We start from the raw sequence: 57,671 nt of genomic DNA on the forward strand, positions 1-57,671 counted from the left end.
TATCAGCGTATCAGCGTATCAGCGTATCAGCGTATCAGCGTATCAGCGTATCTGCGTATCTGCGTATCTGCGTATCTGCGTATCTGCGTATCTGCGTATCTGCGTATCTGCCAAAAAAAAAACTATTCTTCTAATAAATCCGGTCGTCGGTTTAAAGTGTGTTCATAGGCTTTTTGTTCGCGCCATTTTTCAATTTCGGGAAAATTTCCGCTTAATAAAATATCGGGGACGCGCCATCCCTTGTATTCTGCTGGGCGTGTATATATAGGTGGAGCGAGTAAATTATCTTGAAAACTATCGGTTAATGCGGAAGTCTCGTTACTCAAAACACCGGGAATTAATCGAATAATGGAATCGCATAATACTGCTGCGCCTAGTTCTCCGCCTGATAATACATAATCTCCTATAGAAATTTCGCGAGTGATAAATTGGTCGCGAACGCGTTGATCTACACCTTTATAATGACCGCAAAGAATGATGATATTATTTAACAGCGACATGCCGTTGGCCATCGACTGATTTAGGGTTTCCCCATCTGGAGTCATATAAATAACCTCGTCGTATTCGCGTTCGGCAAGTAGTCCGGAGATACACTTGTCTATGGGCTCAATGCTCATAACCATACCGGCACCACCACCAAACTGATAATCATCAACATTCTTGTGTTTATTGGTACTGTAATCCCTTAGGTTATGGAAGTTAATCTCAACCAATCCCTTGTCAATTGCCCGTTTTAAAATAGAGGCTTCGAAAGGGCTTTGAATCAAATTCGGTAATACAGTGATGATATCGATACGCATGGGTAGAAAATTATTTGGACAAATTTACAATCCTTTCTGTTAGGATGCAACGGTCTTGCTAAAAGCTTTAATGAGATGCGGTTTTAGAAAACAATTGAATAACCACTACACCGGAAACAATCATGCCTATTCCAATCATTGCTGGAATATCCAGTTTTTGTTTAAATAGAAAGAATCCAACTGCTGTAATCAATACGATACCAATACCCGACCACAAAGCGTAAGCGATACCTAAGGGAATCGTTCTTATAGTTAGACTTAGAAAATAAAAGGCTCCAGCATATCCTATTACGGTAAAGATAGAAGGGATTAATTTAGTAAAACTATCGCTGGCCTTCAAGCAACTGGTAGCAATGGTTTCTAATATAATTGCTATAAAGAGGAAGATCAAATTTTTCATTTGGGTTGTTTTTACAAAATTACATTTTTATTGTATGTAAAAACCAGCGGAATAAATTGTTGTTTTTCAGGCTGAAAATAGGGATAAAAGAAATAATTTTGCCAAATGAATTTATCCAAATCAAAAGTGCTGTTTATGGCAGTGGCTACCGGTTTAGTTGTAGCTAATTTATATTATTGTCAACCCTTAATCGTATTGATTGCTAACGAATTTCAAATTGACGAGGCTAAGGCGGGTACGATTACCTATTTAACTCAGGCAGGTTATGCGTTGGGATTGTTTTTTATGGTTCCATTAGGTGATAAGTTGGAGCGCAAAAAACAAATAAGTATCACGACCTTATGTGCGAGTATCGCTTTGGTTATTGCTGCAATATCGCGAAATTTTTTAATGCTGCAATTGGCTAGTTTATTAATTGGTGTAGCATCTATAGTGCCTCAACTGATATTACCTATGGCAGCGAGTTTATCATCTGTGGAACAGCGCGGTCGGGTTATAGGGACGGTGATGAGTGGTTTGTTGATTGGAATTTTGGTTTCAAGAACCGTAAGTGGATTTGTCGGAATCTGGCTCGGATGGCGTGGTATGTTTTGGATTGCCGCTGTGGTTTGTTTTTTATTGGCCTTAATCATTCAAAAAAGCTTTCCGATCAACAGTGCACAGTTTAAAGGTACGTATAAACAGTTATATCGCTCTTTATTCGTTTTAATCAAAGAACAGCCTGTTCTGCGTGAAGCTACTTGGCTCAATAGTCTATCATTTGCGCAATTTGGAGCTTTCTGGACTACGATGGTTTTATTGCTTTCTCAAGAGCCGTTTGAATTCAATAGTGCAACGATTGGATTATTTGGTTTAGTGGGTGCTTGCGGAGCATTTGCAGCTCCTTTGGTTGGAAAATTAGGTGATCGCGGTGATTCTAGTAAGATTATTGGACTGGGACTGCTGATGATGATAGCCAGTTTTGTGGTTTTTTATTTTTCATCAACCTCCATAGTGGGATTGGTTATTGGAATTATTCTTATAGACTTAGGATTACAGACGATTCACGTTTCTAATCAGACTCGAATTTACGCTTTATTACCTGAGGCTAGAAATCGACTCAACACCGTTTTTATGGCTTTTAGTTTTTTAGGAACAGCCGTAGGTTCTGCTTTTGGGTTGTATTTATGGAAATACTTTGGTTGGGATGGAGTAAGCTTAGGAGCTATTTTTCTCGGGTTAATAGCCTTGGGGATTTATATAAAAAGTGCAAAAAAGAAATAACTTATAAATTCTTTATCAGTTTATATTTGCGATTGTGCTTATATTTGTAAAATCTATAATTAAAATTGACAAACATGCAAGACGGAATTTACGCAAAATTCAATACCTCAAAAGGAGCAGTATTAGTTAAACTAACTTATGATAAAACACCTGGAACTGTAGGGAACTTTGTGGCTCTAGCCGAAGGAAATTTAGAAAATAAGGCCATACCAATGGGGAAACCGTATTATGATGGATTAAAATTTCATCGAGTAATTCCTGATTTTATGGTTCAAGGAGGTTGTCCTCAAGGAACGGGTACAGGTGGTCCGGGTTACCAATTTGACGATGAGTTTCATCCAGAATTAAACCACGATGCTCCTGGAGTACTTTCAATGGCTAATGCCGGTGCAGGAACAAACGGTTCTCAGTTTTTCATCACTCATATTGCTACACCTTGGTTAGACGGGAAACATACTGTTTTTGGTCATGTAGTGGAAGGACAAGATGTGGTTGATGCTATTGCTCAAGGTGATGCTATCGAGTCGGTGGAGATTATCAAAGTAGGTGAAGAGGCTAAAAACTGGAATGCGGTTGAAGCATTTCGCACTTTTGAAGGATCAAGAGAGAAGAAAGCTTTGGAAGCTCGTAAAAAAGCGGAAGCTTCTTTAGAGGCTATCGCGGCAGGATTCGACAAAACCGAAAGTGGATTAAGATATAAAATGATTGTAAAAGGAGACGGTAAACAAGCTGTAAAAGGAAAAACTGTTGCTGTTCACTATAAGGGATCATTGGAAAATGGAAAAGAATTTGACAACTCATACAGCCGTAAAAAGCCCATCGAATTTCCTTTGGGAATGGGTCATGTAATCGAAGGATGGGATGAAGGTATCGCCTTGTTGCAAGTTGGTGACAAAGCGCGCTTTGTGATACCATCTTATTTGGGTTATGGAGCCAATGGCGCAGGAGGTGTTATTCCACCAAACGCTACCTTGATCTTTGACGTAGAGTTGATGGATGTAAAATAATAGAATGAATACCGTTAATCCGGTGTGAAATAAGCTAGGGCTGTCTTTTTAAGACGGCCCTTTTTTTATGCCCTTTTTATAAGAGAAAACAATCGGGAGATCCTGTAATTTACCACAATTTGCATGTTGACTGTCGAGTATACTCAATTGATAGATATAAATCTTGTTATAAGTGTTTTTTGATAACAGCCCGTGTTTCTACAATCATTTTGTCAGTAGCAACTCATGAAGCTAATTTCTTTATATTACAATATTTTCCTTTAGTAAAAGATCGTTTTTTAACTCTATTGGTGTCCTGTTTCTTGTCAATTTGTGATGATCTTAAACTTTTTTCGGCTTTTAAACACTCAGAAAACTGTTCCTATAGCTTTCTTAATGTATTGGTCCAGATTTCTGCTAGGGCAAACAAGCAGAAATTGCCAATACGACTCTTTAAATTAATGTTTTGTTTTTTTTAGGTTAATTTTCTGTTTATAGGATTTAAATATGATTTTTAAGTCTTTTTTGGCTTTGAATTGTTTGTTAATTGTGTTTTTTGTGAACAAAAATTGAATTTCAACTGTTTTTGTTGTGTTTTTTTAATATTGATTTTATATTAAAAATACCTTTAATTCTGAAATACTTAAATTTACCATATATATACTCAGTATTTGTGTTAAGTTAACCAACTTAAATTCATTTCTTCACTACTATTGTATGTTTTTTTTCTATGGTAAAATAATATTTATATTTTTGTTAAAATTAATAAAGCCTTAAAAATGTGATAAATAGGTTAATTGGTTTACACAAATGGGAATAAAATTCAGATGAAATGAGAACTAAATTTTTGCTTATAGTATTGCTGGTTTACAGTGTTGCTCAGGCACAGCGTATATCCATTAAAAAAGGACAAGTATTGTTGGATAAGAAAGCGGTAGTACTGCTGACGACTAAAAAAAACATCTATACGATTAGTAGCCTAGAAGGACAAGAGGTGTTTTCTGCGGAGGCGAAATTTCTAGAGTTGGAAAATGGTGTTTATAAAACCTGGTTTGTAATTACCGATTTGGAAACACAGCAACAAAATCAAGTTCCCCACATTTTATCGGTTATGGCTGTAAGCAGAGAGCGACGCATGATTGAGGAATTAGTAAAGGGGTCAAGTAAGCTGATTACAGAAAACGGTGTTGACAAAAATCTTCTACAATCCATTACGCAAGGTGAAGCTGTAGATTTACAAGCAATGTTTAAAGTAGTGAACGATAGTATCGTTCGGGAATTTCAGTATGGAGATCAAGTATTAGCCGATTATAAAATCCGCATAACCGTCAATGGAGAAATTCTCAGGCCTATCGTTGTCGATAGAAATAGTCCGTACAATCAGCAGCAAGAGGAATTTTTGGGGACGATACGCTTTGAAAAAGTAGGTGCGCAAAACAAGAAATTGTACACCATCGCCGATTCAGAAAATAGGGTAGTTGCTCGTTGGTCTGATTTTGGGATAACCCACGTGTCTGGCGTAGGCGAACAACATCTGACCAATGAAGTTTTGATGACCAACGGACAAAAATATAAAGTGAAAGAAATTCCCGAAGAAAGTTTTAAGGAAATCACAATGGACAAGAGTAAAATGGCAAGAAGGTTATTGGCTCTGGTCTTTGCAAAGGGCGTTTTAGAATAGCAATAAATAATGTGATTGCTGTTTTTCGGGCTTTAATAAAGCTGCTCATAAAAAATAGCACTAAACCAAAAACAACGTTTAAACAACAATTTAAAGTCAACTGTTTATACGATTAATTTTAAGAAAATATATTGCCGATTATATGAAAAGAAAATTACTATTATTATTTATTTCGTGTGTTTTATTGGGTTCTTGTTATACGGAAACAGCCGTTCCTATAACGGCAAATTTTGAGTATATCGTAAAAGAACAAGATTTTTCTGTTCCGGTTATACTGAGTTTTCATAACAGTTCCACAGGGGGCGACCAGTATTTTTGGGAATTTGTAGGCGGAACTCCTGGGAGTTCTCAGGACAAAAACCCAGGAGAGGTTTTTTATGATAAACCGGGGATTTACACCATTAAATTGACTGTCACCAATATTGATGGTGAAAAAGATATAGTCGAAAGACAGATTACCATATTAGATCAGATTCGTATAGATTTCGACTACCAAATCGAAGGAAGCAATTACCCGCCTGTAGCCATAGACATTGCAAATAAAACCCAGGGTCTCGGATTGGATTACCATTGGAATTTCGAAGGGGGACTACCGGCTGAATTTGAGGGTGTTGTTCCGCCAACGGTAATCTACGAGAATCCGGGAACCTATACCGTGACACTTACCGTCAAAAACGGCCAAGACGTAGTAGAGCTCACACGCGAAGTGCGGGTTGATCCAGACATAGTCGTGGATTTTGATTGGGACCCTATTTCGGAGGACTACGATTACCAAGCTCCAGTTGTTTTAAATCTTAAAAACCACTCCGAAAATGCCACCTCATATCAGTGGAGTTTGGTTGGAACAAACATCAATCAATCGGTAGAACAGCATCCGACAGTGATTTATAATGCCGCTGGAAATTATCAAATCAAACTTACAGCATCCAACGATAAAAAATCGCTGAGCAAAATCAAAACCATTAAAATTCATGAAGACACCAATTTATACGTTTTAGAAAATATAAAGTTGGGTATTAGTTATGCGCATAACACCAACCTAATTCCAGCGTTTTATTCAACTAAATATCGCAAAAGTTTTTTTTCTAACGAGTTAACTCCCGAACTGGGAAAAGATATTGACCTAGCTTTTTATGGACTAAACAGCGATTTCACAACCAATAAGTTTATTTCACCCGATAAGACAATCAATTATGGTCTGCCGAGTATTGCTCAGGCAACCCCAACGGTCTTTGTTAATTCTCAAGAACTGTGTAATTGTGGTTTAAACTTTAGCGAGTCCGATTTTAATAGTTTAAATACCGATGCTGCTTTAAGAAATTTAAGTATTGAATATTCAGCCGGAGGAGATCAAAAATTCAATCAAAATGTACCTAGAATCGTTTTGTTTAAAACAGCTGATGGTAGAAAGGGAGTGATAAAAGTGAAACAAATGGTGAATCAAGCAAATGCAGGTTCACACATCGTTTGTGATATTAAAGTTCAAAAGAAAAAGCGATAAATATGAAATACAACTACTTTTTTTGTGTGTTATGTTGTCTGCTTTTTTCTCAAGTTCGAGGGCAACAAATCGATATTGAAAATTTGACAAAAGTACCGAAGCTGAGGTTAGCTGGCGGTATAAATGCTACTGGAATGTATTACAACAGTAGTTTAGATAGTGATTCCACTAGAGAACCTTTTACTTATATGTTGTCGGGAAACCTCAATTTAAACTGGGCGACTTTTAATATGCCCATATCGTACACCCTAACCAATCAAGGGGATCAGTTGGGATATCAGGTACCTTTTAATTTTAACAGACTGAGTATAGCACCGAAATACAAATGGATACAAGCTTATATTGGAGACGCAAGTATGAGCTTTTCCAACTATACTTTAAATGGACACCCTTTCACGGGTTTAGGGATTGAATTTACACCAGCGGGTCCTCTGAAGTGGAGCATGATGGGGGGGCGTCTGCTCAAAGCAGTTGAAGGTGATACTGTTGCGCAATTGCCTGCGGTATATGAAAGATATGGATATGGAGCTAAAGTGCTATTTGAACAAGAGAAATATGTAGTGGAATGGATTACTTTCTATGCGAAAGACCGTCAAAATTCTGTTGTAAACCATTTTGATGTGATCCCTAAAGAAAACTGGGTCAACAGTTTAAGATTCAAAACAACGCTGATTAAAAATGTAAATATAGAAGCGGAATATGCCCTATCGAGTATGTCTGAGCTTAACCCTTTTGTTGTTATAGTAGATAAAGAGACGACACGCGAGATAAGCAAAACAAAATACCATAAAAAAGCATTTAAAACGGCTCTGAACTATAAAATAAACACCTACTTGTTAGGTGTAGTGTACGAGAATGTAGACCCGGAGTATCAAACTTTAGGAGCGATGTTTTTCAATAACGACTTAGAAAATGTAGGCTTGACTTTTTCAGGCCCATTTATGGACAACCGATTGATGCTATCGACTCAGTTGGGTTATCAGAGAGATAATTTGAATGGCAAAAAACAACAAGACTCCAAAAGGCTGGTCGGTTCTGTAAATGCCACTCTTAAAATTACCGAACAGCTTAATTTGTCGGGTAATTATTCCAATTTCAGTACTTATACCAATCGGCGATTAGACCAATTTGACTATATCAATGACCCCAATATGAATCCCGCAGATACTTTGAATTACAAACAGTTATCTCAAAATCTCAATGCCAATTTGAATTATATTTTTGGTGCACAAAAGAATCAAAATGTCAATTTTAATTATTCCATCGCCGGACAAGCCAATAAGCAAGGAGGAGTAATTCGAAAAGGGCAATCCAGTACTGTTCAAAACTACAATTTAGTACATACTATTCAATTCAAAGCAACACAATGGGCCTTGAGTAGCTCTGTAAACTATACCAATAATCAAATTAGTACTGCCAATAACGAGGCATTTGGTGGTGGTCTCAATATAAATAAACGTTTTTTTGATAATAGCCTACAGTCCGGTTTTGGAGTTTTATATAATACATCCACTGCGGCTAACGATCAGCGAAATAGTGTTTTTGGACTTAAATTCAATGGAAATTATACCCTGTTGACGCAGCATAACTTTTCATTAAATGGAATTCAAATGTTTCGAAATCCTGCCACAGGTATAGCGATGAATGATCTTACGTTAAATTTTAATTACAGTTATAGTTTTTAGTTATGAGGAAGACGACTTTTTTAATATTCTTTTTATTTGTACTAGGAGCTGTACCTGTTTTTTCACAGCAGGCTAGTATCGATAAAGAAATCAAATCTGCAACGGCAACCATAAATGAATTAGAAAAATCCAATCGCTGGGTAAACAGTTTTTCCAATCAAGATTTGGTGGAATTGCCCGTTGGAGTTCGAAAAACGATACAAAATACACGTTATTCGATTGGAATTACCAAAGCGACCTTTTTTCCGGAATACACAGAAATGCAAGTTTACTGTAAAATTGATATCCCACAAACCGATGCCCAAGGGCGTCCTATATCACTTTTTTTTGGTGCCGACAACATTAAATTATCACATCAAGGTGGTATTATTGGCGATGCAAAACTTACGCTTTTGGGCGATTTTGATATTCCAGTTAGTAAGGATTGGCAACTGACACTATATGGCGGTTTTGACATCAAGACGGGCAGTTCTCTAAATCAAACTTATGTAACCATAGATTGTGATGGATTTAAAGAATTGAAAATTTCTGGTGCCGTGGAGTTTTCAGAAAATCTAATTCGACCGCTAACATCGGCCAATACGGTAGATTTATCTCCGACAAGAGAAATACAACATCCAGTAGGTTTTGTGAAAACCGTAAAAAACAGAGTACGGGGTGATTTTAGTTTTACCGTAGCAAGCTGGAATGATATTTTGGTTCGAGTTGATTTAGAACCTTTTGTATTGGCTGAAAAGAGAAACGCAACAGACTATGAGGGTAATTTTCAATTTTTAGTCAATAATGCTGTATTGGATTTTAGCGATGTAAGAAATGATCCTGCAGTAGTTTTTCCTGAAGAATACCATCAGAATGGTCTTTTAGTTCCCGCGATTGAAAATTGGAGAGGAGTATATGTCCAAACTTTGGAGGTGGCTTTGCCTTCTGAATTCAAAACCAAAGATACTAAGGAACCGGGCAAGCGAGTACATATTGGAGCTTCTAATATGATTATTGATAAATACGGTGTTTCAGGTACTTTTTACGCCAAAAATATATTTCCTCTAGATAAGGGGATTACAGATCAGCGGAATGCCTGGGCCTATTCCCTGGATTATTTAGAACTAAAATTCGTTACCAATAGATTTCTAAAAGCGAAACTTAATGGTGAAATCCAATTACCCGTTTCTAAGGCAGTGTCCAAAGAAGGAAACACACCCAAAGGTTTTGAATATACGGGAATAATCTCTCAAAACGAATATGCTTTAACCGTAGTTAATAAAGATGCTATCGATTTTGATATATGGAAAGCTAAGGCTGTTTTATTGCCCAACAGTGCTTTAGAACTTAAGGTACTAGACGGAAGATTTTTGCCTAAGGCCAATTTACACGGATCCATTTCTTTTTCAACCAATCAGACTACGGCAGATACCGCTGAAGTTGCAGAAGATTCCGAAGGATCAGAAGGTAAGGAGAAAATAATTGATTTTAAGGGAATTACCTTCCAAGATTTAAAGTTACAGACTGTGTCTCCAGCAATTACGGTGGGTAGTATGGGGTACAAAGGCGAATTAAAATTTGGAAATTTCCCTGTTTCTATTGGTAATATTGATATAGTAACTCAGGATAATTCAGCGAATATCTATTTCGATTTAGGGCTTAACCTGATGGATAGCAATGCTTTTTCTGCCAAAGGCAGAATTGGGATTTTAGGAGGATTAAAAGACAATGGGGCGCTTCAAAGCTGGAGGTTTCAGGGACTGCAACTTAATGCGATTCACCTAAACTCAGAAATAGGAGGGTTAAAGTTATCAGGACGTTTGGACTTGCTTCGCAACGATCCGATTTACGGTAACGGCTTTAATGCCGAGTTGAGAGTTACAGTGCCGAGCGTTGGAGAAATGGGTGCAAAAGCCATATTCGGAAAAAAAGACTTTAGATACTGGTATTTCGATGCATCGGTCAAGTTAAATGGCGGGTATATCATCAGTGGTTTTGGAGGAGGAGCCTATTATAAAATGAAACGACTTGCCACAGCAGATCCCTACGAGTTCTCACCAAGTGGGTTGACCTATGCTCCAGATGAGAACGCCGGATTGGGACTTAAGGCCTTGGTTTACTTTTCGTTGGGAACGGAGAGTGTTTTTAGTGGGCAAGCGGCATTTGAAATGTTGTTTAATTCGCGAGGGGGTATCAATCAGATGGCCATTTATGGAGAAGCACAGGTTTTAAAAAGCATTCCTGGAATGGATAAAATTCAAAATCTCGTAGAAAAGGTAAATAGTCAATTAGAAACCAAAGCGGCGATGTTGGCTCCAAGTGACCATAGTGGTGGTAGCTTTGCCAATAAATATTTGGATAAAGCGACGGGAGTTATTCCAAAAACAGAAGGGGGTCAGGCTAGCATCAAGATGAAGGCTGCTATTGAATTTGACTTTGTCAACAACAGTTTACACGGTAGCTTAGATGTGTTTATTAACACACCGGGTAATATACTCTCTGGAGTTGGACCCGAAGGACGTGCGGGTTGGGCTGTTTTTCATAAAGACCCCAAAGATTGGTATTTATATATCGGAACTCCTGACGACCGTATAGGTATTAAACTCGGAGTAGCCGGTATTTATCTAAAAACCACTTCTTATTTAATGGCTGGAACGTATTTACCCGGTTCACCACCACCACCACCGGAGGTGGCGAAAATATTGGGATTAGATGCGAATGTGCTCAACTATATGCGCGATGAAAATCAGTTGGCCAATTATGGTGGTTTTGCTTTTGGTAGTGAAATGAGTATAGATACAGGAGATTTGAGTTTCTTGATTTTTTATGCCCGATTTAAGGCGGGAATTGGATTTGATATTATGCTAAAAGATTACGGTGAAGCCGAGTGTAGCAATACCGGCGATGTCGTAGGAATTGATGGCTGGTATGCCAACGGGCAATCGTATGCTTATCTACAGGGAGAATTAGGAGTTAGGATAAAACTGTTTTTTATCAAGATGAAAGTGCCGATTATATCAGCAGGAGCTGCAGTGCTTATGCAAGCCAAATTGCCTAATCCCGTTTGGTTAAGAGGATATGTAGGCGGTTATATGAATGTGCTGGGGGGCTTGATCAAAGGGAAATTTAATTTTAAACTGACCATTGGAAAGGAATGTCAATTTGCGGGAGCCACGGGCATACTCGATGGAATGAAATTAATTGCTGATGTTACGCCGAAAAATGAGAGTTCCGAAGTAGATGTTTTTGCCATACCTCAGGCTACTTTCTCCATGAAAGTAAATGAAGCCTTAAAAATACCGGAAGACGATGGAGATCAAACCTACAAAATTGTTTTGGAGCGGTTTACTCTAGTAGATGAACAGGGTCAAGAAATAGAGTCATCCATAGAATGGACTTCGATGAAGGACAGGGCCAATTTAATTTCCAAAGATATTTTACCACCGAATAAAAAGTTAACGGCACAAGTGGAAGTGAGTTTTCAAAAGATGGTCAATGGTGTTTTCCAGCCTATTATGGAAAACGGCCAGGTGGTAAAGGAAATCGAAGAACGCAGTTTTGTAACTGGAACGGCTCCCGACCATATTCCGTTGACGAATATTCAGTATTCGTATCCCGTAGTCGATCAAAAAAACTTTTTTATCAAAGAATATTCGACGGGATATATCCAACTGAAAAGAGGGCAGGACTATCTTTTTGACGATGCCAATTGGAAAACGGGTATTCGACTTAAAGAAAATCAAAACGATAAACTATTGACCTCCGATTTTAATTATGATGCTTCCAAAAACGAAGTGTTTTACGAACTACCAAAAGGATTAAAGAAAGATAAAAGCTATGCATTCTCCATTATTAGTGCCAATATTAAAGGAGAAGAAGATACGGATATAACAACTTATCGCGAAGTGGTCTCAGAAGAGGATAACGAAATTTCAGTAACAGAGAACAAAGCGGTCAGCTTGGTTAGATCTGGTGAAATTGATCGTTTGTCTTATGGTTTTAAAGCCAGTGCATTTGAAACGTTTAAGGCAAAAATGAATCGTTTAAATACAACCAATTATTTGTTTTCACCGGTATATGCCGATGTAATTACTTTGGAAAACAAAATCAGTGCCTTAGAACCTTTTGATATACCCGATTTGTCCGGTAGCATGTATACCGATAATCAACCGCTTTTACAGTTAAAGGCGTTGACAAACAACACTTATTTTACGGTAGATATTGCCCCGTCATTATATGCGCACTATCCTATCGATGGACGTTATGAATTGACCAATAGAGATGTAGAGGAATACGGTATAGTGCCTGTAAAGGCCTTGTGGATCAGTAATTATTATTTGCAAAGTATGGACCATAATTTAAATCAGAATTGGACTCAAATCAACTTCCCGTACACGTACAACCTTCCTCAAATCTACAAACAAGATTGGATGAATTTACGAGAACAAATTGCCAATGATTTTGCCAACGATGTATTCGGAACCACAACCGAGGCTTACCAATTTTTAGGAAAGCGATTTGAGTTTATGAGATACGGAGCCTATGAGGTAGAAATGAATTATGTGCTTCCTGGAAACAAAAAGGAATCCAAACATATTTATCAGTTTAAGAATCTGAATAAGTTTAGATAGTAAAAGTTATGAGAATAAAATTGACGACGATGAAATATTATTTACTTGCACTATGGATGTGGAGTGGAATACACCTGGCAAATGCGCAACAAGCTGCAGTAAAAGTCTTGACACGAGCGCAGGAAAATAGAATTTTGGTTCGATGGGGAGTCGATCAACCCTTGGAGTGGCAACGTGCCAATAACAGTGGATTTATCTTAAAGCGTATTACCATTAAGAGAAATGATCAGTTGCTGGCCAGTCCAGAAAAAAAACAATTGGTGCGTTTACCCATAAAACCAGAACCGGTAGAAAGTTGGATGAATTTGGTCCAACAAGATCATTATGCTGCGATAATTGCACAGGCGATTTATGGAGAATCATTTGAAGTAGAAGATACCGGTGAGCAAAGCGAGGTTTCTCGTATCGTCAATATGGTTGATGAAATGCATCAACGGCATTCTTTCGGCTTGTTTGCTGCGGACATGTCTTTTCAGGGAAGTATCAAAGCGGGATGGGGATATATAGATACCGAAGTGGTTAAAGGAGAAGAATACATCTATCAAGTGGCTGTTGCAAATGATGCGTCGATTGCATCGGGAGCCGGCATAGCGGGATTAAATGATTTTGAGCCCTTACCTGAAGTGGTGGATTTTATGGCCTTGCCAGACGACCGTAAAGTGATGTTTTCGTGGGGAATTATACCGTACAAAGGGATATACAGCTCCTATATGATAGAGCGCGCAACTGATGGAAGAAATTTTACGGCCATTTCCAAAACACCAATCGTTGATATTAATGATAAAACCGGCAATGCTTCGACGGCTATGTATTTTGCTGATACCCTTTCCAATAACGACCAAAAATACCAGTACCGCATTTATGGAATTTCTGCTTTCGGCGAAAGAGGAGCGATTTCTAAGCCGATTTCAACACAAGGAGTGGCATCGGTTTCTACACCTCCCCGTATCCATGACTACGAATTTAAAACCGACGGTTCGGTGTTGTTGTTTTGGGAATACCCCAAAGATGCAGAAGCTGAAATTCAATCCTTTGAAGTTGCTGTAGCTGCCAAAGATCAAGGTGATTATAAAATTGTAGGAAAACAATTAACGGTTTCTAAAAGGGAATTTTCCTATTCAAAACTAGAAGCTTCCAACTATTTTAAGGTTTATGCCGTAGGTGAAAACAACCAAAAAATCGCCTCTCAAAGTGTATTAGTACAGCCGATAGATTCCGTGCCTCCCGCAATTCCTCAAGGATTTAAGGGACAAATCGACAGTTTGGGGGTGGTTCAGTTAAGCTGGAAAGCCAATGCCGAAAGCGATCTTTTGGGATACAGAATTATCCGAGGACAGGATAAAGACGAAGATTTTATAGAGCTATACGACAAAGCCTATCCGCAGACTCATTTTACAGATACATTGAGCTTAAAATTGTCAAATAAAAAAGTGTATTATCGAATTGCAGCAGAGGATTTTAGACATAATATTTCCGATTTCTCAGAAGTGTTGATTATCGATAAACCCGATGTAATTCCGCCTTCAGCACCCGTTTTCTCCAACTATGAGTTAGCAAACAGTGCTGTACAGTTAGAATGGATAAACAGCACTAGCGACGACCTCAATCTCACAGTGATTAAGCGACGGAAAAAAGAAGATGTAAACTGGGAAACCATCGCTAGTTTTACGGATTTAACAACCGTTTTTTGGGATCGCAAAGTCGAGAAAAATCAAGTTTATGAGTATTTGGTTATGGCTAGAGATGAAGCCAATTTATGGTCTAATCCCAATAATTCTCAAATAACTATAGCTGTATTTGATTGGAGTGCGGTAGAAGTCATTAAAGATCTTCAAGCCCTTGTAGATAGAGAAAAGAGGGTGATCAGTTTATTTTGGCGCTCAGTAGCCAAAGGCGAAACGATTGCCAAAATCGAAATTTATAAAAACAAAAAAGGAGAAGCACCCACACTGTGGAAAGTAATCCATGCTGGACAAAACGCTTTAAACGATGTGGATTTGGACATCAATACGGAATACCAATACTATTTTGTACCCACTTTGCATTCCAATACACCGGCCAAAGCCATTTCATTAACCGTTCAATATTAAACATAATGAGAAAGTATATATTATTGATAGCATTTTTTTCCTCTTGGAATTTTTTGGGACAGATTTCGCTGACCGGTGAATCCTATTATATGTTAGATATAGAAGGCTATATGGGAAGAGGCAAAGGTGCCTGTGGAAGTATAGACGGATTACGCGAGGTTAATGTTTTTTATGTAAATGGTACTTCAGCTAGAATATTTGATGGACGACTGATTCACGCCAATACGAATTTCTCCAAACGTTTTACAAAACAAAATAAGATCAATAAGGTTATATTCAAAGTGATCATTAGATGGAAGAATGGGCTGGGTAATTGCGATGGAGGTCCTCGAGATCGATTTAAAGAATTTAGTATAAATACGGATCCCTATAGTCACTATCAGCAGAATTTAGGAGATGGTTTTGATTGGGTGAGTCTAAAAACAAAAGCATTTGTTGAGATTAATGTTAATGCCACTCAGGTGTACGAGTTAGGAAGTGAAGGAAGACTTGAAATTAAATTAGCAGATCATATTGAAAGTAAATATTACAATTGGAAATATAGAGTAGGGAACGGTCCGGCTCTTCATATACCCCAAGCGTTTAACAATACGGACTATCTAAACTTGAAAGGAAAAGATTTTTTACCACAAAGTGCAGAAGGACAAATGGTTTCGGTATGGGCAGATACAGAATCTGGAGGAACGATTTCCAATACGGTAAACTTTACCTACTTTAAATCCTCTCCTAACTTTGTAGGCGTATCCGATAGTAAAACCAGTTGTTACGATAATAACGATGCCGTACTAAAGGTATATACCGATCGCGATTTGTTAGATGGAGAAACCCTTTCGTTGACATATTTTAATTTGGATACTCAAAGAGCTCAAGCAAACTATGTGAATCTGACGATTGACGATTTTGAACATGGAGTTTTTACAACTCCAGCTGAGTTTCCAAAAGGCAGCTATGGGGTTACGGCATCAGGATTTTATAACGGACAAAATACCCATTCCAACAGTTTATCGAGAGAATTTGTTTCAACGGTAGATAAAAACGACCCGGTTGATTTTATGCTTTCTAAAATTGATGTTTGGTGTTTTGGAGGTAACGACGGTATAATAACATTAAACGCCAGTGGAGGGGTGACAGATGGCGTATACCAGTACCAACTCAACGAGGGCGACTGGGTAAATTTTTCCAATCAAAACAACCATCAAATAACGGGTTTAACAGCGGCGACCTATACGCTGAAAGTACGAGATGCCAACGGTTGTATCGCTAAAATCCAGGGAGAAATCAATGGAGAAATAGCTTTGGGCGAAGAGAAAGTTCAGAGTATTTCTTTAACGCAGCCAATGGCACCTTTATCGTTGGAATATACTTTAAACCAGGAACCAACTTTTTACGGGGGAGCCAATGGCAAAATTGTGGTTAAAATAGACGGCGGTACCCGATTTGAAAACAATTCCTATTCCTACGAGTGGAGAAATCAAGACGGTGTATTACTAAACCAGCAAAGTACAGCAGTTTTTACTAGCGGTTCTTATTATATCACTTTGAATAATGTCGCGGCTGGAACCTATTTCCTGACAGTAAAAGATAAAAATTACGAGTTAGCAACAAATAAAGTCAGTTGTTTGATTTTAGAATCTGAACTGATAGTTACCCAACCCGATCCCTTAAAGGTCAAATTTATATTGGTTAAGCCGATTTCCTGCCATGACAACAATGAATTTGGTGACGAAACCGATCAAAGCCCACAAGATGGTATTCGAGATGAGGTACAAGACGGGAGTTTAAAAGTTATAGCAGAAGGTGGCCGCCCATTTACAGGAACTGCCAACAATGGCTTGCCCTATATCTATACTTGGAAAAAACAAAACAGTGCAGGACAATGGGATAATTTGGCTCATATAACTAGCGAAACAGCCATAGAACTCTCCGATGGAAACTATGCGGTTAATATAGAAGACCGCAACGGTATTCAATTGGGAGTTTATCAAAATAACGAATTGCAAACGGTTGCCGATTCGTTGTACAATCTAAAACAACCCGATCAGTTGACTTTATACTTTGAGAAAAAAGCGGCGAGCTGTAACAACAGCCATACCGGATGGGCAAAAGTTTTTGTACAGGGAGGTACGCCTCCATATACTTACAATTGGTCTAATGGAGCAACAACTGCTGCCATTGATGAATTGATTTCCATTCCTTATTTCGTAGAAGTCATTGATGCAAGAGGCTGTCGAGTTGAAGGTACTGTAGTCATCGACCAGCCTGATGCATTTAGCGTACAGGAGCATATTCGTTATTTGGATTGCTATAACGCTACAGATGCCTTTATCAAAATCGATGTAAGTGGAGGGGTTTTACCATATACTTACCAGTGGAATACAGGTCAAATAACTTCAGACTTAGAGAATCTCGCCGCAGGTACCTACATCGTTGAGGTTACAGACGCACAAGGCTGCAGTTTTAAAAAACAATATACAATCAGCAACCCCGACGAGTTTACCTTTGAAATAGGGGAAGATAGAACCCTATGTAATTCGCAATATTTACCTGTAGACATTGCTATTGCCGATGATCAGGCACTATATAAATGGGAATCTACCAATGGATTTGAAAGCGAAAGCCCACAAGTAGTATTGCGTCAGGAAGGCCTTTATACCGCAACCATCACTACTTCTAAAGGCTGTGTAGCTACAGCTCAAATTCGAATTGACCATCTAAGCATACCGATCAGTTCCGAATTTTTAATTAGCACTCAGGCCTATGTATCGGAAGAAGTCGTTCTGGTTAATGTGAGCAAACCCTTTGGCGAGCAGACTAATTGGTTGGTACCTGAAGGTATAGAAATCGTTGAAATTAAAGACGAAACACTGACTTTGCGATTTGAACAAACCGGAGAATACGAAATCGGTTTAAAACAAACCCAAGGAGCTTGTTATCAAATATTCAATAAAAAGATAGTAGTTGAAAATCGCGATGATTTAGCGGTAAACCAACAGTTAAAGGGACGTTTTATTGAAGAATTCTCTATAACGCCCAACCCCAATAGAGGGGAATTTGTAGCGACAATTATATTAGCTGAAGAAAGTCCGATTCAATTGAGATTGATCAATTATATCGGTCAAAATAATTTGATGACAAAAAAGCTTTCAGGCAATAAAAAATATGTAGTTCCCATAGAAGTCAATGTTGCAGCGGGTACTTACATCTTGATTTTAGAGACGGGAAAACAAACCCTAACTCAAAAAATGATCATTCTATAATAGGAAAATAAACACTCATGAAAAAGCACTTTCATTTCTTCTTTAGCCTGTTTTTATTGGTTCAAACCACGGTCTGGGCACAGTTATATCCGGTTCAATTGCTGCCCAATATCAACACGCCCTACACCAATAAAATATCCGATTTTTCCAATAGTAGTGCAGAACGGATATCGCTACAAGTCATTCCAACGGATTTAACTGTTGTAAATAGACCGGTGGTTTTAAAACTGTATTTCGAAGGAAATGGAATTGCAGCTCAGAGTGCTAGTGTCTTACAGGGAATTCCGCCGATGTATATCAACGGTGGAGAAATACTCAATTTGACGAGTATGGATTTGGCGCCCTATTTTCAACTAAAAAACATACACGGTCTCAACCAAAATACCTACAGTCAAAACTTACCGGATGGTATGTATCAAATATGTTTTGAGCTGTATGACGGAGCTACCCGAAAATTGCTGTCACAAAAACATTGTGGCATGATGTATTTGATGCTCAATGATCCACCATTGTTGAACATACCAGCTCAAAACGAACAAATCGCACAAACCGATTTCACCAATATATTGTTTAGTTGGACCCCGCGTCAACTCAATGCCATCAACATCTCCTATACTTTCGAGTTAAAGGAATTGATGGATGCGTCGATGAATGCCAACTATGCCTTTGATATGGCGCCGCTCTTATACCGCGAAGAAGGGGTGCGTACTACGGTTTTTCTATACGATTTATTTAAACCGAGTTTACTGCCCAACAAGCGTTATGCGTGGCGCGTTCGAGCCATTTCTCACAACGGACTAGCCGAAAATTCCGTATTTAAAAACAACGGTTATAGCGAAGTATTTACCTTTAAAATCGATGTGAATTGCGAAGCTCCTAAGGCGATACTCGCGCAACCACAAGGCACTAATAGCGTAAAAATCTCTTGGCAAGGCGTACCCATGCATCTCAAATACCACTTGCAATACCGCAAGGCTCAAGTAGAAAATGCCGCGTGGTTTGACCTTTATAGTGTAAATAATCAAGCGACCATTTCCAATTTAGAAGCCGGATATCACTATGAGTTTAGAGTAGGTGGAACCTGTGAGTCGGTACAATACGGACAAGAACCGAGTTACAACTACAGCAATATTCAGCAGTTTCAATTGGACAACACAGCCGCGAATAGCAATTTTAGCTGTGGATTGTTGCCCGATATTAATTTGATTAACAAAGCGATTTTATCCAATTTAATTGTAACAGAAACTTTTTATGCCGGCGATTTCCCGGTTAAAGTATTGGAATTAAATGGAGATGGCGGTGTATATACAGGTAAGGGATACATCATAGTACCGTATTTGGCAGACACCAAAATCGCAGTAACTTTTGAAAACATACAAATCAATACCGACTACCAACTCATCAGCGGACAACTGGAAACCACCTATGATCCCGATTGGAAGAATGTTAGTGATATGGAAGATTTGACCGGTTCGGGGGCAGATGGTAAAATAGACAAAGAAATTCCGTTCCCGATTGATTCGATCGTTATAGATAATAATGGTGATATCATCATCAAAGGACCCCATGGCGAAGAAGTGATATTACCGGGAGGAAAGGACATCATTATTATCGATTCTGAGGGAAATATCTGGAAGATAGGTGAAGATGTACAGCCGGGCGATCAAATCACGGAGCCGAACGGTTCATTAAGTACTGATGGCAAGCCCTCCCCGGGAAATACTAACGGAGTAGACAAGAACGGTCAGGCTATTGATTTTACTGCTCAAGGGATTCGCTTTGCCTTCGAAAATGGCCCGAAAGCCATTTATGGGTGGGATGCAGTATCTGAAAAAGGGGCAACTGCTAAGCTGAAAAAGGAATATCGCGAAGTGAAAGGCCAGTATTTACCTTACAAAGCGGTAGCCAAAGGTGCTACAGACTTGGTATTTGCCAAGGCAATCTTAACCGATGGAGCGAGTATTCATACAGACAGTTTGGAATTCAAAACCGATTTGGGCGAACGCATTCCTTTTGAAGTAACCACAGGAGGTTATTTATTAAAAGTCAAGGGAAGTTTAAACTATGCCGAAGAAGAGATTTTAGCAACGGTCAAGCAAAATGGCAAAAGCCAATTGGCGGGAGCTTTCCGATTGGTGCATATCACGCCAAAAAGCATTCAATTGAGTTTGGTTCCAACCACGGCAAAGGTAAAAACACAATTGGAAGGGCAAATAAAAGCTTTGCAAGCGATTTATACGCCTTTGGCAATTACATTAAACATTCGTATAGAAGAGGTGTTTGACGTCGATAGCGACCAATTGAAATCCGAGGACAAACGCTATTTGACAACCTACACCAAAGCACAGGAAGCGGTTATTAACAGTTATAAAGGGCGTGCCAGTTCGGATCGATATTATCTGTTTGTCACAGGAGATCAGATTTCTGACCTGTCGCAACAGGGCTATATGCGACTACAAGGGCAATTCGGATTTGTGTTTAACGACCAAACCCGTACCCTAGCGCACGAACTCGCCCACGGAGCCTTGGCATTAACACATCCATTTACTACTTACAACACCGTAGTGGGAAGTTTGAATACCCTGATGGATTATTCCACCGGTACTGACTTTACCCACATGGACTGGAAACAAGTCAACGATCCTAAGTTTAAGTTGTATCTGTTCCAAGGACAAAGTGAAGGGGAATTTAGTAGAGGATATGCTATAAGTCCTGATTATAAAATATTTGCAGTAAACTCGTCAATTCTAGTTGATAATATAGATTATACTTCTAATCCGAATTTAAAGAACGATGGGACTTTACCTGGTTTCCAAATAGGAAAAAAATATTACTATTGGATTTACGAGAGAAAAAGTTATGTCGCTAAAATTGCTGATGGAGAAGAAGACGTTTACCAGTTAAATCAGTTAACAGTACAATCGTTAGATAGTCAAAAAGTGATTCACTTGTTTTTCGATAAAGAGAGGGGATGTGGTAAAACGTCATATAAAATGGTTGCCGCTAAAAGTTTAAAAGAATACACAAAAGGGATAGAGGAATTTATTTTTTCCAACGACAACGATAAAATATTCTTAGGATGTTTGTCAACAACATCTTCTACTAATCCGAATGAACAAGTTCGGTTTGTTAAAACAGAAGAAGATGTAGATAAAGAATACGTAAATAAATGTACTGGATTTGTATATAATAAGAAATACAGTCCAGTAGACAAAGATTTAGTTAAGCAAAAGTTGCTGAGTGCCTTTAATAGTCGATTAGCATTAACATCAAAAGAACGTAGATTAAATGAAAGGGTGCATATTCAAATAGTTGGAGATGGAAAGAGCAATAATGAAATAGAGTTATTAGAAGATAAATTACACCTCTTAAGCTACCATAAACCTAATGTGTTTGTAAGTATTGTTTTTATCAAAAAAGATATAAAATCATTTTATACTTCTTCTGCTTTAAAAGAATTAGCGTTAGACGTATTAGTAGAAACAAAAAATCAATTTCAGGGAAAAAAAGTACTGTTGATAATCATTCCTTATGGCAATCAATTGGAAATAGATAATACTTGTTTAAGAGTTGGGTTTGCACAAACGAAAAATAATGATGTAGTTAACTATTCGGCAGTAAATTTAAGTGATGACAAGACTTGGTTTAAAAATGTATTAAGTATTTATAGCGAAATTGCGAAGCCTCTGTACATCAGTCGCTATTATAAATTAGCGGATGGTAAATTTATTCAAAGAAGGGATAATTCTGCTAGTGATGTAGTGGGATATCCATTTATCAATACGCTTAATTTTTACGAATCCAAAGGTTATGATGAAATAAAAGCTTTAAATGAAAAGTGGTCTAAGGTTTATAGATTTAATGATAATTGGACTTTATATCAAAAATATTTAAAAGAGGCAAAACAAATTTACTTTGATTTTACTTCACAAGAAGAGTTGGAGGGAAGTCTCAATAACGCTAGTCTATGGAAAGAAATTTCTAACGATGATTTAGGGAAGTATAGAGAAATTTATATGGACGACGAAAGCTTGACTAATAGATTATGGATAGAATCAAAACAGCAATGGGCCTGGGGAAATAAAGTAGAAATTGCGTTAGATTTGAGTAATGCAACAATCAAATTAGAAACCAAACATTTTTATAACTTTGACAAATTATTACTTTTAGATGATGTGGTTTATGGAGTGGTTGATGGGATTGGTTTAATCCCTGGAGTTGATACTTTCACCGATCCTATTGGTGCCGTATATGCAGGAGTTAGAAGTGATTATACCAATGCAACCATTTATTCGTTATCTTTTTCAGTGCCGTTGGTAGGGTCCGCGTATTTAAAAGGCGCATTGAAGACAGGGGAAGATGCCAGTAAATTATTTGGAATTGTAGCGAAAAAGGCCGATAATACAGAGGGCTTTGTTTTAGATTTAAAGAGGATTAGTGATATTAATATTAATGAAGTTCATGTTTCTTCTGCTTATTTTGGTGGTGATCAGAAATTAACTCAAAAGGTTCTCGACGAAATAAGGCAAGAAGCCAAGTATTTAGATGGGAATTTTATTAGAAAAGAGTTATCTTTAAAAACCTTAGGGAATGCGAACGTTTTAGATGTTGTAAAACAAACCTTATTGTCAAAAGGGCTCAGTAAAAAGCAGCTAAAACGTTTGGACAATAAAGAGTTATGGACAGATGATAAATTGGCAAACTTAAATAATTATTTAAGCAATCCAAACAAATATGGAGATGTTGCAAGTGAACTTAAAAACGTTAAATTGTTTGATGCTGTAGAAGCAATAATAGATAATCCTGGTAATGCTTGGGATGTTATAAAAGAAACAGCGGATAATGCTTTAATAAAGGCTGTAACAGCGCGAATTGGGAGAAGCCAATTTTTTAAAGAAGTAATAGGAAAAGGGAATGATTTTGAGAAATTAGTTAGTAGTCAAATACATCATATAAATCCTCCTTTTAAAGATTTATTAGAAGATGGTTATGAAAAATTAAGTCAAATACATTTGTTGAGAACTGGAGGTAGTAAAAAACTTATTGCCGATGATTTGTTTGTGAAAGAGTTATTTGATGAAACAGAGGGCTTGTATTATTACCGAGCGGTTATCAGTGATAGTAAGTTAAATGTTGGTTCACCTTGGACTCCTAATCAAAGAACGGAGTTGATAGACATCTTCGCAAAGGATGAAACTAAAAAATTTATAGAGTATGAGGTAAGAAGTAATAGCGAGTTTTTAGGAAGATTAGCAAATGATGCCGATTTTCTTCAATCTAAAAAAGTACGAATTTACAGAGAAGATGTGTATAAAATAATTAGTGAGGGAGATCAAATAAAAACACCTCCGATAAAACTTAATAGTAATAACTTTAAATAAAACGGATGTATATAGAAAAAGTTTTACATCATATAGATAGACGTCTTGTACAATATGATTTTGTGTTAAAAGAAGAAGGAGACAAAACTGCTAAGTTGTTGTATTATAGTAGAGAGAATAATTTCATTGTAAGTGGTATTAGGTTTTTGTCAAAAATATATGAAAATAATCATTTTTATGGATTTGTCAATTGTAATCAGGTTCCTTTAGTTGAAAATATTGTAGCATTTATCTTATTTAATAATAAGATTACTGCAGTTAGACCTGAGGAAGTATATAATACAATTATGACTAGGGATTATGAAATGTACCGACTTCCTGCTAAAGGATTATTAGTAGATTCAGAACAAAAAGCAAAAGAGGTTATAAAGATGTTTGACAGATTTTATAATGAATATTTTATCCCTTTTTATGAGAAATGGGATAGTCTTTATACTTTGTATGAGTTTATCAAAGACAAAGAAGGTAGAGAAGAATTACATCCTATATTGGGTATGTTTTGGCAATTCAAAAAAGCGACCATACTCAGATTATGTAATGATGAGAGCTACCAGAATTATATGGATGCATTTGTAGAAAGCCGTCAGATGATTCTTAGTAAAGTGCCAGAAAGCATTGATGTTCAGAGGTATTACGGTGCCGCAAAGGAATTAAAAGAAATTTTAGATAAAACAGAGCCAGTTTACAATATTTAAGTTTTAAAAGTAAAAAGCGATCGATTGGATCGCTTTTTTTATGAAATGAAGTTAAGGATAACATTCATCTTAATGATTGATTTTTTCTTATTTTTAAATAAACTAATCACTGCCGTGTAGTTACCAGTGATAGTAAGTTAAATGTTGGTTCGCCTTGGACCCCTAATCAAAGAACGGAGTTGATAGATATCTTTGCAAACGATAAAACTAAAAAATTTATAGAGTTTGAGGTTAGAACTAAAGGAATGCAAGGAGAATTAGAATATATAGAGAGGACGTCTATAAAATAATAAGTGAGGGAGATGTAATAAAAGTTCCACCAATTAATATGAATAGTGTAGATTTTAAGTAAAATAAAAGTAGAAATAGTTCAATTATGGAGGTAGAAAAAATCAATGAGCTAGTTATCAAAGATATTAGAAAAAAGATAGATGTTTTAAAGACAAAAATCTTAGTTGATACAGATTCATTTAGATTAGAAACAAGGTTTATTAAAAGTAATCCAAAAGAAATCTTTACTTTAGGATATATGATTGATGAAAGATTTACTTTTTATGGATTTAAAATATATGTATGTTATTTAGATTTAGAAAGTATTGTTTCTTCAATATTAATTAACAATTCTTTAGTAGGAGATAGTTATAATTATTTAGACAAGGCGTCACATAAATTGAATGAACTTAATTTTCATCCGCAAAATGGATTTATAATTGAAAACAAGGAATCAATTGATTTGATTTCAAAGCAATTGGTTTTATTATATGAAAGAGAATTCCTTAGTTATTCTGCCCATTGGCACTGTTTAACTGTTTTATATGAATTTATCAAAGACAAAGAAGGTAGAGAAGAATTACATCCTATATTGGGTATGTTTTGGCAATTCAAAAAAGCGACCATACTTAGATTATGTAATGATGAGAGCTACCAGAATTATATGGATGCATTTGTAGAAAGCCGTCAGATGATTCTTAGTAAAGTGCCAGAAAGTATTGATGTTCAGAGGTATTACAGTGCCGCAAAGGAATTAAAAGAAATTTTAGATAAAACAGAGCCAGTTTACAATATTTAAGTTTTAAAAGTAAAAAGCGATCGATTGGATCGCTTTTTTTATGAAATGAAGTTAAGGATAACATTTACCTTAATGATTGATTTTTTCTTATTTTTAAATAAACTAATCACTACCGTGCAGTTACCAGTGATAGTAAGTTAAATGTTGGTTCGCCTTGGGCCCCTAATCAAAGAATGGAGATAACAGACATCTTTGCAAAGGTTGAAACTACAACGTTTATAGAGTTTGAGGTCAAGAGTACAAAGCATCTATTAATAAAAAAATGCATCAAAAGCTTTTTTAGCCAAAGCAAAAATAGAATATATATTGAGGATATTTACAAAATAATAAAAGATGGGAACGCAAAACTACTTTCACTTATAAACTAAGATATAATGTATTTAAAGCAAAATTAATGATTAATTATGTAAACCAAAGTTGCGAGCGATTTGATGGAATACGTAGATTTAGATAACGGTGAAAAAGTAACAACATTAGAGAAAAAGTTATTTTTGGAGGAGTTGGGTAAAGTGAAAATAGACCAAACAATTATTAATAAATTTATTAAAGAAGGTTGCAAGAAACAAGAAAGCTTTGATAAAATTGCTAGATGAAAATTTTTATGTGATATTTAAATTACAATAAAAAATAATATGGTAAATTATAATAAAATAAGGGTATTTAATGATGTGTATGATTGTTTTAAACTTAATTCTAATTCATTTTCATATTTCGATTCAAACAATATTTTTCATGTTTTTGATTTTAATCTGATGGAAATTGCAGATTTATATTTTGAAAGTACTGCATTATATAGAGAATTTGGCGGCGATTTATATTTTTCTTTAGACAACAAGTTGGTTAAATTAGATTGTAGTGATTATTCTTTAAAAACCGTCTATGAAACGGATAAAGAATATATTGTTATTTTAAATGATAATTATGATTTATTTGCTGTTAGTGAAGAAAATGGAGTATATGATAATGAATTGCTTGTTAGAAAAAATCAAGAGTATATTAGCAAATGGGATGTAGCAAGGAATACTAGTTATTATTACAATGTCAATTTGGGTAAAATATTGCTATTTTCTAGCTTTAATAAATTGGTAGTAGATTGTATTTCTATTGAAAGTGGTGAAGAGATCTGGAATAAAGAATTTAAAGTAAAAATTCAAGGCGATATATTGGTATTTAAGAATGTTTTAATTGTTCCGTTAGCGAATAATCACTTATTAGCTATAAATACACAAACAGGTGCGCAATTATGGGAGTTGGATGATTGTTTCTTCTATTATAGTTTGGACAGTAGTAGAGGTTAGCTTTATGGCTATGCGGGAGAGACATTTGAAGTTATTGATATAGAAAAAGGAATAAAAACACTAGAGAAGAAATTTTTGAATAGCGAAAAAAAGTACGGTATTGCTGTTTCTCAACATATGCATGTGGTTTTTGAAGGGGATTTGTATTTTTCTAGTAATCAATACGGAACCAAATTCGGTAAAATAAATTTAAACACCTATGAAATAGAATTTGTACAAAATGTAGAAGTTGAAAGTGGAGTTCAAATAGATAAACCACTTTGTTATTCCAATCATTTATACCTATTAGATACTGCGAAAACATTACATATTTTCGAAAAAGTATAAATTATAGTTATTGAAAATTGAATCTCAAAGCATCATTGCTGGAGATTTGATCATAGAAGGAATTAGATTTAGAAAGATAGAATAAAACACTAAATTTGACGAAACAATCAAGTATAGGCTATAGCTTTAAAAATGGAGTTATAGCACAATCTAATCGATTTATGAAAGAAGATTTACTGCAATGTCAACAGCGTATAGCGCCATACATCCATAATACGCCTGTGATGTCGTCCCAATTGATTGAAAAATTGGTGGGATCGAAGTTGTATTTTAAATGTGAGAATTTTCAGCGTATGGGAGCATTTAAGATGCGCGGCGCTGTCAATGCTATTATGCAATTGACCGATGAGCAGAAATGCCGTGGAGTGGTAACCCATTCGTCGGGCAATTTTGCTCAGGCATTGGCTTTAGCAGCACAGAGTTTGGGGGTTAAAGCCTATATCGTAATGCCTAATACTGTTGCAAATGTCAAACGAAATGCCGTGCTTGGTTATGATGGTCAAATACTCGAATGCGCACCTACTTTAGAGGCAAGGGAGCGTATGGCCAAAGAGGTTGTCCTTAAATATGGGGCTACGTTTATTCACCCATCCAACAATCGGCACGTGATTTTAGGCCAGGGAACAGCAGCTTTGGAATTGTTGCAGGCACATCCCGATTTGGATTATATCTTCGCACCAGTTGGCGGTGGCGGACTGCTAGCAGGGACTGCTTTAGCGGCCCATTATTTTGGAACCAACTGTCCCGTTGTTGCAGGCGAACCTTTAGAAGCAGACGATGCTTATCGCTCGTTTCACAGCGGTGAAATCAAGGCAAATAAAACTACCGATACCGTGGCAGATGGATTAAGGACAGAATTGGGGGATCTCAATTTTCCGATTATCCAAAAACACGTTTCCAGAATTATAAGAGTCAAAGAGAATGAGATTATATGTGCGATGCGACTGATTTGGGAACGTATGAAAATCATCGTTGAACCCTCAAGTGCCGTTGCTTTGGCGGCATTGATTAAAGAAAGAGAGAATTTTGAAGCTAAAAAAATAGGCATTATCCTATCGGGGGGTAATGTCGATTTGGATAATTTACCTTTTTTCTAATGGACCATTTGCGCATATTGGCGTATCTGCGTATAGACATATCCGCGTATTCGCTACAAACAAAAAAAACCTTGATTTCTCAAGGTCTTTTTTGTTTGGTAATAGTATCTTAGATAATTGGACTTGCAGGTTTTTTAATGACATCACTAAAATACATTTCGGCAAAACTCTTGTTAAGTCCGTGTTCCACTCTTTTATGGAAAATCTTAGGGTCGATTTCGCTGGCGTTTTCATAACCACAAGCACTGATAAATTCGCCAAAAGCTTTCATCGTGTTTTTATGGAAATTCGCTACACGAACTCTTTTATCTGTAATGTCCATGGCTTTGTATAATTGCTCATCTTGTGTAGCAATACCAACTGGGCAGTGTCCGCTATCGCATTGTAGGGCTTGGATACAACCTAAGGCAAACATCATTCCACGAGCACTATAACAAGCATCTGCACCTAAAGCCATTGCCTTAGCAATATCAAAGGCTGAAATGATTTTACCAGAAGCCAACAATTTGATTTCTTGTCTGATGTTGTTTTGGATCAGCGTTCTATTGACAAATACCAAAGCATCTGACAAGGCCATACCCATATAATCGATAAATTCTAATGGTGCAGCTCCAGTACCTCCTTCAGCACCATCAACAGTGATAAAGTCAGGGTAGATGCCCGTAGTAACCATAGCGTTTATGATATCTTTAAATTCATCTCTACGACCGATACAAATTTTAAAACCTACCGGCTTCCCTTTGGATAGTTCTCGAAGTTTTTGGATAAAATAAACCAATTCTGTCGCATTGGAAAAAGCAGAGTGAGAAGAAGGGGAATGTACGGTTGTAAAAGGTACTATACTTCTAATTTTTGCAATTTCGGGCGTATTCTTTTCTGCTGGCAACAAACCACCATGACCCGGTTTAGCTCCTTGAGAAAGCTTTAATTCGATCATTTTTACCTCTGGATAATTCGATCTTTCTGCGAATAATGGTTCTGAGAAAAATCCATTCTCATCTCTACATCCGAAATATCCCGTACCAATTTGCCAGATTAAATCTCCTCCAGAACGGTGGTAATCACTAATTCCACCTTCACCTGTATTGTGTGCAAATCCTCCAAGTTTAGCTCCTTCATTTAAAGATGTAATCGCTTTTTTACTCAAAGCACCATAACTCATAGCACTGATGTTATAAATACTAGCACTATAAGGTTGTGCGCATTCTTTACCACCTATAGTAGTTCGGAAGTCGGTAATATTAACTTTCTTTGGATAAATAGAGTGCGATGCCCATTCATAACCGATACGGTTAGGGTCATCTTGCATACCAAATGACACGGTTTGTTTTTCGTTTTTTGCTCTTTGATATACAATAGAGCGCTCTCTTCTGTTGAATGGCTTTCCGTCCAATTCTCCCTCGATAAAATATTGTCTAATTTCGGGACGAATCGATTCAAACAAATATCTCAAACGCCCAACTATAGGGTAGTTCTTACGAATAGTGTGTTTGGTCTGCGCATTGTCGTTAAAAGCGATAAAAGTCAAGATGATAGGCAATACTAAATGAAAATAGCTGGCATCTTGAAAAAAGACAAAATAGGCTGCAAGTAGCAAATAAAGCACTACCGATGACAAGATAACTTGACTCAGTGAAAATCGATTTAAAAATTTTTTGTGTAACATAAAGAGGATGTTTATGCAGTTTAATTTTTGTTTAAAAAAACGTTTGTTTATTAATTATTTACTCTATTTATTATCGTCTAAATTCGAATTAAGCATTTTTGTTTTTCACTGACAAATCCTTAGTTTTCCAAGGATTTTGAGCCAAAAAATAATGCAATTCGCGGCAAAGGTAGTAAAGATTTTATTAACTACTAATTTTTTTCCATTTAATATTACACCCAATACTTGGGCTTTGTACTGCGTTTATGACTCTATTGTATAGGAGTCCATCAATAGCACTTCTTAAATCACTTCCGCTAACGGGAATATTGTTTCCCGGTCTTGAATCGTCGAGTTGACCGCGATAGGTCAAAAGATCTTGGGAATCAAATAAAAAGAAGTCGGGTGTGCATGCGGCATCATAATTTTTGGCAGTTGATTGCGTGGGGTCATAGAGATAGGGGAAACCAAAAGCGTGTTCGAATGCAAATTCTGTCATGAGTTCGGGACCGTCTTGAGGATATGCCTCGGCGTCGTTACTAGAAATCATTGCCATGCCTATTCCTTGAACTCGGTAATCGTTGGAAATCATAATGATTTCGTCGATAACATGGTGCACATAAGGACAATGATTGCATATAAAAACAATCAAAGTTCCTTTAGAACCACGAATATCCGACAAGGTGAGCCAATCGTTTGAATTGGTATCCTTTAGATAGAAATCCATTGCGGTGGTTCCTAGGGGAAGCATAGTGGATTCGGTTTTTGCCATTTTGGTTTTTATTTAGCTACTAAATTACTAAAAATATATATCTTTGACTATTAATACTTGTAATATGATTGAATTCTCAGATTTTGAAAAAATAGATATGCGTGTGGGTACTGTTTTAGAAGTATTGGACTTCGAAAAAGCCCGTAATCCGGCTTACAAATTGTTTATAGATTTTGGAGAAGAAATCGGTGTATTGAAAAGTTCTGCGCAAATTACAGCTTTGTATAATAAGGAAGAATTAGTTGGACAGCAGGTAATTGCGGTAGTTAATTTTCCCAAAAAACAAATCGCAGACTTTAGAAGTGAATGTTTGGTTTTAGGTGTAGTTGGGCTAGATAAGGATGTCGTTTTAATTCAGCCGGGTAAAAAAGTGGCTAACGGTTGGAAAATTGGCTAGTTTTAAACTTTTCTTTGAGATGATTTAAACAGTTGTACGGTTTGGAAAGCAGTGGGTGAGGCGGACTGTTGTATAGGTTTTGCTTACCCGATGCAAGCGCTGCTATCCAGCATGCAATTAAAAAGAAAATGCCACCTCCTATTCCAAACAATTCCATTCCTATTAAGGTACAAGCCCAAGGAGCCTTGGTTGCTCCTGCAAAAACGGCAACAAATCCCACAGCCGCCAAAAAGGATGTTGGTAAGGGGATATAAATCGATAGAAAACTTCCAAAGGCGGCACCAATAAAAAAGAGTGGGGTTACTTCTCCACCTTTAAATCCTGAGCCTAAAGTCAAGGAGGTAAAAAGGATTTTAAGTAAAAAAACTTCGATGCCTTGGGTATTTTCAAAAGAGGAAATTATAGTGGGGATACCCAATCCCAAATAGTTAGGATTGCCAATCAATACATATAGTAATAAAAAAAGTAATCCTCCGATAAAAGGACGTAAAGGCGGGTACAGGATCCATTTTTTAAAACCTACTTCCCATAAATTGGTAGTTCTAATGAACAATAATGCTACTAATCCAAATAATATTCCACAACCCAGAACTAAAACGATAGCAAAAGCAGATAATTCAGGTATTAACGGTATCGGGTAAATGCTGTGTTTTACAGACCACCATACACAAGTGTAGTGAGCTACAAAAGCGGCAACCAAACAGGGGAAAACGGTTTTATAACGAAGCGTTCCTACCACTAATATTTCCAATGCAAATACGGTTCCTGCCCGAGGAGTTCCAAATACTGCGGCAAAACCACCACTTATTCCCAAAGCCAGTAATAGTTTACGGTCGATGGATTTCAAATCAAAAAAACGCGAGAATTGATCGGCTAGAGCAGCTCCCATTTGGACTGCCGTACCTTCACGTCCAGCTGAGCCTCCAAAAAGATGGGTAACTAAAGTACTGACAAGAATTAACGGAATCATTCTGAGAGGAATTATAGCTTGTGGGTTTTGGTATTCTTTTAAAAGCAAGTGATTGCCTCCTGCTACGGAATTTCCGTAATAAAAATAGAGTAAGCCAATAAAAAATCCGGCAAACGGAAGTAGAAAAAGGAGTTGTGTATGTTGTGTTCTATATAGCGTAACTGCTTCTAGAGTATATAAAAACAAAGCAGAACAGCAACCAATGGCTACGCCAACAACCGTTGCAATCAGTGCCCATTTAACTAAATAGGAAAATAATAAAAGTGAGGAACTCTTGAAGGTTTTGCTGCTTTTTACTGAATTTTTCATAACATAGTATACTAATAGCTTATTTAGAAAAGCTAAAATTAGTAGACGTCATCAGCAAAAGGCGGTTCGGGGCAGACATCATTGCCCAATCGTATAAGACAAAAGTATAAAAAAAAATCTGAATGTGTTGACATTCAGATTTTTTTTTATTGCGCTTATATATTAAATATCGTCAAAATCAATATCGGTAAAACTGTTGCGGCTTTCTTCTACCTCCTCGTTTTGAAACTCTTTCTTAAAGTCCTTTTGATGTCTTTCAGAAATGACTTCTTCTCCTTTTTGTGATAAAACGTAATCGGTCATTTCGTTTAGGATTTCCTTAAAAGCAGCAAAGTCTTCTTTATATAGGTAAATTTTGTGTTTTTTGAAATGAAATGAACCATCATCTTCTGTGAATTTCTTGCTTTCAGTAATGGTAATGTAGTAATCATCAGCCTTTGTTGCTCTTACATCAAAGAAATAGGTTCTTCTACCTGCGCGTAATACCTTAGAAAAAATTTCCTCTTTTTCTAACATTTCGTTATCTCTCATAATCCTTCTATCAATTAGTTTGATTGGTTTCTAGTTTTCAAAAGTCTAAAAAAAAACTTATAAAACCAACTTTTTAAATTATTTCTTTTTCGGTAAGTTGTTTATAATACAAATCTTTATAGTATCCTGCGGAATTTAAAAGTTCTTCGTGACTTCCTTGTTGTATAATTTGACCCTCGTCTAAAATCAGTATTAAGTCTGCATTTTTTGCAGAAGAAACGCGATGTGTAACTACGATGGTAGTTTTGTTTTTACTGTATTGTTCAAGGTTTTTTAAAATAATTTCTTCGGTTTCTGTATCTACAGCAGACAAGGAATCGTCTAGTATAAGAATCGGTGCATTTTTAATAAGGGCTCTAGCAATGGAAACTCTTTGTTTTTGGCCTCCCGATAAAGTAAGCCCGCGTTCTCCTAAAACGGTATTATAGCCTTTTTCAAAACGAATGATGTTGTCGTGTACTGCTGCTTGCTGAGCCATTTCGATAATTTCTTCATCAGTCGCATCTTCCTTTCCAAATTTGATGTTGTTTTTAATGGTGTCCGAAAACAAAAAGGCATCTTGTGGTACAAAAGCAATCGCTTTTCTCAAATCTTCCAAATGAAGTTTTTCAATAGGAGTGTTGTCAATGCAAACATGACCACTATCCACATCGTATAAACGGGCAATTAAAGACAAGATGGTCGATTTTCCGGAGCCTGTTTTTCCGAGGATTGCCAAGGTCTTTCCTTTGGGCAGCTCAAAGCTAATGTTTTTTAAGGCCTCAATTCCCGTGTCTTCATAAACAAAAGAAACGTTCTTAAAAGATATAGACCCATCAATGGCAGTATGGTTAGGGCTGTGGTTTACAATCTCGGGTTCTTCTTGTAAAAACTCATTGATTCGTTTTTGCGAGGCTTGTGCTTCTTGAATCATAGTAGAAACCCAACCCAAGGAGGCTACAGGCCATGTTAACATATTGATATATAAAATAAACTGAGCGATCACTCCGATATCGGATATAGTACCATTAATATACATCATTCCACCGGTAAAAATAACTACCAAGTTACTAATACCAATCAACAAGACCATCAATGGACCGATGAGTGCATTCGTTTTAGATAAGCTTAGATTTTTGGTTTTACTTTCCTGCGAAAGAATCTCAAATTCGGCTTGTTTTTCTTTTTCTATGGCATAGGCTTTAATCACGCGGATTCCAGAAAACATCTCTTGAGTAAATGTGGAAAGCTGTGATAGGTTTGCTTGAAATATAGAACTGCGTTCGTTGATTTGTTTGCTTAATCTAAATATAAAAATAGCCAAAATTGGCAAGGGAAGTAGCGAGTATAAAGTCAGTAGAGGTGATATCAAATACATTTGTACTAAAACTACGGCAAAGCGAATAAAGGTGTTGATTGAATACATTACTGCAGGACCAACGTATTGACGAACTTTACCTACGTCTTCGCTTATTCGATTCATCAAATCGCCTGTTCTGTTGCGTTTGTAGAAACTTTGAGATAGTTTTTCGTAATGTTGAAACAAATCATTTTTTAAATCAAACTCAATATGACGTGACATCACAATCAAGGTTTGACGCATTAAAAAAGTTAAGAATCCCGCGATTAGAGTCGTTACTACGATCCAAAAAATATTTTGCAAGAGTAATGCACTGACCTCTTCGGCTTTTAGCACTTTGAGTTGCTCTAGGGCACGGATGGAATCTCCTACTAATTTTGGGGTAAATAAAGTAAATATCTGAGCGATGATGGTAATAAAAATACCTATCAGAAAGCGATATTTATATTTGTAAAAATATTTGTTTAAATGGCGAAGCTCATTCATTGATCCTGTTGATTTCTAGGTTTTAAGTTTATAAAGTTTTCGAGTCGTCAACGGTTATTGTAAAAATAACGACACTTGAAAAGTCTAAAGAGCAAATATACTTTTTTTAGACGGTATTGATTCGGCTCTCGAAATATTTAGTTGTGAATACATAATTTTATACAAAAACACACAAAAAATGGATCGGTTATGCTTTTCGATATAAAATTTTATCTACCTTTGCAGACTGTTAGAAAATGATCTAATATTTTTCAAATACAAAAAGTTCTTATAGTAGTATGTTAAACAGAAGACACATTCGGATTAAAGTGATGCAAACCCTTTATTCGATGCAACAAAACGACTCCGACAGATTAGAAGGTGGGGAGAAATTTTTATTCAATAGTATAGAAAATATCCAAGATCTGTATTTGTTAATGCTGACTTCCTTAATAGAAATCCAAAGAAAAGAAGAAGATTTTCTAGCGCTTTCTCAAAAAAAACACTTAGCTACTTCGCAAGAGCGCAATCCCAACAGAAAACTTGTCGACAATCAAGTCTTAAAAGCTTTAGCGGAATCGATTTCTGTTTCCAATGCCATAGACGAGCGTGCTGTTAACCATTGGCATGTTAACGACAATTATATACAAATCTTAATCAACGAAATCAAACAAAGTGAATTGTACGAAGAGTACATGAATAGCGGTTTGTTTACTTTTAAAGAAGATCGGGATTTTATTTGGCGTGTATTTACTGAAATTATAGCGCCTAACGAAAAATTATACGACTTTTTCGAAGATACTAAATTGACTTGGTTAGACGATTTACCTTTGGTAAATACCATGATTCAAAAACAATTAAAACAATTGACGGAAGACGATTTGCAAATTTTGGTTCCTCGATTATATAAGGATTTTGACGATAAGGATTTTGCGAGACAATTGTATCGTAAAACCCTTTTAAATGCAGGGGAATTAAATAAAGAATTTGTTGATAAAACACCGAATTGGGATTCAGATCGTATTGCTGAAATAGATACGATTATTTTAAGAATGGCGATTTGTGAAATGTTAAAATTTAGCTCAATTCCGGTTAAAGTTACAATTAATGAATATTTAGAGATTGCAAAAGAGTATTCTACACCAAAAAGTAGTATTTTTATCAACGGAATATTGGATAATATTTCGAAAGCTTACCAAGCAGATAACAAATTAAACAAAATCGGTAAAGGATTATTGTAATCAAAAAACGTATATTAATTATGAAACGTACCTTATTATTAGCCGCTGCAATTATGCTATTCACCGCGTCTTGCAAGCAAAACAATGCATCAGATCGTATAGACGACGCTAATTTAGCTAAGGCAGAAGTAGAGCAAACAGCTGCAACCACTAATGCTTATCCTGAAATTAAATTCGACAGAGAAGCTCATGATTTTGGGAATATAGGAAATAACGAAAGAGTTGAAACGGAATTTAATGTTACCAACACAGGTAAAGCAGATTTGATTATTATCAATGCACAAGCTTCTTGTGGATGTACTGTTCCAGAATATCAAAAAACACCGATTAAACCGGGAGAAACTTCCAAATTAAAAGTGGCTTTTGTTACCCCTTCTGTTGGTCAACAACAAAAAACAGTAACGCTTACTACGAATACACAAAAAGGAGAAGAAATATTGACCATTAAGGCCAATGTTGCTCCAAAACAATAATAATTATTAAAGTTTATTTATGGAAAATTTAGGGAATTTAGGTCAGTTTTTACCCATTATTCTAATGTTTGTTGTGATATATTTCTTGATGATTCGTCCACAACAAAAAAGAGTGAAAAAAGAAAAAGAGTTTGAAAGCATGATCAAAGTTGGCGATAAAATCATTACTAAATCTGGAATTCACGGTAAAATTGCAGAATTGGGTGAAACTTCTATCGTGTTGGAAACTATGTCAGGAAAATTGAAAATGGAGCGTTCTGCTATTTCAATGGAAATGAGCCAAAAATTGAACACTAAAGCATAATCAAAATAGATTACAATATATAAAAACCCGCTTTTAGCGGGTTTTTTTGTACCCTTTTGCATACGATATAATACAAAATAAAATAGCGCTACCTTTAAGATAGCGCTATTTTTATAAAGCAATAGTATTTTTATTTCTTAGCTGTAAGCTCTGCAATTTTAACGATAACTTCAATAGCTTTTTGCATGCTTTCTACAGGAACATATTCGTATTTCCCATGGAAATTATGTCCGCCTGCAAAAATGTTTGGACAAGGTAAGCCCATATATGAAAGTTGAGCACCGTCTGTACCACCGCGAATAGCTTTGATAAGTGGTTTAATACCCAATTCTTTCATTGCTTTTTCGGCTATATCTACAATATGCATTTCCGGCTCAACCTTTTGTTTCATATTGAAATATTGATCTTCAATCACACATTCAACAACAGGTCCTCCAAATTTAGAAGCAAATTTCTTGTTGATTTTTTTTACAATCTTTAAAATGGCTTTTTTACGATCTTCAAATTTCTTTAAATTATGATCGCGTATAATCAATTGCACTTCTGTTTTTTCTATAGTACCGTTAACGTGATTCACATGGAAAAAACCTTCGTATCCGGAAGTCTTTTGTGGAACCTCGTCTTTGGGTAATTTAGAAACAAACTTATTGGCAATTAACAAAGAGTTAATCATTTTTCCTTTGGCATATCCTGGATGAACGCTCTTTCCAGAAAAAGTTAATTTTGCTCCGGCAGCATTGAAGTTCTCGTATTCCAATTCTCCAATCTGACTTCCATCCATAGTATAAGCCCAGTCTGCACCAAACTTTTCTACGTCAAATAAATGAGCTCCTCTTCCGATCTCCTCATCAGGAGTAAAACCAATTCTGATTTTTCCGTGTTTGATTTCTGGATGTTGAATCAAGTATTCCATTGCAGTTACAATTTCGGTTATACCCGCCTTGTCATCTGCACCTAAAAGCGTAGTTCCATCTGTAGTAATGATGGTTTGACCTTTATATTGCAATAAATCTTTGAAATATTTTGGCGATAAAACAATATCTAATTCCTTGTTTAAAACAATATCTCCACCGTCGTAATTAGGAACAATTTGTGGTTTTACATTCGCTCCAGTAAAATCTGGCGAAGTATCAAAATGAGAAATAAAACCGATAGTAGGTACGTCGTGATCTACGTTGCTTGGCAACGTAGCCATAATGTAGGCATTGTCATCTATAGTAACCTCTTCTAAACCTATTTTTTTAAGTTCTTCAACCAATTGGTTGGCTAAGTCCCACTGTTTTTCTGTACTTGGGCAAGCATCTGAATTGGGATCAGATTCCGTATCTACAGTTACATAACTAATGAAACGATCAATAATGTGTTGCATACTAAAAGTTTTTTAATGTAAACAAAAATACAATTATTTATCTGTTTTTGTCGACATATTCAGTAAAAACAAAGGAAACTATCGTTTAAATTAACCAAGACTAAAGACTCAGAAAAAAAAGTTGTAGCAACTTAGGTTTTGCCTCCGACATAAGGTATAATCACTTGTGAGACTTACTTTATTCTACAAATAATCAATTCGAGTAGCCTGCAATTCTATGATTAATTTTTATCTTTGAAAAGCTTTGTAAATTCAACTCCATGAAATTCTTAAATAAATTGGTTTATGTAGGAGTACTGCTTTTTATTAGTACTTACACTTGGGCTTTAAAGCCAGAAAAAAAATACATAGAACACCCTTCCGACTTCGGTTTCACTTACAAAGAGAATACGATCACGACGGCCGATGCTGCCGTTCTTAAATCGTGGGTCTGTTATCCTAATACCAAAGTCGACAACAAAACTACCCTTATTTTAGCTTATGGTGATGCGGGTAACATGTCTTATTGGATGCGTCAAGTTTCGGAACTGGTCAAAGTCGGATATACCGTAGTCCTATTTGATTATAGAGGATTTGGTGCAAGTCAAAGTTTTCCGATAGAAGAAGATTATTTGTACTACGACGAGTTTGTGACCGATCTTTCTGCTGTGATTCAATGGACAAAAAAAGAAGTAAAATACGAACGATTGGGCATTTGGTCACTTTCAATGGGGAGTATCATGGCAACCTTAGCCATCGAGAAAAACCCCGTGGATTTTTTGATAGCAGAAGGTTTTGTAATTAATCCTATTCAAATCGTTCAAGTGATTAAAGAGTACAAAGACGAACAATACAAACTACCTCCAAGCGCAGCCCTATATAAAGAGGTTTTATCGCGTTTATCCATTCCCTGTTTGTTTTTTTCGGGATTGCGCGATGGTCTAACGACTATTGACGACAGTATGCGCGTTAAGTTTTTAAATCCTAAAAGTGAGTTAATTCAGTTTAATGCCGGACATTTACAGGGGTTCCAGTCGTTGTCAAGCACGTCGCACGGCAAAAAGTATGTGGACGGAATCACGGCATTTGTAACTAAGTTGTAAATTGATACTAAATTACTTTTATCTTATAATCCAATATACCTATGAATCTTTTTCGCTTTTTAAATCCAATAGTTAAGCCGCCTAAAGATGTGTTTTTCGAACGTTTTTTAGAGCAATTGACAAGTGTTTTTGGAGAAAACCCAGAGTTTTGGTATCCCAAAAAAGAACATAAAGAAGATCCATTGGTTGTGGTAATCACCTATCGCGAGGTTCCCGCAGCGGGGTTTATTACCGGGGTCACCTATGGTTTGTCGTTGGATAAACATAAAGATTGGCCTCAAGATCGGCCGGAACTGTGTGTTGTAGTTAAGTCTTCAAATGAAAATTGGGCAAAAGCATTAGGGCATTTGGTCAGCCGTCTAAGAGGAGCTTGCCCGTTTGTAACAGGACAATTAATCCGTTTTGGAACCCCCGTTGTGGAAGAAGCTACTATGGATGCTTTTCTAGTAGGAACCCCGTTGTACTTAGAAGCTGAGGAATCTCGCTTAGATATCGGAGCCGATTATCACATTCGTTTACAAGCACTGTATCCGATGAGGGAAAGTGAAATTAAAATTTGTGAAGAAATGGGGTTTACAGCTTTTTTAAAACATCCTCATTTTGATGCTTTCGATGTATTGAGACCTACAATTAAATAAAAAAACAACTGTAAAAGGCAACAGTAGGCCTTCGTGTAATAACGGAATTTAGTTTATATAAAATATAACAGTATATATCCGCAATTTTTTATAAATTTAGAGAACTGCATTTGTAGAATGTTTCATTCTGGAAGAGCATTTTTTTATTTCAACTTATTAAAACGATTTGCATATGGAATTTACCCCTAAAAAAGAAATTGCAAAACAATTCTTGTATTTGATAACACAAGGTGAAATTGATAAGGCTTTTGCCAATTATATAGGACCGGATTTTAAACACCACAATCCTTTTAACAAAGGAGGTGCAGCTGATTTTAAAGTTTTTTTAAAAGATGAAGCGCAAATAAATCCCCACAAAATAATAAAAAATTTGCGCCTGATTGAACAAAATGATTTGGTGATGGTTCATTCCTTGGTAAAGAAAACCATAGAAGATATCGGATCGGTAGTTGTTTATATTTTTAGATTCGAAAACCACTTGATTACAGAGTTCTGGGATGTGGAACAAGCCATTCCTCAAACGATGATTAATGAAAACGGCATGTTATAATGGAGTCTGGAATTGACGCGTATAAATTGCTAAGAATTTTGATTAAATAATATTTAGATGATTCCTACTATAGATTGGTTTTTGTTGTTGGAAGCAACATACGGGCTTATTGTTTTAGCCGTGGTGCTGCGAGTGATTTACGACTCCAATTCAACTTCAAAAACGTTGGCATATTTACTTTTGGTGATTTTGGTACCTGTGGTCGGAATTTTGTTTTATTTTTCGTTTGGTATTAATTACCGCAAGAGAAAGATGTATTCTAAAAAACTGGCAACAGACGAAATTTTCTTAAAGAATTTTGAGAACCGCATGGAAAAGATTAAAAAATCTTTTACCGAAAAGCAATTTCCTCTGGTAGAAAGCAATCGGTCAATGATTCGTTTGTTGTCGAATAAAAACATGGAAAACAGTCCATTGCTTATAAATAATCAAGCCGAAATCTTATTAAATGGCGAAGCCTTTTTTCCAAAGTTGATAGCAGATTTAAAACAGGCAAAACACCATATTCATTTAGAGTATTATATCTATGAAAATGATGAAATTGGAAATCAAATTAAAAACATCTTAATAGATAAAGTTAAAGCAGGTGTTGCTGTACGGTTTATTTATGATGATTTTGGGTGCCGTTCTATTAGAAAAAATATAGTAGTAGAATTACGCGAGGCAGGTGTGGAAATTTTCGCTTTTAATAAAATTACTTGGATTGCATTGGCCAATCGGATGAATTATAGAAATCACCGTAAGATTGTTATCATTGATGGACAAATTTCCTATACCGGTGGTATCAATATTTCCGACCGCTATGTCAATGCCAAAAAAACAACACCAGCTCTATATTGGCGCGATACACATTTGCGTATTTTTGGTGATGCAACCTATGCTTTACAACATATTTTCTTGTCGGATTGGAATTTTTGTAGCAAACAGAGCTTAACGGTTAATGAAGACTTTTTTCCATTAATCGATTGCGATGATTGCGCAAAATTACCCATGCAAATCGTCGCTTCCGGACCGGATTCACAAGTTCCCAGTATCTTGTACAGTGTAGTCAAAGCAATTAATGACGCTAAAAGCGAAATTCTGTTTACCACTCCCTATTATATTCCCGACGAAAGCTTGCAGCAAGCCATGATTATGGCGGCTATGAGCGGTAAAAAGGTCAAAATATTATTGCCCCAAGTTTCGGATTCTAAAATGGTACAATGGGCCTCTCAATCGTATTTCGAAGAGCTATTAGAAGCCGGAGTGGAGCTCTATTTTTATCAAAAAGGATTTATACACGCCAAGAGTTTTGTGACCGATTCTGGAGTGAGTTCTATTGGAACTTGTAATTTAGATCACCGCAGTTTTGACTTAAATTTTGAAGTAAATGCCATCGTTTATGATACTGATTTTGCTGATCAAATGCGTGAAATTTTCTATGCAGATTGCGAACATGCCGTTCGACTCAACCACAAAAGATGGTATAAAAGAACCCATTGGAAAAGACTGCAAAACAGCTTTCTTAGATTGTTCTCTCCGTTGTTATAAATAATTGATATTTTTATGGACCTACACCTTACCACACCCAACACCATTCGACACATTCGCGAGTTTCCTTTTGACTATGAAGGAAAGGTAGTAGCTACAGTCATAGAATCGAGAAATAATAAAAGAGAAGGGCAGGCAGCCCGTCAAACCATTCTCTATGTTCATGGATTTTCAGACTATTTCTTCCAAGAGCATCTGATGGAAGCTTATAATCAAATTGAAGTCGATTTTTATGCACTTGATTTAAGAAAATACGGACGCTCGCTATTGGCACATCAACATCCAAATTTTTGCCGTTCGTTAAAGGAATATTTTGAAGATTTAGATTACGCCATCAATTTTATCAAAACCAAAAATCCAGAAACCCAATTGGTGCTAATGGGACATAGTACAGGTGGTTTGTTGGTGAGTTACTACGCCCATAATGGTGCATTGCGCTACCAAATTGCAGGCTTAATTCTTAATTCTCCTTTTTTGGATTTTAATATGCCCAAGCTAGTAAAGTGGTGTATTCCTTCCGTATCCGATTTGATGGTAAAGTTAAATCCATATGCCTCATTTAAAGGAGGCGTTTCCAATGTTTATGGAGAATCCTTGTTAAAGCGTTGTCATGGCGAGTGGGAATATAATGAAAACTGGAAACCCATAAAGGCTTTTCCTGCTTTTTACGCCTGGATTTCTGCGGTTCATAGCGCGCAATCTACCATAAAAAACAAGTCCCTTGATTTACCGATCTTATTGATGCATTCTGATAAGAGTCTTAAATTAAAAAAATGGAACCCCAAGGCTCAAGAAGCCGATTTGGTTTTAAATGTTGCAGATATCGAACGTATTGGTTTAAAAATGGGAACTAAGGTCAGTCATTTTGTAGCTAAAAAGGGATTGCACGACTTGTTTTTATCACAAAAAACAGTTCGTGATGTCGTTTTTCAACAAACGCGAACGTGGTTGGAGAAACTCTAAAACAAAAAAAATGGCTGTTATATACGAACAGCCATTTTTTACTATTTAAAATATAGGGTTATCTAAAACATACCTCCAGCACTACCTTGTTTGGTATTGTCTTCGCGATGTTTTCGTTGCATGGCTTTATTCTTTGAACCGCCAAATAGGTAATTTACTCCGAAGTAAACGTTTTGGCTTTCCCAAGTAAACTGTCCTTTTTGTGGAAATGGATATTCCGAATCAAAGGCGTATTTCATGGTATCAAAAATGTCGTTCACACGCAAACTAAATGTCAACTTGTTATTAAGCATGCTGTATCGAGCACCTGCGTCAATTTTATACATTTCCTTACTGTTCATTTGAATCCCATCTACTGGACCGCGATAAAAACCAAATAAATTCAATCTAAAGTTTTTAGTAACTTTAAAATTGCTGTTTAAACGGGCATTAAAGGCGTTGGCATCCACTTCGCGTTGCGTAAAATCCAATTTTTCTGTAACTGGATTTTTGATAGCAATAAGTCCTTTTTGAGATAAGGCTGAAAAGTCAACTGCCGGTTGGATATCCCACCAAGTAGTTAATCTATAATTGGCTGAAATTTCAAAACCATAAGCCGAATTGTTGTCAAAATTGTCGTAAGACATGATCATGGCATTTTCATTGCTAGATTCGACGTCCTGATATACAACACGATTGATTTCGTCGTTGATACGTCTGTAATATACTCCAGCTGTTATACTACCTTTTGATAATATTTTGGTATAGTTTAGCTCTATAGAATTGGTGAATTGAGGTCTTAATTCTGGATTCCCAATACTCACTACGGTAGGAGTAGAGAACTCGCGAATCGGTTTGGTTTGAAACAAGCCCGGTCTATCTACTCTACGGCTATAACTCAACTGTAAAGTGTTGCTATCCGTAAGATTGTAGGTCAAATAAGCTGAAGGGTATAAAGTGATATAATCGTCCTTAAAGGATTTGGAACCGTTGGTTTTGGCATCCACTTGATAACTTTCTACTCGAGCACCCAATTGATAGCTGAATTTGCTGAATTTTTGACCAAAGGTTACATAAGCCGAAAAGATGTCGGTGTCGTAATTATAATTAGAATCTTTTATTGTTTCTGGTCTGCTATTATTCGACTGATAGGTATTTTCAGAACGCGTAATTCGAGATTCTGCCCCCAATTCTAAAGTAGCCGTTTTAGATAGCGGATTTACATAATCAATGTTCACCGTAGTCATATTGTTTTTGTCGTCGATATGGTCGCTATAAAAATCAGTCGTCTTTCCTTCCAAAGTATTGAAATTAGCAACTTGCTTGCTCGTATAATCGCTATAGTTTGCTTCAACATCTAGCGTATGACCTTCTTTTTTAAATAGGTGTTTGTAAGCTAAATTATAAGTACCGTTTCTATTGGAAGAATCGTAATTTGTATATTGATCAATATCTTTAAACACACCTTTTGGATAAAATATTTCGGTACGCACTTCACTTATACCATCAATAGTGTTTTGGTTGGTGTAAAAAGACAAGGTATTGTTGTCGTTGATAAAATAATCCATACCCAGTTTATATAGATAAGAATCGTTATCGTTATTCATAGTGAGGACTTGAGACGATTTTTGATCAAAACGATACATATTACCGCCATTATACGATTTCCCAAAGTTGTTTCCGCCGTTTCCAAAGAAATTGACTTTGCCAGTTCTATAGTTTAAATCTAAAGTGGTATTTCCTCTAGGCTCATTTTTCATCGTAACACCAGAACTCAAAGAACCGTTAAAACCGTCGTTAGAATTTTTGTGCAAAATGATGTTGATTATACCCGACATGCCTTCTGGGTTGTATTTAGCACTTGGATTGGTAATCAATTCTATTTTTTTAATAGATGATGATGGGATTTGCTTTAGCAGCTGAGAAGCCTCTATATTGGTTGGTCTCCCATCCACCAATACACGCACATTATCATTTCCCCTCAAAGATAATTTACCGTCTTGATCCACATTGACAGAAGGAATATTATTCATGATTTCGGAAGCTGTTGCTCCTGCAGTAGTTAAATCGCGACCAACATTGATTACTTTTCTGTCGATTTTTTGCTCTATAGTAGAGTGTTCAGCGATGATATTTACACCGTCAAGCGTTATCGCTTCCGATTCAATATACAGTACGCCTAAATTTAAATCGCTTCCGTTGGTCAAATCAGCCTGCTTGTGTAAGGTTTTATAACCGATAAATTGAATATCAACACTGTAATTTTTAGCACCTAAATTTGGTACTGTAAAATTTCCATTGTCGTCGGTCATCGCACCCGTAACCACTATACCGTTTTCTTTGACCGAAATCGTCGCATAGGGCACGGCTTGCTTAAGGTCTTTGTCTAAGATATTCCCCGAAATTTTTACTTTGTTTTGAGCAAAACTACTGGTGAGTATTCCAAAGAATAAAAGTAGGCTTAGTTTTAGTTTCATTTGTTATAAATTGATAGTTTAGTTTTTCCTTTCACTTTTGTTACTGTAATAGACCACCAATTTTACTTTTTGTTACACCTCAAAGGGATAAAATTTCGAAAACAGGTTTTTCAGTTATATAAAGGGTTTGTTTTTAAAGGTTTGTGTTTATTTTTTGAGGCGGTTGATTTTAATTTAGAATGATTTTAATATAAAAAATGCTGCAAAAAGAGCAAAAGTGGCTTAAAAATTGTAATTTGTACTATAAAAGAAATATGCTTGAGGTGCATTGTTTTTTGTGGTTCAAGTAGGAGTGATTTTCGTGCCCTACAAACCGATAAGTGGATGGAGAAAGAACATCTATAAAAAATAGAAATAATGGTTAAATCTATGAAAAAGACAACTGCTATAATTTATAAACTGCCACTGTTAATAGCAATAGCTGTGCTAACTTTATCGGTTTCCTGCGACCGGAAAAAAGTAAAGGAATTGGAAAGTTCCATAGAAATTCCTTCGGATTTAACCGTAGAGAAACTGATGGAAAATACTGAGGAATATCAGTTGCTAGGCCGCAAGGGGAAAATTATTTTTCCCGATCGAATTGCCGAGGTAGAATACATAGATGAAACTCGGATGCACTGGCAAACGACGAATGATAAAAATGAAATTATCCAAGGGGATGAAAAAATTAATTATGTTCAAATTTCTGAACAAGAATATTTTGTAAACTGGATTGAGGAGAGCGGCTTTACTGTCAGTCAAATTATCAATACCAAAACGGGCGACGTAAAAGCTTTTTGGTCCTTTGCAGATACAAAAAGCGGACGAGGTGGACGCTCTAGTCTGTTTGTTGATGGTAAATTTGAGTTTGGTGAGTAAACTGTTCCTTGTTTTCGTTTAAAACTAAAAACGGATTCGTTTTTATAAATAATAATTTAAAAAACACAAAAACATTATGGAGAAGTCCAATAATAATATCGCCATTTTAATAGATGGCGACAACGCACAACCGAAACTTCTTGAATTGATTTTAGAAGAAGTTTCCAAGTACGGAAAAGTTACCATTAGAAGAATCTATGGAGACTGGACCACACCGCAAATGAATAGTTGGAAAGACCTATTAAACGATTTGTCTTTTAGCCCTATTCAAAAATTTAACTATACAACAGGAAAGAATTCCACAGATAGTTCTTTGATTATAGATGCCATGGATATCTTACACGATAAAATGGTTGATGGTTTTTGTATCGTTTCTAGTGATAGCGATTATACGGGCTTGGCTAAGAGAATACGTGAAGAGGGAATTTTTGTTATGGGTGTTGGTGAAAAGAAAACACCAAATGCTTTTGTGCAGTCCTGTGAAATATTTACCTATTGCGAAAATTTAATTCCCAGAAAGAGGACCTCTTCTAAAGATACCAATGTGGTTTCTGTCAAAAAAGCAGAGAGTCATCCTACAGAGGATTTAGAAATCAAAGAATTGTCGAAATCGGATATCAAATTGATTGATAAGGCTTTTGATATGTCGGTTAATGAAGAAGTAGAAACTTATATTGCTCAAGTCGGAATCAACCTTAGAAAACTAAAACCCAGTTTCGACTCAAGAGCATACGGTTTTAAAAATTTAACCCAACTCTTTGGAAGTTTAAAAGGGTATGAAATCATTCGTAATGAAGTGGGTGGACTAAACCATCCTATGGTTAAAAGAATTGGATAAGTATGGCTGTGCCGAATAACAAAGAGCAGTTAATCGATGCTATCGAGAAAAATTATCGTTTATTAAAAATTCAAATCAGTCGTTTTCCTTCTTCTCAAACAACATCTAAATTGATGGAAGGGCATGCCAAAGACACTCAAATGAGTTTGGAAGATTTGATGTCATATTTGATAGGTTGGGGACAATTGGTTTTGAAATGGCAGTACAATCGCGATAATATAGGAGAAATTGACTTTCCCGAAACCGGATACAAATGGAACCAATTGGGAAACTTAGCGAAGCAGTTTTATCGGGATTATGAAAATTATAGTCTAGATGAATTAATGAACCTTTTGGATAAAACGGTATTTGAGATTTTACGAAATATTGAATTAACAACGAATTTCGAATTATATGAAAAACCGTGGTATGGCAAATGGACCTTGGGTAGAATGATTCAATTTAATACCGCATCGCCATTTAATAATGCTAAAAACAGAATTTCAAAATACTTAAAATCAACCTAGATGAATACGACAAAATTAGATAGTATTATTAAACAACTAGAATACTATCGCCTGTTGGGAGATAAAACCATACTGATATTATCTCAAGACCAACTCAATTGGACTTACAATGAAACCAGTAATTCCATTGCTATGTTAATCAATCATATCAGTGGTAATATGTTGTCGAGGTGGACAGACTTTTTAACGACTGACGGCGAGAAACCCTATCGAAATCGCGATGCTGAATTTGCCGAAGGATTTTATGACCGACATGAACTCATTAAAAAATGGGATCAAGGTTGGGATTGTATGCTTGACAGTTTAAGGGCATTAACCGACGATGATTTGGATAAAAACGTAGTTATACGCGGTCAAGAACAAAGCGCATTTGATGCCATTATACGGCAAGTTTCGCATTACCCATACCATATCGGGCAAATTGTTTTTGAAGGGAAAATGCTGATGAATACCGATTGGCAGAGTTTATCTATTCCAAAAGGAGGGTCTTTGCAATACAACGACCAAAAATTTTCGAACCCCAATACCGACAAACATTTTACGGATGATTTTCTAAAAAAATAAAAAACCAATTCTGGGTTATCGCGTCGTTTTAAGACCATAAAAATCAGCCTCCTTAAAGCGAGGTTGTTTTTTATGGTCTTTTTTAATTATTATATAAATCATTTAAAATCGTAGTTGATTTTATATTTTAGGGCGATTTGAAGAAGTTTTTTTAAGTTAATCCATTGATTATTAGTTACCTGAATTTTGTTTTTATAGCTGTTAAAATTTTAAGTTTAGTTTTTTAATTAAGATTTATTATATATTTTTCGTTATGTAAAAAATATGTTTTTTGCTACCAATTGGCAGTTTTTAACTTTAATTAATCATTAAAATCCTAAAATATGAAACAGAAATTATTTTTCTTAGTCGTGGTTTTGTTTTTAGTAATTGCAGCAAAAGCACAAGAACACTTTTATTATTATAAAGGTGAGAAGGTTTTCTTGGAACTGGATTTAAAAAGAGTTTCCATGAATACGAATCAACCAACAATTGATTATAAAAGAGATCAGGTTACTTTTTCAAACATATCCCAAGATTATACTAGAAATAGTCTGGTTGAGGATAGTGGAAACATGTTGACTTCAACAGAGACCTATTATTATGAAATAAATTTAGCAGACGATTTAAGTGTATCCGATTACTTGAAACTGGTAGAAGACAGCAAACGACAAAAATCGGTATTAAATGCTTTTGTTACATTTAAAACAGCAGAAGGTGGTGTTTTAGGTTTGTCTAATAATTTCTATGTAAAATTAAAAAAGGCAGAAGATGTCGAATTATTGAAAAAGCAAGCAGCTAGTTTAGGGCTTAAAGTTCTCGGTTACAACGAATACATGCCTTTGTGGTATGTAATCAATGTTTCTCCTAATTCAGATAAAAATCCGTTAGAATTGGCTAATGATTTTTTCGAGTCCGAACTCTTTGAAAGTGCCGAACCGGCTTTTATATACCACAATTTACAATTGTCGAACGATCCTTTTTTCCACAATCAGTGGGGTTTAAAAAATACGGGGCAATACGGAGGAATCCCCGGTATGGATACCCGTGCCGAACAAGCGTGGAACATTACTAAGGGAGCCCGAACGAAGGTAGCTATTTTCGACCATGGTTTTGAAATGAATCATCCCGATTTGCAAGTCAATGTACATGGAGTCGGTTACGATGCTACTACAGCAACCTCGCCGGCGCAAGTTAGAGGATCACATGGAACTCCCTGTGCGGGAATTGTGGGTGCTGTTCAAAACAATGCAATAGGAATTAGTGGAATAGCACCCGAAGCCAGTTTGATATCGATCAGTATTAACCTAATGTTCTCGGATACCCCACTGATGTTGGCCAATGGTTTTTCGTGGGCTTGGCGAAATGGCGTGGATGTTATAAGTAATTCCTGGGGGGGGTATGCACCATCGCATATGATTACCGATGCCATATATGATGCTCTAACCAAGGGACGTGATGGTAAGGGCTGTATCGTGGTTTTTGCTGCCGGGAATGAGAATAATACTAACGTAAGGTATCCGGGAAGTTATTTTTCGGAGATTTTAGTAGTCGGGGCCATGAGTCCATGTGGACAGCGAAAATCACCCACTTCTTGTGACAACGAGCAGTGGGGAAGTTGTTATGGATCCAAATTAGATGTAGTTGCTCCCGGAGTAAAGATTGTAACTACAGACAGACAAGGAAGGGCGGGCTATGATCCAACGGATTATGTCCACAATTTTAATGGTACTTCTTCTGCCTGTCCTTTTGTTGCAGGAGTAGCAGCTTTGGTTTTAGCCGTCAATCCAGATTTAACGGGACAAGAAGTACGCGACCTCATTGAACGTACAGCAAGACCTGTACGAACGGATCTCTACAATTATAGTACGTATAGGGACCGCCCTAATGGAGAATGGAGTTCCGAAATGGGATATGGACTTATAGATGCTTATGCTGCGGTACGAAGTGCACAGGAAACATTAAATCTCGATTTACACATTCGTAATTCCATATTAGATGTCGGAGCAGAACCCGATTTAGCTACCGGTCCGGTTATTTATAACAGTCCAGACATTTGGGTGCGGAATCAACCCGATGGTCAAGAGGAACATCAAAACCCGCAATACCACAACCAACAAGCCAATTACGTATATGTTCGAGTAAAAAACATAGGGACAAAAGCTTCGACAGTTAACGATTCGATAAAATTACACTGGGCTAAAGCCAGTACTTCTTTAATGTGGCCCGATTACTGGGATGGAAGCATAACTCACAATGGAATTCCAATGGGAGGAATTATTGGAACTCAAGCCATCCCGATTTTGCAACCCGGCCAAGAAATCCTTGTGAGTTTCCCTTGGAGGGTACCAAACCCGCGGGATTATCATGATATCAATCCAGAACCTTGGCATTTCTGTCTGTTGAGCAGAATAATTTCGACAGAAGATCCGATGACCTTTAATGAAGTGTTTTCTTTGGCAGACAATGTGCGCAACAACAACAACATTGCATGGAAAAACTTGACGGTTGTCAATATTCAACCCAACCAAGCCTTAGGAGGTGTCGTACGTATAACAAATCCTTTTGAAACTACTACCGCTTTTGATTTAGAAATTTTCCCAGAGGGAGAAATACCGAATGCAATGGCTTTAAACGAAGTGGAGATTCAGCTCATCTTAAGTGACAATTTGTATCAGGCTTGGTTGCACAATGGACGCAGCGGACAAGGGGTTTCTGTAGTTAGAAACCACCCCAATACCATCAAGATAAGAACAAATCAGGCGCGATTAGAAAACTTGGTACTTCCGCCTCATTATAGTGGAACGGCGAATTTAAAGTTTAATTTTTTAGCTGAAACGGCTAGAAATTCCGAACAATATCAATATCATGTCATCCAAAGGAAAACAATAGATCAGCGTTTTATAGGTGGGGAAGCTTACTTGGTCAAAAAAACACAGCGGGTTCCCTTCCGCGCTGATGCCGGTACCGATAGAACGGTGAGTTTAGGAGAAAGATTCACGCTATCAGCTAAAGATATTGGCGAACCAGCTACGTATAATTGGTACGATGCCGAACAGAACTTAATAGACAGCGGTAGAGAATTATCGCTAATAGCCAACAGCCAACAGCAATATACTTTGGAAGTGATTGCCGATGCCGATGGTTATAAAGATTATGCTGCTATTGCAGTCCACTTCAAGCACAATGTACTCAAGGAGGTTTTTCCTAATCCGGCTACAACGAGCTTACAGGTCAATTATGAAATCAATGTAGGCTCCGAAGCCCACTTAAAATTGATACCGTTTTATGGGGTTAGTGGCGAAGAACGCTTGTATCCGATCGATGTGCATAGGAATCACAAGGTGATTGATATTTCTGGGCAGCTCAGAGGATTGTATAAATTAGCGTTGTATTGTAATGGTGAATTGGTCGAAATGAGAAATTTATTAATTGATTAACAACATAAAATGGAACAAAAATGAGAAAATTTCTTTTAATCACAGGATTATTATGGGTAATGATAGCATGTACAACTGAAACGGAAAGTCTAAATGAAAAAACTGAATTTACTCCGTTAAAATTGGAAATGGAAAATGTCGTACAAAGTAGCGTAATGGCATACGGAGAGTTAGCGGATTCGAATGATAAATTATTTGTCACTATTGATGATCAACTAACCTGGCAGAATTTGTTACTTCAAGTGCATATCAATCAAGAACTACAACCCATTGATTTTGATGCCTCCACGCTGGTAGCGGTCTTTGATCAAACGAGAATATTTGGTGGTTTCAGTATTGATATCGTTGAAATTATCGAATATGAACAACAAGTGCTCGTGTCAATCGGTAGATTGAATGAGGAAGTAGGTGGAATTACCCAAGCGCCTACAAGACCTTACCACATCGTTAAAATTCCCAAAATTGATAAACCTTTTGTCTATACGGAACTTTAACATTGAGTAGAATTTCTAATTTTGAAAGCCGCACATGCGGCTTTCTTTTTTTAGATTGGATAACAAGAAGGGTTTAATTGCGAGTGAATTGACATCAAAATAGCTAGTCTGTTTTTAAAACCGCAATTAAAATGTGGTACTATTTCGATATTTTATATATTTGTTGAAATACAAACAGTATACAAAGTATCGTTGTTGCCTCGAAGGGTTCCTTAAAAACAATTGGATAAAGGCAAAACGAGTGTACAAGGTTTCTAAAAAACAATAAATTACCACATTATGAAATTAAACACCATTGCTTGTGTAGTTTTAGCTTCATCGATGTTTTTGGCTTGTAACAAAACAAAAACTGAGGGAACAGGAAATGAAGAGCTAAAAGCAGGAACAGAGAATTTTGAATTTAGTATTGATCAATTTGCCGATATTGAAGTTTTAAAATATCAAGTACCGGGTTGGGAAAATCTAACATTAAAAGAACAAACCTTAGTTTATTATTTGAGTCAAGCTGGAATGGCGGGTCGCGATATTATCTGGGACCAGAATTATAAGCACAATTTAAAAATTAGACAAGCTCTAGAACACATTTATGTGAATTTTGCAGGAGATAAAGCCACACCCGATTGGCAGAACTTTGAAACCTATGTTAAAAGAGTTTGGTTTTCAAATGGTATACATCATCATTATTCCAATGAAAAGATTAAACCGGAATTTTCTGAAGTGTATTTCAAAGAATTAATGAGTACAACTAAAGCAGAATTAGCTCCAGAAGTGGTGGCGATTTTGTTTAATAATCAAGATTCTAAAAAGGTTAATTTAGATTTGTCTAAAGGTCTCTTAAAAGGATCGGCAGTTAATTTCTATGGTGAAGGAATCACAGAAGCTGAGGTGGATGCGTTTTATAACAAAATGAAACCAGCAGATCCCTTACGTCCGCTTTCTACAGGATTAAACTCCAAATTGGTTCGCGATGCGAATGGGAAATTGGTGGAAAAAGTTTGGAAAAGTGGCGGTATGTATGGCGATGCTATCGATAAAATTATCTATTGGTTAGAAAAAGCAAAAACCGTAGCAGAAAATCAAAAACAAGCCGATGCATTAGGACTTTTAATCCGCTACTATCAAACCGGAGATTTAAAAATATGGGATGAATATAATGTGGCCTGGGTTCAAGCAACTGAAGGTAATATCGATTACAACAACGGTTTTATCGAGGTGTATGCAGACCCATTAGGACATAGAGGATCTTATGAAAGCGTTGTACAAATCAAAGACTTTGATATGTCGGCTAAAATGGAGGTAATCTCTAAAAACGCACAATGGTTTGAAGACAACTCACCTTTATTACCAGCTCATAAAAAGAAAAATGTAGTAGGAGTTTCCTACAAAACCGTAATAGTAGCTTCGGAATCGGGCGACGCTTCACCGAGTACACCTATCGGAGTAAACTTACCTAATGCAGATTGGATTCGTGCAGAACACGGTTCTAAATCTATTTCATTAGGAAATATTATCGATGCTTACAATCATGCCGGTGGATCTGATCGTTTAAAAGAGTTTGCACATGATGAGGAAGAAGTGCGTTTAGAGGAAAAGTATGGCGAAATTGCTGATAAAATGCATACAGCACTACACGAAGTAGTAGGACATGCTTCTGGACAAATTAATCCGGGTGTGGGAACACCAAAAGAAACCTTGAAAAGTTATGCTTCTACCTTAGAAGAAGGTAGAGCGGATTTAGTGGGGCTTTATTATTTATACAATCCTAAATTGCAAGAAATGGGATTGGTAGACAATTGGAAAGAAATGGGAATGGCTGCTTATGATGGTTATATCCGTAATGGATTGATGACGCAATTAGTGCGTCTAGATTTGGGAGCAGACATCGAAGAAGCACATATGAGAAATCGTCAGTGGGTAAGTGCTTGGGTATATGAAAAAGGGAAAAAAGATAACGTTATCGAAAAAATCGTGCGCGATGGAAAAACCTATTTCAACATTACCAATTATGAAAAACTACACGATTTGTTTGGAGAGTTGCTAAAAGAAACGCAAAGAATAAAATCGGAAGGTGATTATAAAGCCGCTCAGAATTTGGTTGAAAACTACGGTGTAAAAGTAGATCAAGCCATTCACAAAGAAGTTTTGGCAAGAAACGCTAAATTCAAATCCGCTCCATATAGAGGATTTGTAAATCCGGTGATTGTTCCTAAAACTAACGATAAAGGTGAAATCACTTCTTTTGAGATGGAATACCCAAAAACTTTTGCGGAACAAATGTTGTACTATTCTAAAAACTACGGTTTTTTACCTTTGAACAACTAGAGTAATATAAATGCGAAAAGCGCCTTATCATTCATTTGATAAGGCGCTTTTTTGTTGTTGCTAGAGTTGGATTTTGAAGAATTAAAACGTTTTTATTTTTTTAAAAATTCATGCGGTCGTTTACCCAATAAATTATAAAAGCTATTACTAAAAGACTGCACGCTTTTATAACCAACTTGATAGGCAATCTCACTAACTGTCAAAGAGGTATTACTAAGCAGTTCTACCGCTTTGATACAGCGAATCAATTGAAGGTATTTAGCCATGGTAAGGCCAGTCTCTTTTTTAAATAAGCGTTCAAGTGTTCGGGTAGAAAAGTGTAGATGATTTGCCAAATCATCTATGGAAACCGCTTGTTGGTAGTTTTGATATAAAAAGCGAACCACTCCCAAGATATTCTCGTTCGATGATAGCGGTATACTCAGCGTCAAAGAATTCTTTGCAAAGGCCGGCAGTTCTGATAAGATAGCCGATAAAAACGATTCCTCTGCCTGATTTACAGCGGTATTCATCGACCATTTCTCTGTATATAAAATCATCTCCCGCAACACCTGCGGTACGCTAAATATTTGTAAGTGATTATAAAAATCATCGGTTAATTCACAATCGTAAAACAAGGTGCGCAAATACACGTTGGTGGCGGTAGAAGAACTCTTATGCGGTAAACTTGATGGAATCCACGCCGCATGATTCTGAGGTAATAAATACACCTGATCTTCGAGGTGTAAATATTGAAACCCCTCCTCAACAAAAATCAATTGCCCTTTGGGATGATCGTGAAAAGTATCTGGAAAGATCCAATGATTTTGATGTAAAACAAAACTCTTCTTGGTCAAACGCTCGAGGATAACTAAAGAATCTTCTGTTAGCATAATTGTAATTTGTCGTTTTAAGTATAAAGGTTGTCAATATTAAATAAAATTACAACATTAATTTTGCAATAAAGAATTTTTAAGTCGTCACAACAATGAAAAAGAAAGCAATTTCAGTAAAAACGGAAGATGAAAGTGCAGCTTCCAAGGGAGCAACCATTTTAATGATAGTTGGAATCATGTTGATTGCCGCCAATTTACGCGCGCCGCTGACTTCGGTGGGTCCGGTAATCTCAGAAATCAGTTACAGTTTAAAATTATCAAACTTTTTGGCGGGTATGGTCACTACGATACCCTTGATTGCTTTTGCAACCCTTTCGGGTTTTGCACCGAGAATATCAAATAGATTTGGAATGGAAACGACTTTATTAGTATCGTTGATGATTTTGATTGTTGGCCTTTTTATAAGACCGATGGACGGCACAGCTAGTTTGTTTTTAGGAGCGGCCTTGGTGGGGATTGGAATAACCATCGGAAATGTTTTGATGCCGGCTTTTATAAAAAATAATTTTAGTGATAGCATGGGTTTAATGACTGGATTATATGCTGTATCGATGAATTTAACTGCAGCTTTAGCTGCGGGATTTAGTATTCAAATCGGACAAATTACAGGACATGGATGGAGAGGATCTCTTGGAGTATGGATATTTTTGGCGGCATTGGCTTTAGTGTTTTGGTTGCCGCAGCTCAAAAGACAAAAACGCACCACTAATCTTCAACGGCATACTGAGGTGGAATCGTCGGTGAAAACAGCAATATATCGCTCTAAATTGGCTTGGAGTATCGCCCTGTTTATGGGGATACAGTCGTTGGTTTTCTATTGCGCGGCGGCTTGGTTTCCCAAAGTACTGCAAAGTTGGGGCATGTCTGCTGTAGATTCCGGTTGGATGTTATCAACGATACAGTTTGCACAATTGCCTTTAGCCTTTATTGGGCCTATCATCGCAAGCAAAATGAAAAGCCAAGTGCTGCTGGTTTGGATTACCGCTTTGCTGATGGCAATAGGTATTTTGGGAATGATTGTTTTTAAAACAGATTTTATCGTTTTATGGTGTATAAGCATTGGAATAGCAAGCGGATTGGCATTTAGTTTAGCCATGATGTTTTTTGTATTGCGCACTAAAAACGGGAAAGATGCCACCGAGATGTCGGGTATGGCACAGTCCATAGGATATTTAATAGCGGGTTGCGGACCTCCCTTATTCGGTATGATTTATGATTATACCCAAGACTGGAGTTATGCGTTAGTTCTCTTATTAGTCGCTTCTTTATCGTTGTTGGTATTTGGAATTATTGCGGGTAAAGAACGCACTATTTAATCGTAACTCGTATCGAACAACAACTCTCAAATATCGACGAATCTTCAGCAAGGCAAACAAACTAAAAAACCTATATTTGTAAGATAAAAGGAGATAATGGCTATAAAAATACTTCATACTGCAGACTGGCACTTGGGAAAGAGAATGGATTTTTTTTCTCGAATCGACGAGCAAAAACTGGTATTGCAGGAAATATGTTTGATTGCAGATGAGCAACAGGTTGATGCTGTAATTGTTGCAGGAGATTTATTTGATGTGTTTAACCCAGCTGTCGAGGCTGTGGAGTTGTTATATAAAACTTTAAAACGATTGACCAATAATGGTCAACGCCCGGTAATTGCTATAGCCGGAAATCACGATAGTCCAGATCGAATCGATGCACCGGATGCATTGGCTTTAGAGTGTGGGATTATATTTGTAGGATATCCACAGGCTACTTTGCGTCCCATCCAAATTGAAGGAGGATTTACTATTACAAAAACCGACCGCGGCTTTTTGGAAATCGCACTGCCACATTCAGCTATACCACTTCGCGTGATTACGACGCCCTATGCTAATGAATTGCGTTTAAAAACCTATTTGGGCACAGCGGACAAAGAAGCGGAAATGAATAAAGTACTTCACGACAGTTGGACGGCTCTGGCTGATCGGTATTGTGATGATCGCGGTGTTAATATATTAACCACCCATCTTTATATGTTAAAACGCGGTGGTGAAATTTTAGAGGAACCCGATGGTGAAAAGCCACTAAAGGTCGGTAATGCAGATTTGATCTATTCCGATAGTATTCCAACTCAAATTCAATATACCGCTTTAGGTCATTTACACCGATATCAAAATATTGGTGGAAATCGAAATCCCGTTGTTTATTCGAGTAGTCCATTGTGTTATTCTTTTGCTGAAGCAGGGCAACAGAAACAAGTGGTGATTATCGAGGCAGAACCCGGCGCAGCTGTTTCCTATCAACCTGTTGCATTGACAGCTGGGAGACCTTTGTTTCGAAAAAAATTTGAGCAGATTGATTTGGCTGTAGCGTGGTTGTTAGAAAATCCTTATGCTTTGGTAGAATTGACTATAGTTAGTGATACGTTTATCACCACCACAGATCTAAAGCGACTCTATGATAGCCACGATGGTATTATACATATTATCCCAATATTGACCAAACTAAAGGAGGCTAGCAATGCCAAGGTTTCCATTAATTTGGAACAGAATAGAGAAGGCTTGTTTGTTGATTACTTTACGTCTAAATACAAGCAAGAACCCAACGAAGAATTATTGAATTTGTTCCGAGAGATAAGCGGA

At 36.6% G+C, this 57,671-nt stretch carries 43 protein-coding genes and 1 riboswitch (1 of these 44 running past the window's edge); of the genes, 33 read left to right on the forward strand and 10 right to left on the reverse strand.

Translation table 11 applies throughout. The features are described from left to right. Window positions 1-122 precede the first annotated feature (122 nt). A complete protein-coding gene (gene trmD, locus KO524_RS12600) occupies window positions 123-800 on the reverse strand; it encodes a tRNA (guanosine(37)-N1)-methyltransferase TrmD (RefSeq protein ID WP_219294535.1) in 678 nt (225 codons plus the stop codon). 67 nt (window positions 801-867) lie between these two features. Further along, a complete protein-coding gene (locus KO524_RS12605) occupies window positions 868-1,200 on the reverse strand; it encodes a multidrug efflux SMR transporter (RefSeq protein WP_219294536.1) in 333 nt (110 codons plus the stop codon). 105 nt (window positions 1,201-1,305) lie between these two features. Here KO524_RS12605 and KO524_RS12610 point away from each other — a divergent pair, with 105 nt between their 5' ends. The 15 genes from KO524_RS12610 (at window position 1,306) to KO524_RS12680 (ending at window position 28,140) form a co-directional block, all read left to right on the forward strand. Next, complete coding sequence (locus tag KO524_RS12610) at window positions 1,306-2,463, forward strand: MFS transporter (protein WP_219294537.1); 1,158 nt, start codon at window positions 1,306-1,308, stop codon at window positions 2,461-2,463. A 74-nt stretch (window positions 2,464-2,537) separates the two neighbouring features. Next, a complete protein-coding gene (locus KO524_RS12615; protein ID WP_219294538.1) occupies window positions 2,538-3,470 on the forward strand; it encodes a peptidylprolyl isomerase in 933 nt (310 codons plus the stop codon). A gap of 811 nt (window positions 3,471-4,281) precedes the next feature. Beyond that, window positions 4,282-5,130: a hypothetical protein gene (locus KO524_RS12620; protein WP_219294539.1), complete on the forward strand. Its 849-nt coding sequence runs from the start codon at window positions 4,282-4,284 to the stop codon at window positions 5,128-5,130. Between the two features lie 142 nt (window positions 5,131-5,272). Continuing rightward, window positions 5,273-6,631, forward strand: coding sequence for a PKD domain-containing protein (locus KO524_RS12625; RefSeq protein ID WP_219294540.1), 1,359 nt, complete (start codon window positions 5,273-5,275; stop codon window positions 6,629-6,631). Window positions 6,632-6,633: 2 nt separating this feature from the next. Then, entirely contained in the window at window positions 6,634-8,316 is a 1,683-nt protein-coding gene (locus tag KO524_RS12630; protein ID WP_219294541.1) for a hypothetical protein, read from the forward strand. Window positions 8,317-8,318: 2 nt separating this feature from the next. Beyond that, complete coding sequence (locus tag KO524_RS12635) at window positions 8,319-12,926, forward strand: hypothetical protein (RefSeq protein ID WP_219294542.1); 4,608 nt, start codon at window positions 8,319-8,321, stop codon at window positions 12,924-12,926. A gap of 29 nt (window positions 12,927-12,955) precedes the next feature. Next, window positions 12,956-15,016: a fibronectin type III domain-containing protein gene (locus KO524_RS12640; RefSeq protein ID WP_219294543.1), complete on the forward strand. Its 2,061-nt coding sequence runs from the start codon at window positions 12,956-12,958 to the stop codon at window positions 15,014-15,016. A 5-nt stretch (window positions 15,017-15,021) separates the two neighbouring features. Continuing rightward, window positions 15,022-18,273 carry a T9SS type A sorting domain-containing protein gene (locus KO524_RS12645; RefSeq protein WP_219294544.1) on the forward strand — a complete coding sequence of 1,084 codons (3,252 nt, stop codon included), beginning with the start codon at window positions 15,022-15,024 and terminating at the stop codon, window positions 18,271-18,273. A gap of 17 nt (window positions 18,274-18,290) precedes the next feature. Further along, complete coding sequence (locus KO524_RS12650) at window positions 18,291-23,654, forward strand: fibronectin type III domain-containing protein (protein WP_219294545.1); 5,364 nt, start codon at window positions 18,291-18,293, stop codon at window positions 23,652-23,654. A gap of 5 nt (window positions 23,655-23,659) precedes the next feature. Further along, window positions 23,660-24,349, forward strand: a complete 690-nt coding sequence (locus KO524_RS12655) for a hypothetical protein (RefSeq protein ID WP_219294546.1) — start codon at window positions 23,660-23,662, stop codon at window positions 24,347-24,349. 376 nt (window positions 24,350-24,725) lie between these two features. Further along, entirely contained in the window at window positions 24,726-25,418 is a 693-nt protein-coding gene (locus KO524_RS12660; RefSeq protein ID WP_219294547.1) for a hypothetical protein, read from the forward strand. A gap of 431 nt (window positions 25,419-25,849) precedes the next feature. Next, window positions 25,850-26,011 carry a hypothetical protein gene (locus KO524_RS12665; RefSeq protein ID WP_219294548.1) on the forward strand — a complete coding sequence of 54 codons (162 nt, stop codon included), beginning with the start codon at window positions 25,850-25,852 and terminating at the stop codon, window positions 26,009-26,011. Between the two features lie 39 nt (window positions 26,012-26,050). Then, window positions 26,051-26,716: a PQQ-binding-like beta-propeller repeat protein gene (locus KO524_RS12670; RefSeq protein ID WP_219294549.1), complete on the forward strand. Its 666-nt coding sequence runs from the start codon at window positions 26,051-26,053 to the stop codon at window positions 26,714-26,716. A 75-nt stretch (window positions 26,717-26,791) separates the two neighbouring features. Next, complete coding sequence (locus KO524_RS12675; RefSeq protein ID WP_219294551.1) at window positions 26,792-27,043, forward strand: hypothetical protein; 252 nt, start codon at window positions 26,792-26,794, stop codon at window positions 27,041-27,043. Between the two features lie 161 nt (window positions 27,044-27,204). Further along, a complete protein-coding gene (locus tag KO524_RS12680) occupies window positions 27,205-28,140 on the forward strand; it encodes a pyridoxal-phosphate dependent enzyme (protein WP_219294612.1) in 936 nt (311 codons plus the stop codon). Window positions 28,141-28,249: 109 nt separating this feature from the next. On the opposite strand, the gene KO524_RS12685 is transcribed toward KO524_RS12680, so the two are convergent. Next, window positions 28,250-29,806 (reverse strand): FMN-binding glutamate synthase family protein, encoded by a 1,557-nt coding sequence (locus KO524_RS12685; protein ID WP_219294553.1) that lies wholly within the window; start codon window positions 29,804-29,806, stop codon window positions 28,250-28,252. Window positions 29,807-29,990: 184 nt separating this feature from the next. Beyond that, on the reverse strand, window positions 29,991-30,557 hold the full coding sequence (locus KO524_RS12690) for a thioredoxin family protein (RefSeq protein ID WP_219294555.1): 567 nt from the start codon (window positions 30,555-30,557) through the stop codon (window positions 29,991-29,993). A 64-nt stretch (window positions 30,558-30,621) separates the two neighbouring features. On the opposite strand from KO524_RS12690, the gene KO524_RS12695 reads away from it, so the two are divergent. Next, complete coding sequence (locus KO524_RS12695; RefSeq protein ID WP_219294556.1) at window positions 30,622-30,954, forward strand: tRNA-binding protein; 333 nt, start codon at window positions 30,622-30,624, stop codon at window positions 30,952-30,954. Here KO524_RS12695 and KO524_RS12700 read toward each other — a convergent pair. From KO524_RS12700 to KO524_RS12710, 3 genes are all read right to left on the reverse strand, one after another. Beyond that, on the reverse strand, window positions 30,932-32,233 hold the full coding sequence (locus KO524_RS12700) for a chloride channel protein (protein WP_219294558.1): 1,302 nt from the start codon (window positions 32,231-32,233) through the stop codon (window positions 30,932-30,934). The genes KO524_RS12695 and KO524_RS12700 overlap by 23 nt on opposite strands. Window positions 32,234-32,268: 35 nt before the next feature. Further along, window positions 32,269-32,328: riboswitch (Fluoride riboswitch) on the reverse strand. Window positions 32,329-32,395: 67 nt separating this feature from the next. Beyond that, window positions 32,396-32,764: a PUR family DNA/RNA-binding protein gene (locus tag KO524_RS12705; protein ID WP_219294560.1), complete on the reverse strand. Its 369-nt coding sequence runs from the start codon at window positions 32,762-32,764 to the stop codon at window positions 32,396-32,398. Window positions 32,765-32,837: 73 nt separating this feature from the next. Continuing rightward, window positions 32,838-34,589: an ABC transporter ATP-binding protein gene (locus KO524_RS12710; protein ID WP_219294562.1), complete on the reverse strand. Its 1,752-nt coding sequence runs from the start codon at window positions 34,587-34,589 to the stop codon at window positions 32,838-32,840. Window positions 34,590-34,867: 278 nt separating this feature from the next. On the opposite strand from KO524_RS12710, the gene nusB reads away from it, so the two are divergent. From nusB to yajC, 3 genes are read left to right on the forward strand one after another with little or no spacing between them, the layout of a single operon-like run. Further along, window positions 34,868-35,809, forward strand: a complete 942-nt coding sequence (gene nusB / locus KO524_RS12715) for a transcription antitermination factor NusB (RefSeq protein ID WP_219294564.1) — start codon at window positions 34,868-34,870, stop codon at window positions 35,807-35,809. A gap of 20 nt (window positions 35,810-35,829) precedes the next feature. Continuing rightward, a complete protein-coding gene (locus tag KO524_RS12720; RefSeq protein ID WP_219294566.1) occupies window positions 35,830-36,282 on the forward strand; it encodes a DUF1573 domain-containing protein in 453 nt (150 codons plus the stop codon). 19 nt (window positions 36,283-36,301) lie between these two features. Beyond that, window positions 36,302-36,586, forward strand: coding sequence for a preprotein translocase subunit YajC (yajC, locus tag KO524_RS12725; protein ID WP_219294567.1), 285 nt, complete (start codon window positions 36,302-36,304; stop codon window positions 36,584-36,586). A gap of 130 nt (window positions 36,587-36,716) precedes the next feature. On the opposite strand, the gene pepT is transcribed toward yajC, so the two are convergent. Then, window positions 36,717-37,955: a peptidase T gene (gene pepT, locus KO524_RS12730; protein ID WP_219294570.1), complete on the reverse strand. Its 1,239-nt coding sequence runs from the start codon at window positions 37,953-37,955 to the stop codon at window positions 36,717-36,719. 260 nt (window positions 37,956-38,215) lie between these two features. Here pepT and KO524_RS12735 point away from each other — a divergent pair, with 260 nt between their 5' ends. From KO524_RS12735 to KO524_RS12755, 5 genes are all read left to right on the forward strand, one after another. Continuing rightward, window positions 38,216-39,037, forward strand: a complete 822-nt coding sequence (locus tag KO524_RS12735; RefSeq protein ID WP_219294571.1) for an alpha/beta hydrolase — start codon at window positions 38,216-38,218, stop codon at window positions 39,035-39,037. Window positions 39,038-39,078: 41 nt separating this feature from the next. Continuing rightward, entirely contained in the window at window positions 39,079-39,675 is a 597-nt protein-coding gene (locus tag KO524_RS12740; RefSeq protein WP_219294573.1) for a suppressor of fused domain protein, read from the forward strand. A gap of 172 nt (window positions 39,676-39,847) precedes the next feature. After that, a complete protein-coding gene (locus tag KO524_RS12745) occupies window positions 39,848-40,225 on the forward strand; it encodes a nuclear transport factor 2 family protein (RefSeq protein WP_219294574.1) in 378 nt (125 codons plus the stop codon). A 57-nt stretch (window positions 40,226-40,282) separates the two neighbouring features. Next, the gene (cls, locus tag KO524_RS12750; protein WP_219294575.1) at window positions 40,283-41,755 is read left to right on the forward strand and encodes a cardiolipin synthase; all 1,473 of its coding nucleotides are present in this window, start codon (window positions 40,283-40,285) and stop codon (window positions 41,753-41,755) included. Window positions 41,756-41,770: 15 nt separating this feature from the next. Then, window positions 41,771-42,718, forward strand: a complete 948-nt coding sequence (locus tag KO524_RS12755) for an alpha/beta hydrolase (RefSeq protein WP_219294576.1) — start codon at window positions 41,771-41,773, stop codon at window positions 42,716-42,718. Window positions 42,719-42,780: 62 nt separating this feature from the next. On the opposite strand, the gene KO524_RS12760 is transcribed toward KO524_RS12755, so the two are convergent. Further along, a complete protein-coding gene (locus KO524_RS12760) occupies window positions 42,781-45,174 on the reverse strand; it encodes a TonB-dependent receptor domain-containing protein (RefSeq protein WP_219294577.1) in 2,394 nt (797 codons plus the stop codon). Between the two features lie 369 nt (window positions 45,175-45,543). Here KO524_RS12760 and KO524_RS12765 point away from each other — a divergent pair, with 369 nt between their 5' ends. The 7 genes from KO524_RS12765 (at window position 45,544) to KO524_RS12795 (ending at window position 54,175) form a co-directional block, all read left to right on the forward strand. Beyond that, window positions 45,544-46,032 carry a MoaF N-terminal domain-containing protein gene (locus KO524_RS12765; RefSeq protein ID WP_219294578.1) on the forward strand — a complete coding sequence of 163 codons (489 nt, stop codon included), beginning with the start codon at window positions 45,544-45,546 and terminating at the stop codon, window positions 46,030-46,032. Between the two features lie 76 nt (window positions 46,033-46,108). Continuing rightward, a complete protein-coding gene (locus KO524_RS12770; RefSeq protein WP_219294579.1) occupies window positions 46,109-46,870 on the forward strand; it encodes an NYN domain-containing protein in 762 nt (253 codons plus the stop codon). A gap of 2 nt (window positions 46,871-46,872) precedes the next feature. Then, complete coding sequence (locus KO524_RS12775) at window positions 46,873-47,376, forward strand: ClbS/DfsB family four-helix bundle protein (RefSeq protein ID WP_219294580.1); 504 nt, start codon at window positions 46,873-46,875, stop codon at window positions 47,374-47,376. Beyond that, window positions 47,377-47,940 carry a DUF1572 family protein gene (locus KO524_RS12780; RefSeq protein WP_219294581.1) on the forward strand — a complete coding sequence of 188 codons (564 nt, stop codon included), beginning with the start codon at window positions 47,377-47,379 and terminating at the stop codon, window positions 47,938-47,940. A 323-nt stretch (window positions 47,941-48,263) separates the two neighbouring features. Further along, a complete protein-coding gene (locus KO524_RS12785) occupies window positions 48,264-51,359 on the forward strand; it encodes a S8 family serine peptidase (protein ID WP_219294582.1) in 3,096 nt (1,031 codons plus the stop codon). Window positions 51,360-51,379: 20 nt separating this feature from the next. Continuing rightward, window positions 51,380-51,853 carry a protease complex subunit PrcB family protein gene (locus KO524_RS12790; protein ID WP_219294584.1) on the forward strand — a complete coding sequence of 158 codons (474 nt, stop codon included), beginning with the start codon at window positions 51,380-51,382 and terminating at the stop codon, window positions 51,851-51,853. Window positions 51,854-52,132: 279 nt separating this feature from the next. Next, window positions 52,133-54,175 carry a dipeptidyl peptidase 3 gene (locus KO524_RS12795; protein WP_219294585.1) on the forward strand — a complete coding sequence of 681 codons (2,043 nt, stop codon included), beginning with the start codon at window positions 52,133-52,135 and terminating at the stop codon, window positions 54,173-54,175. A gap of 92 nt (window positions 54,176-54,267) precedes the next feature. Here KO524_RS12795 and KO524_RS12800 read toward each other — a convergent pair whose 3' ends face one another. After that, window positions 54,268-55,047, reverse strand: a complete 780-nt coding sequence (locus KO524_RS12800; RefSeq protein WP_219294587.1) for an AraC family transcriptional regulator — start codon at window positions 55,045-55,047, stop codon at window positions 54,268-54,270. A gap of 95 nt (window positions 55,048-55,142) precedes the next feature. Here KO524_RS12800 and KO524_RS12805 point away from each other — a divergent pair, with 95 nt between their 5' ends. Together KO524_RS12805 and KO524_RS12810 are read left to right on the forward strand one after the other, a co-directional pair. Continuing rightward, window positions 55,143-56,366, forward strand: coding sequence for an MFS transporter (locus KO524_RS12805; protein WP_219294588.1), 1,224 nt, complete (start codon window positions 55,143-55,145; stop codon window positions 56,364-56,366). A 96-nt stretch (window positions 56,367-56,462) separates the two neighbouring features. After that, window positions 56,463-57,671 carry the 5' portion of an exonuclease subunit SbcD gene (locus KO524_RS12810; protein ID WP_219294590.1) on the forward strand. 18 nt of this gene lie beyond the right edge of the window, so 1,209 of the gene's 1,227 nt are visible here — the first part of the coding sequence; it begins with the start codon at window positions 56,463-56,465; the stop codon falls past the right edge of the window.

Origin of the sequence: Flavobacterium sp. NKUCC04_CG (assembly GCF_019345525.1) — a bacterium.
GTDB lineage: Bacteria > Bacteroidota > Bacteroidia > Flavobacteriales > Flavobacteriaceae > Flavobacterium.

Excerpts from the sequence above, each read along its gene's own strand:
- trmD (WP_219294535.1), bottom strand. The coding sequence starts at position 800 with ATGCGTATCGATATCATCACTGTATTACCGAATTTGATTCAAAGCCCT.
- KO524_RS12605 (WP_219294536.1), bottom strand. The coding sequence starts at position 1,200 with ATGAAAAATTTGATCTTCCTCTTTATAGCAATTATATTAGAAACCATT.
- KO524_RS12610 (WP_219294537.1), top strand. The coding sequence starts at position 1,306 with ATGAATTTATCCAAATCAAAAGTGCTGTTTATGGCAGTGGCTACCGGT.
- KO524_RS12615 (WP_219294538.1), top strand. The coding sequence starts at position 2,538 with ATGCAAGACGGAATTTACGCAAAATTCAATACCTCAAAAGGAGCAGTA.
- KO524_RS12620 (WP_219294539.1), top strand. The coding sequence starts at position 4,282 with ATGAGAACTAAATTTTTGCTTATAGTATTGCTGGTTTACAGTGTTGCT.
- KO524_RS12625 (WP_219294540.1), top strand. The coding sequence starts at position 5,273 with ATGAAAAGAAAATTACTATTATTATTTATTTCGTGTGTTTTATTGGGT.
- KO524_RS12630 (WP_219294541.1), top strand. The coding sequence starts at position 6,634 with ATGAAATACAACTACTTTTTTTGTGTGTTATGTTGTCTGCTTTTTTCT.
- KO524_RS12635 (WP_219294542.1), top strand. The coding sequence starts at position 8,319 with ATGAGGAAGACGACTTTTTTAATATTCTTTTTATTTGTACTAGGAGCT.
- KO524_RS12640 (WP_219294543.1), top strand. The coding sequence starts at position 12,956 with ATGAAATATTATTTACTTGCACTATGGATGTGGAGTGGAATACACCTG.
- KO524_RS12645 (WP_219294544.1), top strand. The coding sequence starts at position 15,022 with ATGAGAAAGTATATATTATTGATAGCATTTTTTTCCTCTTGGAATTTT.
- KO524_RS12650 (WP_219294545.1), top strand. The coding sequence starts at position 18,291 with ATGAAAAAGCACTTTCATTTCTTCTTTAGCCTGTTTTTATTGGTTCAA.
- KO524_RS12655 (WP_219294546.1), top strand. The coding sequence starts at position 23,660 with ATGTATATAGAAAAAGTTTTACATCATATAGATAGACGTCTTGTACAA.
- KO524_RS12660 (WP_219294547.1), top strand. The coding sequence starts at position 24,726 with ATGGAGGTAGAAAAAATCAATGAGCTAGTTATCAAAGATATTAGAAAA.
- KO524_RS12665 (WP_219294548.1), top strand. The coding sequence starts at position 25,850 with ATGGAATACGTAGATTTAGATAACGGTGAAAAAGTAACAACATTAGAG.
- KO524_RS12670 (WP_219294549.1), top strand. The coding sequence starts at position 26,051 with ATGGTAAATTATAATAAAATAAGGGTATTTAATGATGTGTATGATTGT.
- KO524_RS12680 (WP_219294612.1), top strand. The coding sequence starts at position 27,205 with ATGAAAGAAGATTTACTGCAATGTCAACAGCGTATAGCGCCATACATC.
- KO524_RS12685 (WP_219294553.1), bottom strand. The coding sequence starts at position 29,806 with ATGTTACACAAAAAATTTTTAAATCGATTTTCACTGAGTCAAGTTATC.
- KO524_RS12690 (WP_219294555.1), bottom strand. The coding sequence starts at position 30,557 with ATGGCAAAAACCGAATCCACTATGCTTCCCCTAGGAACCACCGCAATG.
- KO524_RS12695 (WP_219294556.1), top strand. The coding sequence starts at position 30,622 with ATGATTGAATTCTCAGATTTTGAAAAAATAGATATGCGTGTGGGTACT.
- KO524_RS12700 (WP_219294558.1), bottom strand. The coding sequence starts at position 32,233 with ATGAAAAATTCAGTAAAAAGCAGCAAAACCTTCAAGAGTTCCTCACTT.
- KO524_RS12705 (WP_219294560.1), bottom strand. The coding sequence starts at position 32,764 with ATGAGAGATAACGAAATGTTAGAAAAAGAGGAAATTTTTTCTAAGGTA.
- KO524_RS12710 (WP_219294562.1), bottom strand. The coding sequence starts at position 34,589 with ATGAATGAGCTTCGCCATTTAAACAAATATTTTTACAAATATAAATAT.
- nusB (WP_219294564.1), top strand. The coding sequence starts at position 34,868 with ATGTTAAACAGAAGACACATTCGGATTAAAGTGATGCAAACCCTTTAT.
- KO524_RS12720 (WP_219294566.1), top strand. The coding sequence starts at position 35,830 with ATGAAACGTACCTTATTATTAGCCGCTGCAATTATGCTATTCACCGCG.
- yajC (WP_219294567.1), top strand. The coding sequence starts at position 36,302 with ATGGAAAATTTAGGGAATTTAGGTCAGTTTTTACCCATTATTCTAATG.
- pepT (WP_219294570.1), bottom strand. The coding sequence starts at position 37,955 with ATGCAACACATTATTGATCGTTTCATTAGTTATGTAACTGTAGATACG.
- KO524_RS12735 (WP_219294571.1), top strand. The coding sequence starts at position 38,216 with ATGAAATTCTTAAATAAATTGGTTTATGTAGGAGTACTGCTTTTTATT.
- KO524_RS12740 (WP_219294573.1), top strand. The coding sequence starts at position 39,079 with ATGAATCTTTTTCGCTTTTTAAATCCAATAGTTAAGCCGCCTAAAGAT.
- KO524_RS12745 (WP_219294574.1), top strand. The coding sequence starts at position 39,848 with ATGGAATTTACCCCTAAAAAAGAAATTGCAAAACAATTCTTGTATTTG.
- cls (WP_219294575.1), top strand. The coding sequence starts at position 40,283 with ATGATTCCTACTATAGATTGGTTTTTGTTGTTGGAAGCAACATACGGG.
- KO524_RS12755 (WP_219294576.1), top strand. The coding sequence starts at position 41,771 with ATGGACCTACACCTTACCACACCCAACACCATTCGACACATTCGCGAG.
- KO524_RS12760 (WP_219294577.1), bottom strand. The coding sequence starts at position 45,174 with ATGAAACTAAAACTAAGCCTACTTTTATTCTTTGGAATACTCACCAGT.
- KO524_RS12765 (WP_219294578.1), top strand. The coding sequence starts at position 45,544 with ATGAAAAAGACAACTGCTATAATTTATAAACTGCCACTGTTAATAGCA.
- KO524_RS12770 (WP_219294579.1), top strand. The coding sequence starts at position 46,109 with ATGGAGAAGTCCAATAATAATATCGCCATTTTAATAGATGGCGACAAC.
- KO524_RS12775 (WP_219294580.1), top strand. The coding sequence starts at position 46,873 with ATGGCTGTGCCGAATAACAAAGAGCAGTTAATCGATGCTATCGAGAAA.
- KO524_RS12780 (WP_219294581.1), top strand. The coding sequence starts at position 47,377 with ATGAATACGACAAAATTAGATAGTATTATTAAACAACTAGAATACTAT.
- KO524_RS12785 (WP_219294582.1), top strand. The coding sequence starts at position 48,264 with ATGAAACAGAAATTATTTTTCTTAGTCGTGGTTTTGTTTTTAGTAATT.
- KO524_RS12790 (WP_219294584.1), top strand. The coding sequence starts at position 51,380 with ATGAGAAAATTTCTTTTAATCACAGGATTATTATGGGTAATGATAGCA.
- KO524_RS12795 (WP_219294585.1), top strand. The coding sequence starts at position 52,133 with ATGAAATTAAACACCATTGCTTGTGTAGTTTTAGCTTCATCGATGTTT.
- KO524_RS12800 (WP_219294587.1), bottom strand. The coding sequence starts at position 55,047 with ATGCTAACAGAAGATTCTTTAGTTATCCTCGAGCGTTTGACCAAGAAG.
- KO524_RS12805 (WP_219294588.1), top strand. The coding sequence starts at position 55,143 with ATGAAAAAGAAAGCAATTTCAGTAAAAACGGAAGATGAAAGTGCAGCT.